We start from the raw sequence: 56,249 nt of genomic DNA on the forward strand, positions 1-56,249 counted from the left end.
GCTCGGCTGGGAAACCCCAGCCGAGCGCCTGCATAAACTGCTCGCCGTCTGACACAACCGACCACGTGTTGCGACGATCCCTAGAAACCGCCGAGGGAGACGGGGCCTTCGTCGTGGCGCGGGCTGGCTGTGCGTACCGGACCCGCTGTCTCCCCCGCCGTCAGCCCCCTGTCAGGGGGCGGGCCGGCTGGGACGTGCCGCGCGGGACACGGTCGGCGTGCGGTGGGCGGCGGCTGCCCACGGGGGTGACCGGCGTGCGTTCGGAGCGGGCCGTGTGCGGTCCCGGTGCCAGGTGCATCGGCCCCCGGGAGGCGCGCGTCGAGGAGACCGGCTCGCGCACCGGTGTCGCCTCGGCGGGCACGCCGCGCGGCTTGAGCACCACCTGCGTGACGGGGACGAGCGGTTCGGTGACGGGCCGGCTGCGGCGGGCGCGCCAGCGGTCCCGCAGGTCGAAGAGCCGGCCTTCCGCCTTGGCGATCAGCGGCTCGAACCACGGCAGGGCCAGCAGGATCAGCAGGCCGGCGGCCCAGCCCAGCAGCACGTCGCTCAGCCAGTGCGTACCGAGGTAGACGGTGGTCAGGCCGACGCCGAGCGAGGTGACCGCCGACAGTGCCGACAGCCAGCGGCGGGCTCGCGCGGTGGAGGCCAGGTAGGCCAGGATGCCCCAGGTCACGACGGCGTTGGCGGTGTGGCCGCTGGGAAATATATCGCCGCCGAGACCCATCTCGTTGGAGCCGATCACGGTCGCGTAGTGCGGACCGAGCCGCCCCATGCCGATCTTGGCGGCGCCGACCGTGAGGTTCAGCAGCAGCAGCGAGGTGGCCAGGGTCAGCAGCGGGCGGAGGGTGTGCTGGCGCCAGGAGCGCCAGCCGAGCCAGGCCGCGACCATCACGGCGGTGGGGCCGCGCTGGCCGAGCACCACGTAGTAGTCGAGGAACGCGTGGATCTGCGGCCACTGCTGGTACGGCCGGAAGAACATGACCTGCCAGTCCAGCCGCACCAGCCACGAGGTGGTCACCACGGCCCACACGATCGCCAGGTAGAAGGCCAGGGTCGCCGAGAACAGGACGACCCTGTGCCGGCTCATCCTCGGCACATCGATGTGGGCCGGTCGTTGCGGCTCACGGTCCAGTCTGGCGAACACCCGGTCCAGACGCCGGGTGAGGTTTCGTTCGGTACGCACCCAATCGACGTTACAGCGAGTGAGCTGTGTTCCCGGTCGAATCAGCGGCTTTGTGATGACGATGTGATGTGGGAAACCTCTCAAGGGCGGTGCGAATTCCCTGGATTTCGCAATCCCGTGAGGCACCTCTCTTCAATTCCTTTGATCATGCCGGGTGTTGTTTATATGGCGCTTATGAATGCGTTAACCCCGCCCTGGCGCGGAATTCTCCGGAGCGTCATCGGCCGAGAAGTCGATCATGGCGGACCGGAGCCGTTCAGCCAGAACGCCCCGTAGACCGCCGCCGCGACCGCCAACCCCGCTGTGATCAGCGCGGATCGGGAGGTGCGCAGCCGGGCGAGGGCACAGGCGAGCGGCAGCAGCACCGGGAAGGCGGGCATCAGCAGCCGCGGCTTGGAGCCGAAGTAGCTCGACGCGCACAGGGCGAGCGCGAGCACGACACCCGTGTACACCAGCAGTTCCACCGGCTGACGCCCGCGGACCCCGGTGACGTACAGCCAGATCAGCAGAGCGACCCCGATGATCAGGCCGACACCGGCAAAGGCGGACGGGATTGACGTGAACTTGTCGGCCACGAAGCGGGCGAAGGCGTACCCGCCGTCGAACCCGTTGCGCCATCCGGCCTGGACGTCCAGGTATCCGAGCGGACCCTTGCCGGTGCGGCGGCCGACCCAGAGGACATAACCGGCGGCACCGAGTGGAGCGAGCGCCATCCCGAGGGCACGGCGCCAACGGGGGGCGTGCGGCGCGAACCGCGCGCCTGAGGTGGGGGAGGGGGCGCTTGTTGCGCAGGGGGTCTCTGCGTCGTCGGTGGCCGAGGGGGCTTGTGATGCCGGGGGGACGCGCGCCTTCTCGGACGCGCCGTCCGTCGGGTGTCCGCGCCCCGCGCGTGCGCTGTGCTCCTGCGCCGGGGCGGGTTCCTCGTGGCGCGCGCCGTGCGCGCCGTGCGCGCTTCGGTCTCGCACGAACGAGGCCACGCCCGCCACCCACACCGCCGCGACCACCGCCGCCCCCACCGGCCGGGTCAGCCCCGCGAGCACCGCCAGCAGACCCGCACTCACCCACCGCCCGGTCAGCACCGCGTACAGCGACCAGGCCGCCAGCGCCGTGAACAGCGACTCGCTGTACGCCATCGACTGCACGATCCCGACCGGCAGCACCGCCCACAGCAGCACGGCACAGGCGCCCACCCGCGGGCCGTACACCCGGTCGGCCACCGCGAACACGCCCGCCGCGGCGGCCAGTGAGGCGAGCAGTCCGACCACGAGACCGGCGTCCGCGTACGACAGCGGTGCTACCGCGTGCAGCAGCCGCTCCAGCCACGGCAGCAGCGGGAAGAACGCCAGATTGGAGTGGACGTCCCCGTTCGGCAGCCGTACCTCGTAGCCGTACCCCAGCTCGGCGACCCGCGTGTACCACAACGAGTCCCAGCGCGCGGTCAGCAAGGTGTACGCGCTCTTGCCGCGCGCGGCGCTCCACAGCGCCAGCACCAGGAGCCCCAGGGCGCGGACCGCCGCGTAGCCCAGCAGGGCCGGCGCCGCCCGGCGCAGGAGGGGGGCGCGGGAGGGAGCCGCGCGCGTTGCAAGATCGGTCACGGGCTCGATTATCGACCGGGCGCGGAACCGGACGGCTCGCGGGGTCGTGGTCAAGAGGGGGCGACGTGGCGTACGCCACACGGGTTCCGTCGTGCGTGTGAGAGGTCCGCCACGTGTCCACGCGGTGAACTCGCGTACGCTGACGAGTCACCCGCTTGGGTTTGCGCGGGCCGGAGACACCGCTCCTCTCCGGCCGTACGACAGGGAGTCCCCACCCCGTCGCTCCGCCCCACGCGAGGGATCATCTTGGAGGTACATGCATGTCCGGGACGACCACGGCTGCCGTACGGCCGCGCCGTCGGGCGGCCGGGGCCGGTGCCAACCGCTGGGTCGTCCTCGTCGTCCTCTGTACGAGCCTGCTGCTCGTCGCGCTCGACGCGACCGTGCTGCACGTGGCGGTCCCCGCCGTCACCGAGGACCTCAGGCCCCACGCCGTAGAACTGCTCTGGATCGTCGACATCTACCCGCTGGTCTGCGCCTCGCTGCTGATCCTCTTCGGCACCCTGGGCGACCGCGTCGGCCGCAGACGCGTCCTGCTCCTCGGCTACGCCCTCTTCGGTGTCGCCTCCGCCGCGGCCGCCTTCGCGCCCAGCGCCCAGATGCTGATCCTCGCCCGCGCGCTGCTCGGTGTCGGCGGCGCCATGATCATGCCCGCGACCCTGTCGATCCTGCGCCAGGTCTTCCCCGACCGGCGCGAACGCGCGCTCGCCATCGGCATCTGGAGCGCGGTCGCCGCCGTCGGCGCGGCCGTGGGCCCGCTGCTGGGGGGCTTCCTGCTGGAGCACTTCTGGTGGGGCGCGGTCTTCCTGGTCAACATCCCGTTGATGCTGGTCAGTCTGCCGGTGGGCCGGATCCTGCTGCCCGAGTCCCGGGGTGATCGCAACGGCCCCTGGGATGTGACCGGTGCGCTGATGGCGGCGGCCGGGCTCTTCGGTGTCGTCCTCGGCGTGAAGCGGCTGGGCGGTGGCGAGGCGGCGGCGAGTCCCTTCACCGTGGTGCCCCTGCTGGCCGGTGCGGCCCTCCTCTTCTTCTTCGTACGGCGCCAGCGCCGGCTCCCGCACCCGCTGGTGGACCTGCGGATGTTCCGCCGGACCGCGTTCAGCACCTCCGTGGGCTGCATCGTGCTCGCGATGCTCGCGCTGGTCGGCCTGGAACTGATCGCCGCCCAGTACCTGCAACTGGTGCTCGACCTCTCGCCCCTGGAGACGGGGCTCAGGCTGCTGCCCCTGACCATCGCCGCGATGGCGGCGGGCCTGGTGGGCGCGCGGATGCTGCGCCGTTTCGGGCCGCGCCGCATGGTGTCACTCGGCTTCTGCCTGACGGCGGTGGCGGTGCTGACCCTGACGGCGATGGGCGGCACCGACAACACGGTGCTGCTGCTGGCCGGCTTCGTGCTGCTGGGCTTCGGCCTGGAGACGACGCTCTTCGGCGCCTACGAGTCGATGCTCAGCGAGTCTTCGGCGGACCAGGCCGGCGGCGCGGCGGCGATCGGCGAGACGTCGTACCAGCTCGGCGCCGGCATCGGCATCGCGCTGCTCGGCAGCGTGATGAACGCGGCCTACGCGCCGGGGCTGCGATCGGTTCCGGGCGTTCCGCGGCCCGCGTCGGACGCGGCGGGCCACTCGCTCGGCGAGGCCTACGAGGTCGCCGGACGCCTCGGCGGCCCCGCCGGGGACGCGCTGCGCCGGGCGGCGCGGGACTCCTTCGTGCACGGGCTGCATGTGACGCTGCTGGTGAGCGCGGGACTGTTGCTGCTGGGCGCGGCGATGGCTCTGCGGCTGCCGTGGACCATGCAGTGTGGTGAGGAACCGGCCGGGGCCGACGTGGAGCTGCCGGCGCCCCGGGAAGCGGAGGCGGCCGCCGAGAAGTCGCGGGTCTCCGCCTGACCCCTCTGGACGTGCGGGACACTGCACCGTAACGTCGGCTGGAGAGCCGTAACTAGCGGTGCTAGTTTTGCTGAGTCCCGTGTCCCGGAGGGTGTTCCATGTCCGCGTCCGCGAAGCTGCCCCCGTTCGATGCCGCCGACCCGCTCGGAATCGACGACCTGCTGGAGCCGGAGGACCGGGCCGTCCGGGACACCGTGCGCAGCTGGGCGGCCGACCGCGTGCTGCCGTACGTGGCCGACTGGTACGAGAAGGGCGAGCTGCCGCAGATCCGGGAACTCGCGCGGGAACTGGGCGGCATCGGCGCCCTCGGCATGTCCCTCACCGGGTACGGCTGCGCGGGCGCGACGGCCGTGCAGTACGGGCTGGCCTGCCTGGAGCTGGAGGCGGCCGACTCGGGCATCCGGTCCCTGGTCTCCGTGCAGGGCTCCCTCGCCATGTACGCGATCCACCGGTTCGGCAGCGAGGAGCAGAAGCAGGAGTGGCTGCCCCGCATGGCCGCCGGCGAGGTGATCGGCTGCTTCGGCCTGACCGAGCCCGACCACGGGTCCGACCCCGCCTCCATGCGCACCCACGCCAAGCGGGACGGTGGGGGAGACTGGGTGCTCAACGGCCGGAAGATGTGGATCACCAACGGTTCGGTCGCCGGAGTGGCCGTCGTCTGGGCGCAGACCGAGGAGGGCGTCCGCGGCTTCGTCGTCCCCACCGACAGCCCCGGCTTCTCCGCCCCGGAGATCAAGCACAAGTGGTCCCTGCGCGCCTCCGTCACCAGTGAACTCGTCCTCGACGACGTACGGCTGCCCGCCACGGCCGTCCTGCCGGAGGTCACCGGACTGCGCGGACCGCTCAGTTGTCTCTCGCACGCCCGCTACGGCATCGTCTGGGGCGCGATGGGCGCCGCGCGCAGCAGCTTCGAGACCGCCGTGGAGTACGCGAAGACGCGCGAGCAGTTCGGGCGGCCCATCGGCGGCTTCCAGCTCACCCAGGCCAAGCTCGCCGACATGGCGGTCGAACTGCACAAGGGGATTCTGCTCGCCCACCATCTGGGGCGGCGGATGGACGCCGGCCGCCTGCGTCCCGAGCAGGTCAGCTTCGGCAAGCTCAACAACGTCCGCGAGGCCATCGAGATCTGCCGTACGGCGCGGACGATCCTCGGCGCCAACGGGATCTCCCTCGAATACCCCGTGATGCGGCACGCGACCAATCTGGAATCGGTGCTCACCTACGAGGGCACCGTCGAGATGCACCAGCTCGTGCTGGGCAAGGCGCTCACCGGGCTCGACGCCTTCCGGTGAGCCTCCGGGGAGGCAGGGCCGGTGAGCGGCCCTGCCTCAGCTCTGGTTGAAGAAGCCGTCCTCGCGGCGTGCGGCCGGCTCACCGCTGATGATCTCCGTGTTCGCGGGTGTCAGCAGGAAGACCCGGTTCGCGACCCGCTCGATGGTGCCCCGCAGGCCGAAGGTCAGCCCCGCCGCGAAGTCCACGACGCGCTTGGCGTCGGCGGGCTCCATCGCGGTGAGGTTCATGATGACCGGGACCCCGTCCCGGAACAGCTCGCCGATGGCGCGGGCGTCCCGGAAGCTGTCCGGGGTGACCGTACCGATCCGGCGGCCCTTCTCCTCGGCCGTGTCCGTGGCCACCTTCACCCGGGGGTCCGTGACCCAGGCGTCCCCGGACTCGGTGCCCTCGGAGTAGTCGTCGTCGTAGTAGCGCTCGTCATCGTTGTCGTCGACGAGGCCGAGCCACGCACTCGCCTTGCGTACCGATCCCATGGACGCCTCCTCTCACAGCGGTCTTTCTTGCTTTCCGCATCCCTATGGTCATCCATGATGCGGACGGCGCGCCAAGTGGATAGACGCCGCGCGGGGGGTTTGTGACGGTACTGGTGCACAGCGGATCCGTCGAGAGTCCTTGTGCCCCAAGGGTCGCAACTCATACGGCTGCTGACTGTGAGTGAAATATGATTGTCGACGGCGGATGGGTGACGCACCGTGCGTACGGGTGAACGGCACCCCTGATACGACCCGACTGTCGGCCGATACGATGCCGCAGCTCAACGTCGTCGCACGGCACGGGGGATCGTAGTGTTCGGAATCGTCAGGCCCTGCTCCCATCGGCTCGGGGAGAACCTCAAGACCCAGTGGATGGCTCACTTGTGCGGGCTGTGTCTCGCGCTGCGCCGGGACCACGGACAGTTCGCGCGCCTCGTGACGAACTATGACGGGCTGCTCATATCGGTTTTGACGGAGGCTCAGGCAGGCGTGCTGAGCGGCGGGCGGCGCACGGCCGGCCCGTGCGCCCTGCGCGGAATGCGGACCGCCTCCGTCGCCCAGGGAGAGGGCGCGCGACTCGCCGCCGCCGTCTCGCTGGTTCTCGCCTCCGCCAAAGTACGTGACCATGTCGCCGACGGCGATGGGCTGCTGGCGCGGAAGCCGGTGGCGGCCGCGGCGCGCAGGGTCGCGGCGGGCTGGGGCAGGGCCGGGGCGCGCGGCGGCTCGGCGGTCGGCTTCGACACGGACGTCCTCGTCGACGCCGTCGACCGCCAGCTCGGCATCGAGACCCTGGCCGGCCCCGGCACCCCGATCCTGACGGTCACCGAGCCGACCGAGACGGCGACGGCGGCCGCCTTCGCGCACACGGCGGTGCTGGCCGGGCGCCCGGGCAACGCGGAACCGCTCGCCGAGGCGGGCCGGCTGTTCGGACGGCTGGCCCACCTGCTGGACGCCGTGGAGGACCGGCATGCTGACGCTGCGTCAGGCGCCTGGAACCCGCTCACCGCCACCGGTACGTCACTGCCGGAGGCCCGCCGGCTGGCCGACGACGCCCTGCACGGCATCCGGCTGGCACTGCGGGAGGCGGAGTTCACCGACGGGAAGCTGGTGCATCTGCTGCTGGCGCACGAGCTGGGGCGGTCGGTGGACCGGGCGTTCGGCACGGTGCAGGTGTGCGCGGCGCATCAGCCCGGGCCGGGGGTGGGGCCGGGGCCGTACGGGGCGCCGCAGCAGGGAGTGCCGCAGGGGCCGTACGCCGGTGGGAATCCGTATGCGGGGGGCGACTCGTACGCCGGGGGCGGTTTCGGGGACGGTGGCGGGGGCTTCGGCGGTGGCTTCGGCGGCGGGGGTAGCGGTTTCGGTGGTGGGGGCGGTGGCTTCGGTCCCCCGATACCCCTGCCGCCCAAGGGCCGGCGCGGGTTCTGGGCGGGCTGCGGGGTGTTCCTCACGCTGTGCTGCACCTGCAAGATGTGCTGCGCCGAGGAGTACGAGGGGCCGTGGTCGCGAAAGAAGCGCAACGGCTGCTGCCAGTACTGCGACTGCTGTCCCAGCGGTGGCTGTGGGGGGTGTGATTGCGGCGGGTGCGACGGGTGCGACTGCTGCTGTCCTTGCGACGGATGCTGAGTGGCCACTGCTGGTGGATCACCGTCAGCGGTAGGCGGGCAAACGTGCGCGACGTTCGCGGCCCACGAGGCACCTCGTGGGCCGCGGGCCAGGCAACGTTGCTTTGCGGCTCTACGCGTTCTCCTGGCCTACAGAATTGAGGATTTCAAGGCTTGATAGGTGGAGTGCCGCTATACCACCGCACTCCCCCTCCCTCAATACTACGCCGGATTGTTGTACTCGACACCAGATATGCCCCTCGGTGAATGGCGCACATTTCTCGAGTGACTCGCCACTGCTGGTCAGGAATTCCAGTGCTTCCGGAAAGGCTGAAGTGTCTCGCGAGAGCTGGAGTCAAGTGCAACAGGCGTTGATCTCGCCGCTATCGGGCTCAATCGCAACATGCCAGAGCCTTCCTGAGTGAGAGAAGCCGAGCTGCAGATCCCCGTACAGACAGAATACTGGGTCATCGCTCGCGACGCCCATACCCCTCACGCGCCTCTCCCGAGAAAGATATCGAACCTGTCAGCCAGACGGCTGGATCACTTCAAAGCCGCTACTAGATTTTCGAGTTCCGGTATCTGCTTACTGTAGCTATGATTTTCCCTCAAGTATTGGAGACCGCGCTGCGCGGCATCCAAAGCCTTCGCCCGGAAGGCAGGATTCTGGTCCGCCGACGCCTCCGGCACCCTCGACCGCTCCTGATCTGCTGCCCCTGCCAGGGACGCGGCGCCACCCTCCTGCCCCACGGGACCCCACTCCCGTGCACCGCCTGCGGCGGCACCGGGCAGGCCGTGCCGCTACCCCGGCTCGCCGTCCCCCGGCACGTCCGGCAGATGATCCGCACCTGCTGGGAGACCGACAAGAAGGCCAGCTTCTACTCCAAGGACTTCTCGTCCGACGTCCCGGCGAAGGGCTCAATCCCTCAGTTCCGGCGGTGAGATACGGGACTCGGTGATCGCCGAACCCGTCGTCCCCCACTTCTTGAGGATCTTGTCGTAGGTGCCGTCGGCGATCAGCTTGTTCACCGCAGCCTGGAAGGCCGGGGCCAGCCTGGTGTCCTTTTTGAAGGCGAAGCCGACGTCCAGGCGGTGGAACTCGTTGAGGAACTTCAGGCCCGGCTGGTGGTCGACGGCGTAGCGCAGGCCGTTGATCGTGGACATCACGACGTCACTGCGGCCCTGCTGGACCGAGGACCAGATCGCACTGGACTCGGCGTACGTCTGCACCTGGTACGCCTTCTTGCCCGCGTCGGTGCACACGTGCTTGCCGTCCTCCAGCGTGCTCTCGAAGGTCGTACCGGCGCCGGTCGCGACGTCCAGGCCGCACAGCTGCTTCAGGTCGGTGATCTTGGAGAGCTTGCTGTCCCTGCGGGTGGCGAAGCCTTGGCCGTCATTGACGTAGGTGACGAAGTCAATGGTCTTGCGGCGCTCGTCGGTGACGCCGAAGTTGCTCGCTCCGAAGTCGTACTTCCCGCTGTCCAGGGCCGGCAGGATCGCCTCGAAACTCGCCTGGTCCACTGTGAGTTCGATGCCGAGCACCTTGGCGACCGCCTTGGTGAAGTCGACGTCCTGGCCCGTCAGAGTCCTGCCGTCGGACAGGTAGGTGGTGCCGGGTGGGGTGCCGCCGACGCTGACGGCGACGGTGAGGTGCGTGGTGCCGGCCGGCAGCAGCTTCGCGGCCGCCGCGTCCTTCTTCTCGGCGGAGACGACGTCCGTGGTGGGCACCTGGTCGGACCTGGCCGCCACGCCGGAGGCGTCCGGCCCACCCGAGTCACCGGCGCCGGAGCCGCAGGCGGTGAGGAACAGAGTGGCCGACGTGATGGTGATAAAGGGTATGAAATGGCGATAAGCGGGCGTGCGCATGGGGCGGCGGTCTCCTGAAGCGGGAAGGGGGTGCGGAGCGCGAGGGGAGGGGGGCGCGTGTGAAGGCGTGACCGAAGAACGGAAGAAAGAAAGGGAGAACGCGAATGCGCCTGCCGCAGGGCAGGTGTGCGCAGGGGGTCAGCTCAACAGGAAGAGGACCACACGCGACCGAAGTCGATGTGGGAGCGGGTGACCAGCCACTGCTGTGGATGCATGGGCCAAGTGGAACAGGCATTCGGTTCCGCGTCAACTGACCTGAGACGTACGGCTCACAGTATGGACAGCCTTGACACCGGACCGAAACGCTCCCGTACTCTCGGTGCACGGTCCTGCTGAGGGGCTCGGCCGTATCCGCGCCGCACGGCGCACTCGTGTGAAGGCACCACCCCGTTCCGACGAATCAACGCGTCACGGAGCCTTCGCATGTCATCCGACACCCTCGCCAAAGCCCCCACCGCACCGGAGATACCAGAGCCGGCGGACGCCCCGCGGGTCGTTCCGCAGCGCCGGTACGGGCAGTGGGCCGCCGCTGTCGTGGTCCTCGTCCTGCTCGGGTTCGCCGTCAACTCGGTGCTGCGCAACCAGGCGTTCCAGTGGGACGTCGTCGCCGACTACTTCACCTCGGACTCCGTCCTGCGCGGACTGTGGCTCACGCTCTGGCTGACCGCGGTGGTGATGGTCCTCGGCTTCGCCCTCGGCACCCTGCTCGCCGCCTTCCGCCTCTCCGCCAACCCGGTACTACGAGCGGTCAGTTGGGGCTACGTGTGGCTGTTCCGGTCGATCCCGATCCTGGTGCAGCTGCTGCTGTGGTTCAACATCGGGGCGCTGTACCCGCAGGTGTTCGGGGTGAAGACCGTCAACCTGCTCAGCCCGGTCGCCGTCGCGATCGTCGGCCTCACCCTGCACGAGGCCGCCTACGCCGCCGAGGTCGTCCGGGGCGGCATCCTCTCCGTGGACCGCGGGCAGATCGAGGCCGCCCAGGCGCTCGGGCTGAGCCGGTGGCGGCGCCGGCGGCGGATCGTGCTGCCGCAGGCGATGCGCTCCATCGTGCCGCCGGCCGCCAACATGCTGATCGGCACCCTCAAGGGCACCTCGATCGTCAGCGTCATCGCCGTCAACGACCTGCTGTTCTCCGCCCAGTTGATCTACCACCGCACCTATCAGGTCATCCCGCTGCTGATGGTCGCCACCCTCTGGTACGCCGTCGTCACCTCGGTGCTCGGCGTCGGCCAGTACTACGTGGAGAAGTACTACGCGCGCGGCACGGAGAGCGCCCGATGAGGCCGCAGCTGGTGATCGTGGGAGCCGGACCGCGGGGCACCGGCATCCTCGAACGCCTCGCCGCCAACGCGCCCGAGCTGTACGCCGGTACGGGCCTCGACATCCACCTCGTCGACCCCCATCCGCCGGGCGGCGGACGCATCTGGCGCGAGGCGCAGTCACCGCTGCTGTGGATGAACTCGCACGCCGAGGACGTCACCATGTTCACCGACGAGACGGTGGTCATGGACGGCCCGGTGCGCGAGGGCCCCACCCTGCACGAGTGGGCCGCGCTGGACGGCCGCACCTTCGCCGACCGGCAGCTCCAGGGCCGCTATCTGCGCTGGGTGTACGAGCGGGCCCGCGCCGACCTGCCGCCCGGCGTCACCGTCCACCACCACCCGCGGCGCGCCCTGCGGGTCAGCGGATCACGCCGGGGCCGCCAGCAGGTGTGGCTGGAGGGCCACCGCGACCCCCTCCTCGCCGACCTGGTGATCCTCGCCCTCGGCCACCTGGACGCCGAACCGGACGGTACGCAGGCCGAGTTGGCGGCATACGCCCGTGAGCGCGGCTTGGTGCACCTGCCGCCCGACTTCACCGCCGACAGCGACCTGTCCTCGCTGCGGGCCGGTGAACCCGTCCTGGTACGGGGCTTCGGGCTGGCCTTCGTCGACCTGATGGTGCTGCTCACCGAGGGACGCGGCGGACGCCACCAGGGCGACACCTACATTCCCTCGGGCCGGGAGCCGGTGCTGTACGTCGGCTCGCGGCGCGGGGTGCCGTACCACTCGAAGATCGGCTACGACCTGACCGGTGACCGGCCCCCGCTGCCCCGCTTCCTCGGGCCGGCCGAGGTGCGGGAGCTGCTGGGCAGACCGGAGGGCTTCGACTTCCGGCGCGATGTGTGGCCCCTGGTGGAGAAGGAGCTGGGCTTCGCCCACTACCACCGGCTGTTCACCGCCCACCCGGAACGTACGGCGACGGCCTGGGCCGACTTCGAGGAGAAGTACGCGGCCGCCGGTGACCCCGCCGAGGCCCAGGCGCTGATCGCCGCCGCCGTACCGGACCCGGCCGACCGCCTCGACCTCGCCGCCCTCGACCATCCGCTCGACGGAGTGCGGTACCCCTCCCACGAGGCGTTCCAGGAAGGGCTGCGGGGCTACATCGAAGGTGACCTGCGCCGTCGGCACGACCCTTCCCACAGTGCCGACCTGGGGGTCTTCCTCGGGCTGCTCTCCGTCTACGGGCAGCTGGTGCGGCTCGGGAACACCGGACCCCGGTGGCACGGGTTCTTCAGCTACCTGGCGTCCGGCCCGCCCGGCCCCCGGCTGCGGCAGATGGTCGCGCTGTCCCGGGCCGGCCTGCTCAGATTCGTGGGTGCCGAGATGGCGGTCACCGCCGGGGACGGGGTGTTCCGGGCCACCAGCCCCACCGTGCCGGGCTTCCGCGTCGAGGCCCGGGCGCTGGTCGAGGCCCGGCTGCCCGAGCCCACCGTCGGACGGGCCCGCGACAGCCTGCTGCGCGAGCTGCATGCCGACGGCGCCGCGGAGACCCCCGAAGGACTGCTCCGGGTCGACCCCGGTGACGGCCGCATCCTCGACGGCGCCGGGCGCCCGCATCCGCGCCGCTTCGCCCTCGGCCCGTACACCGACGCCCGTACCCCCGGCGCCTTCACCCGCCCGCGCACCGGCGGGCCCGCGTTCCGGCAGAACGACACCGCCGCCCGGGCGGTGCTGTCCTTCCTGCGGAACCTGGCCGGTCGCGCGGCCGCCTGACACCCCCCTTCCGTGAATCCGCAAAGGAATGCATGCGATGACCGTCATGGTCGACATCAGGTCGGTGCACAAGAGCTTCGGATCGCTCGACGTGCTCAAGGGCATCGACCTCAAGGTGTGCGCCGGTGAGGTCACCGTCGTGCTCGGCCCCTCCGGCTCCGGCAAGTCCACGCTGCTGCGCACCATCAACCACCTGGAGAAGGTGGACCGGGGCGAGATCAGCGTGGACGGCTCGCTGATGGGGTACCGGCGCGCCGGGGACAAACTGTACGAACTACCCGAGCGCGAGGTGCTCCGACAGCGCACCCGGATCGGTTTCGTCTTCCAGAACTTCAACCTCTTCCCGCACCTCACCGTCCTGGACAACGTCGTCGAGGCGCCGGTGTCCGCGCTGAAACGGCCCCGGAAGGCGGCGGTGGAGAGCGCGCACCGGCTGCTGGAGCGGGTCGGGCTCGGCGACAAGGCGGCCGCCTACCCACGGCAGCTGTCCGGCGGGCAGCAGCAGCGGGTGGCCATCGCGCGGGCGCTCGCGCTGGAGCCCAGGCTGCTGCTGTTCGACGAGCCGACCTCGGCGCTCGACCCCGAGCTGGTCGGTGAGGTCCTGGACGTCATCCGGGACCTGGCGGACCGGGGCACGACGATGATCGTCGTGACGCACGAGATCGCGTTCGCCCGCGAGGTCGCCGACACGGTGGTCTTCATGGCCGACGGAAGGATCGTCGAGCAGGGGCCGCCGGGTGAGGTGCTGGAGCGGCCGCGGCACGAGCGGACGCGGGCGTTCGTCTCCAAGGTGCTGTGAGGGATGGGTGTCTCGTACAGCCGTGGGCTGCTGCATCTCGCCGCCGCCGTCGACCAGCCGGGTTCCCTGGACGCCGGCTCCTACGTCGAAATGGTCCGGCTCGCCGAGCGCGGTGCGCTGGACTTCGTGACGCTGGACGACTCCTTCGGCCGACCCGGCCCCGACGCGCTCGCGGTGCTGTCCCGCGTGGCGCCCGCGACCCGGCGGATCGGGCTGGTCCCCACGGTGACCACCACCCACACCGAGCCCTTCCAGGTGCAGGCCGCCGTGGCCACCCTGGACTGGGTCAGCCAGGGCCGGGCCGGCTGGCGGATCGACGTGTCCACCACCGAGGGGGAGGCCCGGCTGTTCGGCCGCCGGCACGCGGCCCCGGCGCAGGCGCTGTGGCAGGAGGCCGGTGAAGTCGCCGACGTGAGCGCGAGGTTGTGGGACAGCTGGGAGGACGGCGCGGTGATCCGGGACGCGGCGAGCGGCCGGTTCCTCGACCGGGACCGGCTGCACCACGTCGACTTCACCGGGACCGCGTTCTCGGTCCGGGGCCCCTCGACCGTGCCCCGGCCGCCGCAGGGCCACCCCGTCCGCGTGGTCGACGCCACCGAGGGCCCCGCCCGGACCGTCGCCGCCCGGTACGCGGACGTGGCACTGATCCGTGCCGCGACCCCGGCGCAGGCCACCGCCGCTCGCGAGCAACTGCAGTCACTGGCCGGCGAGTTCGGACGGAAACCGGACTCCCTGCGGGTGCTGGCGAGCCTGCTGGTGGACCTCGGTGACGGGGAGCACGCGGCCGAGCCCGGACACGGGGGAGGAGGCCCACGGCCGACCGCGCAGGGCCCGCTGTACCGGGGTGGCCCGGTCGACCTCGCGGAGCTGGTCGCCACCTGGCACGCCGACGGCGCCGCCGACGGCTTCCACCTCGTCCCCGTCGAACCGCGCCGCGACCTGGAGCGGCTGGTCAACGGCACGGTGGCGCTGCTCCAGCACCGCGGGCTGTTCCGCACCTTCTACCCGGGCAGCACCCTGCGCGAGCACCTCGGCCTGGCCCGGCCCGCCAACCGGTACCTCGTGACCGGGGGGACGTCATGACCGTGGGGCAGGTGCACCTCGCGGCCCTCTTCCCAGGGGCCGACGGCACCACCGGGTGGGCGGATCCGCGTGCGGACTCGCGGATCGCGTTCTCCTCCTTCGAGCGCCTGGCCCGTGTCGCCGAGCGCGGACTGTTCGACTTCCTGCTGCTCGACGAGGCGCTGCGGCTGCCCGAGCACCAGGGCCGGATCCACGACCTGGAGCCGGTGGGGTGGCCCGAACCGGTCGCCGTGCTGAACGCGCTCGCCGGGGTCACCACCCGGCTGGGGCTCGCCGCCACCGTGCACGCCGGCTCCGGCGAACCGTTCGAACTCGCCCGCCGGATCGCGACACTGGACCATCTCAGCATGGGCCGGGCGGCCTGGCGGGTGGCGACCTCACCGGACGCCCGTACCGGCGAGAACCTCCGTCCCGGTGCCCCTCCCGACCGCTCCACCAGGACCGCCGAACTCGTCGGTGTGGCCGGTGAGTTGTGGAACTCGTGGACATCCGACGGGCTGCCCCGGCCGTTCGCCCACCAGGGCCGGCACTTCGACATCGCGGGCGAGTTCGGGCTGCCCCGCTCACCGCAGGGGCGGCCCGTCGTGATCCAGGCGGGGGAGTCCGAGGAGGCGCGGGAGCTGGCCGCGGCCTCGGCCGATGTGTTCCTCACCCGGCACGGCTCACTGGAGGCGGCCCGCTTCCGCTACGCCTACGTCAAACAGCGGCTCGCGGCGTACGGCCGGGCACCGCGGGACCTGAGGATCATGCCCGGCGTCACCGTCGTCCTCGGGGACAGTGCCGCCGAGGCGCAGGAGCGGGCCGCCGGGATCAGACGCCGGCGGATCACCCCCCAGTACGCGCTGTACGCGCTGGAGCGGCTCTGGGGAGTGGACCTCTCCGGCCACGATCCCGACGGCCCGCTGCCCGGGATCGCCCCCCGCGGCCAGGACGGCGAGACCCTGGCGCGCGTCGAGAGATGGCGGGCGCTGGCGCGGGAGAAGGGGCTGTCCAGCCGGGAGACCGTGATCGAGGCGAGCGGCCGGCAGTCCTTCGTCGGCACCCCCGAGACGGTCGCCGCAGACCTCCACACATATGTCCGCGAGGGGGCCGCCGACGGTTTCGTCCTCGTCCCCCAGCTCACGGCCGACGGGCTGGAGGAGTTCGTGGACCGGGTGGTGCCGCTGCTCCAGGAACGCGGCGCGTTCCGCACGGAATACCGGGGCGTCACTCTTCGCTCCCATCTCGGCCTGCCTCACCCGGTACCGGAAGGCTGACCGCACATGAAAGGAAACGATGGCATGACGACGGACGCCGCCGACGCGTGGAAGCAGTGGCACGAGCAGCGCGTGGAGATGGTCTCGGCGCCCTACGGTCCGCTCGCGCTGACCGCCACGCACTGGGTCGAGGACTATCCGGAGGGGCGACTTCCGGACATTCCCGGGATCTGGGTGGCGGATGATGAGGGCGTTGTGCTCACCGCCGCCGAGTCCGACGGCCTGACCGTGGACGGCCGGCCCTTCACCGGCGAGATCCACCTCGCCGCCGACCGCGGACCGGAGGCCGGCTCCCGTGTCGCGCTCGGCGGAAAGCGGCTGGCCGTATTGGTTCGCGAGGGCGTCTGGGGCGTACGGGCCTACGACCCCGGATCCGCGGCCCGCCGTGCCTTCCGGGGCATCGAGGCCACCCCGTACGAGTCTCGCTGGTCGGTGCCGGGGCGCTTCACGCCGTACGACGACCCGCGCACCGTCCGGGTCGGCAACGCGGACGGCCGCGAACGCGGGCTCGCCCTCGCCGGCGAACTCGCCTTCACCCTGGCCGGACAGGAACGGACGCTGCGGGTGGCGCGGCAGGGCGAGGGGCCGCTGTGGGCGGTGTTCGCCGACACCACCAGCGGTGACACCAGCTTCCGGTTCCGCTTCCTGCACCCGGGGGCACCGGACGCCGAGGGCCGTACCACCGTCGACTTCAACCGCGCCCAGCTCCCGCCGTGCGCCTTCGCCGACCACTTCATCTGCCCCTTCCCGCCGCCCGGCAACACGCTGGACGTGGCGATCGAGGCGGGGGAACGTGCGCTGATCTGACGTCAGGGGACCGCTGCGCGGGAGCCGGTGTGCGACGGGGCGCGCGGAAGTAGTTCAAAGTCCGACGGCCGAAAGGCACCCTTGTGCCGACCGGCCGTCGGCCGAATACTCCCCCCAGCGCTTGTCAGGGGCATGCCTGTTCGGAATCCGGCCGTCCCCCTGGCTGCGCCTCACGGGCCCCGACCCCACGCGGGCCCCCGACTTCCCTTGGAGGGAACGAAACGTGAGGATCAAGCGCACCACTCCCCGCAGCGGCACCGCCAGACGGACCCGGCTGATCGCCGTGGCGACCGGCTTCCTGGCCGCAGCGGCGTTCGCCGCCCCCACCGCGAACGCCGACGGCACCCACACGTTCAGCGCCACCCAGCTCACCAAGGCGAGCGACTCCGTCCTCAAGGCCGACATCGCCGGCACGGCCTGGGCGGTGGACAGCAAGACCGGCCGTGTCGTCGTCACCGTGGACAGCACCGTCTCCCCGGCCGAGATCGCCAAGATCAAGAAGCAGGCCGGCGCCGGCGCGGACGCGCTCACCATCAAGCACACCCCCGGCAAGTTCAACAAGCTGATCACCGGTGGCGACGCCATCTACGGCGGCTCCTACCGCTGCTCGCTCGGCTTCAACGTGCACAGCGGCAGCACGTACTACTTCCTCACCGCCGGCCACTGCGGCGAGGTCGCCTCCACCTGGTACAGCAACTCCAGCCACTCCACCGTGCTGGGCACGAACGTCGGCTACAGCTTCCCGGGCAACGACTTCGCACTGGTGCGCTACACCAACTCCTCCATCGCGCACCCGAGCGCGGTGGGCAGTCAGACCATCAGCAGCGCGGCCACCCCGTCCGTGGGCACGACCGTCTACCGGCGCGGTTCGACCACCGGCACCCACAGCGGCCGGGTCACCGCGCTCAACGCCACGGTCAACTACGGCGGCGGTGACGTCGTCTCCGGCCTGATCCAGACCACGGTCTGCGCCGAGGGCGGCGACAGCGGCGGTCCGCTCTACGCGGGCAGCGTGGCCTACGGCCTGACCTCGGGCGGCAGTGGCGACTGCAGCTCCGGCGGGACGACCTTCTTCCAGCCGGTGACCGAGGCGCTGAGCTACTACGGGGTCACGCTTCCCTGACGGGTCCGCTCCCGGCTCCGCCGAGCCCCCGCACGCCACGTCGCGTGCGGGGGCTTTTGGCCGGCCGGAGAGGCCGGGCGCCACACGTTTGCGCAGGTGGGACGCGGCCGAAGGGTTGTCGTACACATGTTCGAGAATGGAGGTATGGTGGGGTGAGGAAGTTGGGAACTGATGTTCGAGAGCCGTTCGGGACTCACGAGTGCGGGAGGTGCGTGTGCCGGGCTTCGCGCATCTGCACACCGTCTCCGGGTTCTCCCTGAGGTACGGGGCCTCCCACCCGGAGCGGCTGGCCGAGCGCGCCTCGGAGCGGGGCATGGACGCCCTCGCCCTCACCGACCGCGACACCCTCGCCGGTACGGTCCGCTTCGCCAAGGCCTGCGCCAAGGTGGGCGTCCGCCCGCTGTTCGGGGTGGACCTGGCGGTGGAGACGGCGCAGGCCGTACGGCGGGAGAGGCGCCGTACCCCGGTGCGGGGTGGCGCCTTCGTCGACGAGTCGGCTCCCCGGGTGACCTTCCTCGCCCGGGACGGTGCGCGGGGGTGGGCCGGCCTGTGCCGGATCGTCACGGCCGCGCACGCGGGTGAGGGCACACCGCTGCTGCCCTGGTCCGGCCACCACGGTGATGGCCTGCTCGTGCTGCTCGGCCCCGGCTCCGACGTGGGCCGCGCGCTCGCCGCGGGTCGCCCCGACCGGGCCGCGACGCTGCTCGGCCCGTGGCGCGAGGTCTACGGCGACGCCCTGCGGCTGGAGGCCGTCTGGCACGGCCGTACGGGTACGGGGGCCGGTTCCCTGCGGCTCGCCGCCCGTACCGTCGGCTTCGCCGCCGAACACGGGGTGCGGCCCGTGCTGAGCAACGCCGTCCGGTACGCCGATCCCGGTCAGGGACCGGTCGCCGACGTGCTGGACGCCGCGCGGCGCCTGGTCCCGATCGACCCGCGCGGGGAGCTGGACTCCGGTGAGGCCTGGCTGAAGGACGCGCAGACCATGCTCCAGGTCGCCGAGCGGGTGGTGGAGGCGGCCGGCTACCGGCGCGACACCGCCCACCGGCTGCTGGAGCAGACCCGGGCCACCGCCGCCGAGTGCCGGGTCGACCCCGAGGACGACCTCGGCATCGGCACCGTCCACTTCCCCGAGCCGCATCTTGTCGGCGCCGGCCGGCGCACCGCCCAGCGGGCACTCGCCTCACGGGCGGCGGCGGGGATGGTGCGGCTCGGCTACGGCGGCAGGCGCGCGTACTGGGAGCGGATGCACCACGAGCTGGACATCATCGCCCACCACGGCTTCGCCTCGTACTTCCTGACGGTCGCTCAGGTGGTGGACGACGTACGGGAGATGGGGATCCGGGTGGCCGCGCGTGGTTCCGGTGCCGGATCGCTCGTCAACCACCTTCTCGGTATCGCGCATGCCGATCCGGTCGAGCACGGGCTGCTGATGGAGCGCTTCCTGTCCAAGGAGCGTGTGGTGCTGCCCGATATCGACATCGACGTGGAGTCCGCGCGCCGGCTCGAGGTGTACCGGGCGATCATCGGCCGGTTCGGCGGGGAACGGGTCGCCACCGTCTCGATGCCGGAGACCTACCGGGTCCGGCACGCGATCCGGGACGTGGGCGCCGCCCTGTCCATGGACCCGGCCGAGATCGACCGGGTCGCCAAGTCCTTTCCGCACATCCGGGCGCGGGACGCCCGCGCGGCGCTGGCGGAGCTGCCCGAGCTGAAGCGACTGGCGGGGGAGAAGGCGCGGTTCGGCGGGTTGTGGGAGCTGGTCGAGGCGCTCGACGCCCTGCCGCGCGGAGTCGCCATGCATCCGTGCGGGGTGCTGCTCTCCGACGTCTCCCTGCTCGCCCGTACGCCGGTGGTGCCGACCAGCGGGGAGGGGCTGCCGATGTCGCAGTTCGACAAGGAGGACGTGGAGGATCTCGGACTGCTCAAGCTGGACGTGCTGGGCGTGCGGATGCAGTCGGCGATGGCGCACGCGGTCGCCGAGGTGGAGCGGGTGGCGGGGGAGCGGATCGAGCTGGACGCGGTGCCGCCGGGTGATCCGGCGACGTACGGGCTCATCCGGTCCACCGAGACCCTGGGCTGCTTCCAGATCGAGTCGCCGGGCCAGCGGGACCTGGTGGGACGCCTGCAGCCGGCCGGCTTCCACGACCTGGTCGTCGACATCTCCCTCTTCCGGCCCGGGCCGGTCGCCGCCGACATGGTGCGGCCGTTCATCGAGGCGCGGCACGGGCGGGCGCCGGTGCGCTATCCGCACCCGGACCTGGAGGAGCCGCTGAAGGGGACGTACGGGGTCGTCGTCTTCCACGAGCAGGTCATCGACATCGTCGCCATCATGACCGGCTGCGGTCGCGGCGAGGCCGACCGGGTCCGGCGCGGGCTGTCCGATCCGGAGTCGCAGGCGCGGATCAAGGTGTGGTTCGCACAGCACGCGGCGGCCAGGGGCTACACCGCGGAGACGATCCAGCGGACCTGGGAGATCGTCGAGGCCTTCGGGTCGTACGGCTTCTGCAAGGCGCATGCGGTCGCCTTCGCGGTGCCGACGTACCAGTCGGCATGGCTGAAGGCCCATCACCCCGCCGCCTTCTACGCCGGGCTGCTCACCCACGACCCCGGGATGTACCCGAAACGGCTGCTGCTGGCGGACGCGCGGCGGCGCGGGGTGCCGATCCTGCCGTTGGACGTCAATGTCTCGGGAGTCGCACACAGGATCGAACTGGTGTCTGAATCGCCTGTGGTGTGGGGGTTGCGGCTCGCCCTCTCCGACGTGCACGGCATCAACGAGGCGGAGGCGAAGCGGATCGAGGACGGCCAGCCGTACTCCTCCCTGCTGGACTTCTGGGAGCGGGCCCGGCCGAGCCGGCCGCTCGCCGGGCGGCTCGCGCAGGTGGGCGCGCTGGACGCCTTCGGCGCCAACCGCCGGGATCTGCAACTGCACCTGACCGAGCTGCACCGGGGTGCCCGGGGCGGCGGCGGTGGCCAACTCCCGCTGGCGGGAGGCCGGAAGACGGCACCGGCCGGTCTGCCGGACCTGTCGCCGGCGGAACGGCTCAGTGCCGAGCTGGGCGTGCTGTCCATGGACGCCTCGCGCAATCTGATGGACGACCACCGGGAGTTCCTGAAGGAGCTGGGCGTGGTCTCGGCGCGTCGGCTGCGCGAGGCCCGGCACGGCGAGACCGTGCTGGTCGCGGGTGCCAAGGCGGCCACCCAGACCCCGCCGATCCGGTCCGGCAAGCGGGTCATCTTCTCCACGCTCGACGACGGCACGGGCCTGGTCGACCTCGCCTTCTTCGACGACTCCCACGACACCTGCGCGCACACCGTCTTCCACTCCTGGCTGCTGCTGGTGCGCGGGGTGGTGCAGCGGCGCGGCCCGCGCAGCCTGAGCGTGGTGGGCTCCGCCGCCTGGAACCTCGCCGACCTGGTGGACGTGCGCCGCGAGGAGGGACTCGACGGGGTCGCGGCCCGGCTGGCCGAACCGTCCGGCACGGCCGGGGACGGATCCGCGGCGGGGGACGACGGCGGTCCGTCCCGGGCCCGGCTCGCCGGGTCCGACGGGCTGCCCCCGCCGGCCGGCTCCGCGGCCCGCGACCCGATGGAGAGCCGGACGATCCGCATGCCCACGGGGTACGAGATGCATCCCTGGGCGGATCTGCGCCCCGCGGGCGAGGGGCCCGCGGTGGGAAGGAAGTTGTGGCACCAGAGTCCGGGGAGTGCGGGATGACCATCCTCTGCGTACGTTTCCAGCTGCCGCCGATGTACGAGACGGCCCTGCCGGGGCTGCTCAACCTGCTGGAGGAGTTCACGCCGGTCGTCGAGGCGCTGCCACCCGACGCGGCGCTGGCCGATCTCCGGGGCGCCGAACGGTACTTCGGGCGCACCGCCGTGGAGCTGGCCTCGGTGATCCGGGTCCGGGCCCTCGCCCGGTACGGCGTCGACTGTGTGATCGGCGCCGGTCCGGGCCCGATGCTGGCCCGGGTGGCGCTGCGCGACGCCCGGCCCGGGGTGACCCGCGCGGTGCCCGGGGATCCGGACGGCATCGCGGAGTTCCTCGCGGAGCGGCCGGTGTCCGCGCTGCCGGGCGTCGGCACGGCGACCACCCGCACGCTGTGCGAGTACGGCCTGGACACCCTGGGCCTGGTCGCCGCCGCGCCGCTGTCCACGCTCCAGCGGCTGATCGGTGCGAAGGCGGGCCGGGAGCTGCGCGAGAAGGCGAGCGGTGTCGACCGGGGCCGGGTCGTCCCGAACGCCGTCTCACGTTCGCTGGTCACCGAACGATCCTTCGAGATCGACCAGTTGGACCCGGACCGGCACCGCGGTGCGCTGCTGTCGGCCGCCGAGGAGATCGGCGCCCGGCTGCGCGCGGTGGAGAAGGTCTGCCGCACCCTGACCCTCACCGTGCGCTACGCCGACCGCTCCTCGACCACCCGCAGCCGCACCCTGAAGGAGCCGACCGCCCACTCGGCGGCCCTGGCCAGGGCGGCCTACGGCATGTACGAGGCGCTCGGGCTGCAGCGCGCCCGGGTCCGCGCGCTCGCCCTGCGCGCCGAGGGTCTGACCCCCGCCGGTCAGGCCTCCTACCAGCTCACCTTCGACCCCGTGGACGAGAAGGCCCGCCGCATCGAGGAGGTCGCGGACCGCGCGCGGGCGAAGTTCGGGCCACGGGCGGTGATGCCGGGGGCCCTGGCGGCGTGACCCAGGCCCGTCGTACGTCAGTTGGCCCACGGCGGAGTGATGCGCGTGCCGTCGGCGAGTCGTGCCTCCAGGCCGACGGAGGTGGTGACCCGGGAGATCGCGGTGTGGCCGGTGGGATTGGATCTCGTGGGTGACGGCTGCCGAGGAGCGGACGACGCGCACCCGGGCGGCGGAGGAGTCGGCGGCCGACGTGGTGGGGCGATGGACCGAACTGCTGGGCGAGGGTGAAGTGCGCGTGTTGCGGGACCGTTTGGCGCGGATCGCCCCCTATGGTCCGATCACGCCTGCTTGGTGACGATCCGTCAACGTTCCGGTGATGCGCTGGTTATCACTGGAAGTTTTTACTGACGCGTAACTTCACACTTGCACTACTCGCCCGTAACTTGACGAGTGAACAGCATCCTCGTGATCCGGATCACAGGGTAAGGCCGTCGCACCTCCCTTGAGCCGCAAGGAGATCACCCGATGCTGCCCTGGAAGCGAGTGCTCAGACCCCTCGCCGCGCTGCTCCTGACCGCCGCCGTCGCCACTGTACCCGCCGCCACCGCCGAGGCGTCCAGTGCCCCGAGCAGTGGCTGGAACGACTTCTCCTGCAAGCCCTCCGCCGCCCATCCCCGCCCTGTCGTCCTGGTCCACGGCACCCTGGGCAACTCCGTCGACAACTGGCTGTCCCTCGCCCCCTATCTCAAGGACCGCGGGTACTGCGTCTACTCCCTCGACTACGGCCAGCTCACCGGCGTTCCGCTCTTTCACGGCCTCGGTCCCATCGACAAGTCGGCCGGGCAGCTGTCCGCCTACGTCGACACGGTGCTCGCCGCCACCGGAGCCGCCAAGGCCGACCTGGTCGGACACTCCCAGGGCGGCATGATGCCCCGCTACTACCTGAAGTTCCTCGGCGGAGCGGACAAGGTGAACGCCCTCGTCGGCATCGCCCCCGACAACCACGGCACCGACCTGGACGGCCTCACCCACCTGCTGCCGTACTTCCCCGGCGCCGAGGCCCTGATCAAGGCCTCCACCCCCGGCCTCGCCGACCAGATCACCGGCTCCGCGTTCCTCACCAAGCTGAACGCGGGCGGCGACACCGTCCCCGGAGTGCACTACACCGTCCTCGCCACCAAGTTCGACGAGGTGGCTACCCCCTGGCGCAGCCAGTACCTGAGCGGCTCGGACGTCCGCAACGTCCTGCTGCAGGACCTGTGCCGGCTCGACCTCTCCGAACACGTGGCGATCGGCCTGTTCGACCGGATCGCCTTCCACGAGGTGGCCAACGCGCTCGACCCGGCCCACGCCACCGCCACCACCTGCGCGTCGGCCTTCAGCTGACCGCCGCCGGGGCCTGTCCGGCCTGAGCCGCCGGACAGGCCCCGGAACCCTCACCGGCGGTGGCCGCCGGCCGTCGCGCGCCGGCGCACCGACAGGAACAGCGCCGCGGAACCGAGGGCCAGCGCCGCCGCACCACCGACCGCGAGGTACGAGGTGCCGGCGGACGCGCCGGTCTCGGCGAGGTTCTCCGAGGTCCCGGCGGCCTTCGGCCGGTTCGCCGGGGCGGCGGGTTCCGCCGAGGTGCTCGCGTCGTCGTCGCCGTGACCGTGGTGCTCGATCGTCGACTTGTCGGCACCGGCCGCGATCTGCTCGTCGGACGGCGCGGAGGCGGCCGGTGCCGGGGTGGTTCCGCTGGTCACGGTGTTCCCGGTGCTGCCGGTGCTCTCCGCCTTGCCGCTGCCGCTGCCGCTGCCGCTGCCGCTGCCGCTGCCGCTGCCGCTGCCGCTGCTGTGGCTGTCGCCGCCGAAGTCCACGTCCGAGCAGGAGTAGAACGCCTCCGGGCTGTCCGAGCGCTGCCAGATCGCGTACAGCAACTGCCGCCCGGACCGCTCGGGAAGCGAGCCGGAGAAGGTGTAGAAGCCACCCGAGGGGACCGGGTCGGTGACCGTCGCCACCGGGTGCTCCAGATCCAGGTCGGACCAGGCCAGCGGCTTCGCCGGGTCATAACCGGACGTGGTGACATAGACCTTGAACGTGCCCTTGTGCGGGGCGGTCACCCGGTACTTGAAGGTGTACGACCCGTTGCGCACGGTCGTCGCCGGCCAGTCGGCGCGGGCCAGGTCGAGGCCCTTGAACTCCTCGTTGCCGGCGCTGCACAGCTTGCCGTCCGGGATCAGCCGCTGATGCCGTCCGTTCGCGTCACCGATCCGGATGCCGTTCCAGTCGTAGAGCGCCTGTGTGCCGCCGGCGGCCACGGCCGCCTTGCACGCGGCCGAGCCGGGGCTCTCCGGTCCCTCCGCGTAGCACTGCGAGACACGGCTGACCGGGTCGCCCATCGAGCCGTGCGCGGACGCGGGCGCGGTGGCGAGCGCGGTCAGGGCGAGTGGCGTCAGGCCGAGGACGGCGGCGGCCTTGCGGCGGGCGCGAGCGGGCATGCGGAACTCCTCCGAACGGTCCGCGGGGTGGACTGGATCCCGTGGGTTGATCAGAAGCTAGCCCCGGGAAACCGGGAAATCGCCTGCTGGAGACGGGGGGAGGAGATCCTTATGGTGCCGTTAAGGGGGTGCTCAGGCTGCGCTCAGGTAGATAGCGTGCGCGGCATGACCGACAAGGACCCTGAGTGCGTCCGGGCGGCCGTCGCCGCAGACGTACCGGCTGTACGGGCGGTGACGGACGAGGCCTACCGCCCCTACATCGAGCGCATCGGCGTGGTGCCACAGCCCATGGAGGCGGACCACGCGGCGAACGTGGCCGCCGGCAGGGTGTTCGTCACCGGAGACCCGGTTCTCGGGCTGGTGGTGATCGAGGCGTTCGCCGACCACCTCTTCCTGGACAGCATCGCCGTCCACCCCGACGCCCACGGCACGGGCGTCGGGCGGCGACTGCTGCACTTCGTCGAGGCACGCGCGCGTGAGCTGGGCCTCGGCGAGATCAGGCTCTACACGAACGCGATGATGTGGGAGAACCAGAAGATCTATCCGAAGTACGGGTACGAGGTCGTGGAACGCAGGACCGACGGCCCCTACGACCGGATCCACTACCGAAAACGGCTGGACTGACGGGTCGCGACGGCGTCAGCCCTCGGGCCACCAGGTGCGTGCGATGTCCTTGCGCACCTCCGGACGCCCCGAGGGGCGCTCCTCCGCCTCTTCGCGGAGCCGGCGGGTGTCCGTCCTCTTCAGGGGCTTCTGCACGGTCGTGCGGCGCATAGGTGCCTCCTTCAGCGCCTATCGAGTTCCGTGTTGTCACGGAGATAGACGCTTTTGGGGAGACTTCCTCATCGCTGCCGGGCTGTCAGTGGTGGCTGTCACGTCCGCGCTGTCAGTGGCGTGTGTCACTGTCTGGGCATGACGAGCGAAAGTGAGCGTGTGGTCGCGGTCGCCCCGTCCGTGCACTGGGATGCACGGGCCGCCACCTTCGACGACGAGCCGGACCACGGCCTGCGTGCTCCCGAGGTCCGCGCGGCCTGGGCGGCCAGGCTCCGGACCTGGCTGCCGGAGCGCCCCGCCGATCTCCTCGACCTGGGCTGCGGCACCGGCAGCCTGTCGCTCCTCGCGGCGGAACAGGGACACCGGGTGACGGGCGTGGACCTCTCCCCGGCGATGGTCGAGCGCGCCCGCGCCAAGCTCGCCGGGCGCGACGCGGTGGTGCTGTGCGGGGACGCCGCGGCCCCGCCGGTGGGGGAGCGGCGCTTCGACGTGGTCCTCGTACGGCATGTGCTGTGGGCGCTGCCGGATCCCGCCGGAGCGCTGCGGCACTGGTGGGACCTGCTGCGCCCCGGAGGCCGTTTCGTTCTGGTCGAGGGCGTCTGGGGCGCGCACCCCGCCGGCATACCCGTCGGCCGGCTCACCGCCCTGCTGGAGCCGCACACGGCGGACATGCGCGTGGAGCGACTGTCCGGCGACCCGCTGCTGTGGGGGAAGGACGTGGACGACGAGCGGTACGCGGTGGTCGCGACCGTGTGAATCCGGGCCGGGGCGGTGCGTGACCGCGCCGTCCGGTCCCGCACCGCCCGAGCGCGTCAGGTCAGCAACCCCTCGAAGCCGCCCTCGCGGGCCAGCGACTCCAGTTCGTCCAGGGCGGCCACGGCCGCGGACGCGGCTTGCGGATCCGTCTGCGCCAGCCCGCTCTCGGCGAACTCGTCCTCGTCCAGGCGCCGTACGTCCGAGCCGTCGGCGGAGCGCCACAGGTCCAGGTCGAGGTCCTCCACGACCAGCTCCGTCCCGGAGACGACCGCGGGGCGGGTGATGTCGCAGTACCAGCCCTTGACGGAACCGTCCGCGGCGCGGACCTCCTTCACCGAGTACCAGCGGTCGCGCCAGTAGTACTCGGTGAACACATCACCCGGTTCGAAGCGCACGAAGCCGAAGTCGCGGACGCCGGAGCCCGCCCAGGGAGCCCGGACGGTGACCCGGGTGCCGTCGTCCCGGAGCAGTTCGGCCGGGTAACGGATCTTCGTACGGCCCGCCTTGACCAGGACGACCTCCCACCGGACAAGCGGTTCAGCCGAGTTCGCGGACATAACGCACCTCCGTGGCGCAGATCTCGTATCCGAGCCATGTGTTGATCGCGATCATGGGGTCATTGCCGGTGTCGTTGCCCGTGAAGACCTCGGTGACACCGGCCGCGCGGGCCCGGTGCAGCCCGTGGACCTTGACGAGCTTGGCCAGGCCGCGGCCGCGGTGGGCACGGGCGGTACCGGTCATCGCGGTGGCGTAGCGGGTGCCGCCGTCGGTGTAGGCCACGGTGAAGGCGGCGGGGCGGCCGTCGACGCAGGCCACCGTGGTCAGCTCCCGGTTCAGCAGCGGGTGCCGCCAGGTCTGATCGATCCACGCGTCGTAGTCGGTGAACTCGGTGGAGACATCGCCCGGTTCGTCCAGCACCGTCTCCGCGTCCAGCTCGAACAGGGGCCGGGGGTCGTCCGCGAAGCCCGCGGCGGTGCGCAGCTCGACGCCCGGCGGGACCTCCGGGAGCGGGGGCAGGGTGCCGTTCATCAGGTCGAGACGGAGGAAGTGGCCGGAGCGGCCCTGTGCGTATCCGCGCCGCTCGGCGAAGGCACGGTTGGCGGGCTCGTCGAGCGCCCACGCGAACAACTTCGTCGCGCCCTGCGCGGCCAGGTACTCCTCGGCGGCCTCCACCAGGAGCCGGCCGGCACCGCGCCGAGTCCGGTCCGGGCGGACATAGACGTTCAGGCAGCCCTGCCCCGGATCGGGGCTGTCATGGGCGAGATGGACCTGGGCCGTGCCGATCACCTCGCCGTCCTCCTCCGCGACGAGCGGACGGTAGCGGGCGTCGGGGTGCGTACGGGTGACCGTGTGACGGACCGATTCCGCGGTGAACAGGATGTACGGCAGAGCGAGGCGGCGGACCCGGGCGAAACCCTCGGCGTCGGCCGGGACGTCAGGGCGGAGGGCACGCACGATCACTGTCATGTGGAGGCACCGTACGTGGCGGGACACCCGGGGTGCCTCTCATTTTCCGGCAGGTGCGGGACAATCGGGTCGTGAGCCTGAAGATCCGCATCGATGACAGCGCGCCCCCGTACGAGCAGGTGCGGGCGCAGATTTCCGAGCAGGCGCGGTCCGGGGCGCTGCCTGTGGGCTACCGGCTGCCGACCGTACGGGGGCTGGCCGAGTCCCTGGGGCTCGCGGTGAACACGGTGGCCAAGGCGTACCGGGCGCTGGAGAGCGACGGGGTGATCGAGACGCGGGGGCGCAACGGCACCTTCGTGGCTGCCGCCGGCTCGGCCGCGGAGCGTGAGGCGTCGTCGGCCGCGCAGGCGTACGCCGAGCGGGTGCGGCGGCTCGGGCTGGGGGAGCCGGAGGCGCTGGCCGCGGTGCGGGAAGCCCTGCGGGCGGCCTACGGGGAGCAGGGGATGTCCGGTTCCGGGCCGCGGTGAGTCCGCACCGCCCGTCCGGCACCGCGCGCCCGCGCCGCCGTGGCCGAGCGCTGTCGCGGCGGCAGGACGGCTACGGAAGTTCGGCGGGCTCCGGCGTATGCGTCACCGTCAGGCCGGCCCGCCCCGCCGCCCTCGCGAACACCACCGCGTCCCGCACCGCCGCGCCCCCGGGGTCGTTGTTGAAGTACGCGTACACGTCCTCTCCCTCCGGCCACGTCGTCGCGATGCGGTCGACCCAGGTCTCCAGGGAACGGCGGCCGTAGCGCGGCCAGGGCTGGGCGCGGCCCTGGTGGAAGCGGACGTAGCCCCAGCCGGCGGTGCGCCACAGCGGGGTGACCGGGCGGGCCAGGACGTCCGCCCAGCACAGGGCCGCGCCCCGCGACTCCAGGACCTGCCGTACCTCCGGCGTCCACCAGGAGTCGTGGCGTGGCTCGACCGCGACCCTCGTACCGGACGGGAAGCGGGCCAGGCAGGTGTCCAGCAGGGCCGCGTCGGCGCGCAGGGTGGGCGGGAGCTGGAGCAGGACCGGGCCCAGCCGGTCGCCGAGGCCCGCCGCGTGGGTCATCAGGCGGTGGACCGGTTCCGCGGGTTCCTTCAGGCGCTTGATGTGGGTGAGGTAGCGGCTGGCCTTGACCGCGACCACGAAGTCCGGCGGGACCCGCTCGCGCCAGGCTTCGAAGTTCTCCCGTGAGGGCAGCCGGTAGAACGCGTTGTTCAGCTCCACGGTCGCGAAGAGCCGTGTGTACTCCTCCAGCCACAACCGTGCCGGGACCCCGGCCGGGTAGACGAGGTCCCGCCAGTCCTTGTACTGCCACCCCGAGGTGCCCACGAACAAGGTCATAGCACCATCAAAGCACTACAGATACAGGCCCGCGTCCGCCCCGTCCCGGGCGCCCGGCACCGACGTCGGTGTCGTGCCCCGGCGCAGCGCGTACAGCTCGGCCAGCGTCGCCCCGTCCCGGCCGACGCCCTCCTCGGTGCCGAGCCAGTTCACCGCCTCCTGGCGAGTCAGCTGGCCCACCTCGATGCGGGCCAGGCAGCGGCCGGGGCGGACCACGGCCGGATGCAGACGCTCCAGGTCCTCGTTGGTGGTGACGCCCACCAGGACGTTGCGGCCCTGGCCCAGCAGGCCGTCGGTGAGGTTCAGCAGCCGGGACAGGGCCTGGCCCGCCGTGTGCCGGGCCTCACCGCGGATCAGCTCGTCACAGTCCTCCAGCAGCAGCAGCCGCCAGCGGCCCTTGCCGGCGCCGTCGTCCTCGCCGATCGCGATGTCCATCAGATAGCCGACGTCGGAGAAGAGGCGCTCCGGGTCGAGCACGCAGTCGACCTGGCACCAGTCCCGCCAGGAGCGCGCCAGGGTGCGCAGTGCCGAGGTCTTGCCGGTGCCGGGCGGTCCGTGCAGGAGGAGCAGCCGGCCCGCGATGTCCTCGGGGGTCGTCTTCATCAGGCGGTCCATCGCGTCCGCCACCGGCGCGGTGTAGTTGGCGCGGATCTCGTCCCAGGTGCCGGCGGAGATCTGGCGGGTGGTGCGGTGCGGGCCGCGCCTCGGCGAGACGTACCAGAAGCCCATCGTCACGTTCTCGGGCTGCGGTTCGGGCTCGTCGGCCGCGCCGTCCGTGGCCAGGTCGAGCACCCGCTTCGCCAGCTCGGCGGTGGTCGCGGTGACCGTGACGTCCGCGCCCCGGTTCCAGCGGGAGACCAGCAGGGTCCAGCCCTCACCCTCGGCGAGGGTGGCGCTGCGGTCGTCGTCGCGGGCGACCCGCAGCACGTGCGCGCCGTCCGGCAGCAGGGTCGCGCCGGAGCGCACGCGGTCGATGTTCACGGCGTGCGAGTACGGCTGCTCGCCCATTGCGAAGCGGCCGAGGAACAGCGCGTCGACGACGTCGGACGGCGAGTCGGAGTCGTCGACGTGGAGCCGGATCGGCAGTGCGTCGTGCGGGTTCGCAGGCATGCCGCCATGATCCGGCACGCAGGCGCTCCGCGCACGGCATTTCCGCCGCTTGTTCCGGGTGTTCCAAGACTGCTCCGGGTGTTCCCAAGACCCGTCCGCTGTCGGGCTTCCCCCATTACTGTTGTCCTCGATGGGACGTCATGGGTGGGATGTACGGACTCGGCGGTGGCGGCACACCGCCCTGCTCGCTGTGGGTGCGGCCGCGCTGGCCCTGCTGGTGACCCTGTTCAGCACGCTGTCCGGCGGCCCCGGGACCGCCGGCACCACACGCGACGGCGACAAGGTGCACGGCACCCCCGCGACCCCCGCCACCACACCCCAGCCGTACGTCGGCTGGGGCTTCACGCACACCCAGTACAGCGCCGACCAGGGCACGACGGCCGCCACCCGGCGGGTGGAGCAACTGCTCGCACGAAGCGGCGGGCTGCCGCAGAACCAGCACATCATGGGCTGGGGCGCCGACAACCCCGAACCGGTCGAGGGCCACTACGACTTCGGCGCGCTGGACCGCCGCATCGACTTCGTCCGCGCCTCCGGCGGCACCCCCGTGATCACACTGTGCTGCTCCCCGGACTGGATGAAGGGCGGCAAGGCCGGGGCGGGCTCCACGGACTGGAGCCGGGCCGCCCTGGAAACCGCCCCCACCCCCGGCCACTACCAGGACTTCGCCGACCTCGCCGCGACCGTCGCCCGGCGCTACCCGGACGTGAAGCACTTCATCGTCTGGAACGAGTTCAAGGGATTCTGGAACGACACCGAGTCCCGCTGGGACTACGAGGGCTACACCAGGATGTACAACCTCGTGTACGAGGCGCTCAAGAAGGTCGGCAAGGACATCATGGTCGGCGGCCCCTACCTGGTGATGGACAGCGTCGACCCGCGCGACCCCGACGCCTCCACCACGCTCAAGGGCCCCTGGGGCGCCATGGACCGGCGGGTGCTGGACGCCTTCGCGTACTGGAACACGCACAAGGCGGGCGCCGATTTCGCCGTGGTCGACGGGTCCAGCTACACCCGCGACGACGACCTGCTGCCAGACGAGTTCGCGGCCACCGGCAAACTCACCGCGGTCGGCGAGTGGGTGCGGCGGCAGACCCACGACCTGCCCCTGTGGTGGGCCGAGTACTACGTGGAGCCCGGCGACGGAAACGACGACCGCAAGGGCTGGTCGGAACCGCACCGCGTCGCCGTCCAGGCCACCGGGATGATCGCCATGGCGAAGGGCGGCGCCGACTCCGGCTTCTACTGGAACCCGGAGGAGAAGACGGGCGCGTGCGCCGGCTGCCTGTGGACGCCGACCGACAGCGCCGCCGGCGGCCGGGAGCTGCCCCTGTACGACCTGGTCTCCAGGTTCGCGAAGGCGTTCCCGCCGGGGACGAGGTACGCCTCCGTGTCCGTCGCCGCGGACGACAAGCCCAACGTCCGCGTGCTGGCCACCGGCAGGGCCGCCCTGGTGGTCAACACCCTCGACCGGACGATCAGCGCCCAGGTCGACGGCAAGCGGTTCGACATGCGCCCCTACGAGGTGAAGTGGCTCGACCGCTGAGCCACCCCGTCACCCGTCACTTCATCGTCAGGAACCGCTGCACCAGCGAGGCCAGCACCACCGCGAGCAACGGCAGCGCGAACCAGAAACCGCCCTGCAGCAACCGCAGTTGCCGCACGCTCGGCCGGACCGCGACCCGCACCGCCTCACGGGCGGCCAGCAGCAGGATCAGGGCGACGGCGGCCAGCGCGCCGACCACCGACCACGGGGTCCACGTCACCTGCGGCCCGATCGGCCCCGGATCCGGCTTCGGCACCGGCCCGGCCGGCTGCTCGCGCAGCGCGTACACCGTGACGTCGTCGTTGACCAGGACCTTCGTCAGCTGTTGCCGGTTGTCCAGATTCTCGACCAGCCGGGACTTCCAGGCCGCGGCGTAGCCCGCGTCCAGCTCCAGATAGGTCGCCTGACTCTGATTGATCATCAGATACGAGTTCGGGCCGGCGTCCTTGAGCGCCTTGACCAGGCCCGACACCAGCACCGGGTCGGCCGGTGCCAGGGTCGGCACATAGTTGACCCGCTCCATGTCCCGCGCGCCCCACGGCATCGCCGGGGTCACGTCGTTGACCGGGTCCTGGCTCAGCCACAGCAGCCGTACGGTCGGCTTGTCGTGGGCGTACACCCAGTCCATGGCCGCGACCTCACCGGGCCGGATCCGCTCGAACGGCTCGTTGCCCCAGCGGGCCACCAGGAAGCCGCCCATCAGCAGCAGCCCGGCGAGCAGCGCGGCCACCGGGGCGAGACGCACTCGTTCCCCGGCGCGTTCCCCCGCGGTGACACCGGTGCGCGGGAAGAGGGCGAGACCGCCGAGCAGGGCGGCGCCCGGCACGGCGAACATGAAGACGCGCAGCGCCATCTCACCGCCGTACGACTGCATGCCGAAGCCCAGGAACGGCACGAAGGTGAGGATCAACAGGGACCGCTCGCGGTACCTGTGGAAGCGGCGCCGCAACCAGCCCCAGCAGGCCAGCCCCAGCACCGAGCCGGCCAGCAGCACCCGGGTGTACAGCACCAGCTTGTGCGTCGGACTCCCGCCCTGGATACGGCCGGAGACGGAGGTCGAGACATTGCTGCCGACCCCGCCGACCCCGCCGAACAGGTCGTCGAAGTGCCCGGACCAGTACGGCTCGGCCATGAAGCCGACCCAGACGGCGACCAGCACCGCGAACAGCAGCGGCAGGCCGCGAAGTTCGGAGCGGCCGCACAGCACCAGGGCGGCCAGCACGCCGAGCATCACGAACGGGGTGAGCTGGTGCGCCGGGACGCTCGCCGCGTACAGGCCGATCAACACCAGGAGGAGCACGGTGCGTTGACGCCGGCCGACCGGTTCTACCTCGGTCTCGCCCGGCCGGTACCTGCTCCAGATGACGCGTGGCGGACGGAACCAGACCAGCAGGATCGCCACGAAGACCAGGTACAGCAGATAGGTGAAGCCCTGCGGGGAGAAATAATCCTGGCCGACCCAGCTGCTCAGCACGAAGATCCAGATGCCGGTCCACTTCGCCCGCCAGCTCGCCCGCAGCGACCTGGTGATCAGGAACATCGGCGCCAGGTAGGCCAGTTGGACGGCGGTCGGCCACCAGCGGATGATCTCCGTGTAGTCGGTGACCCCGCACGCCCTGCCCACGAACGCGGCCACGGCGAAGAAGCCCGGCCAGCTCCAGCGGGCGTCCAGGTCCGGCACGGCGGAGCCGGTGCGGTCGATGTAGTCGATGAAGCCGAGGTGCTGCCATGCCGTGGGGAACCGCGGCACGCTCTCGATCAGCGCGGGCAGCGCGTGCAGGGACACCACGGTCGCCAGCAGCGTGACCAGCAGCAACGCGCGGTGCTCGCGGCGCAGCCGGAGCAGCGAGGCGAAGACCGTGATCAGCAGCGCGGCCCCGAGCAGAGTGGGCAGCGGCAGTACCGAGATCAGACCGAGGCCGCCCATCCGGTCCAGGTCGTCCTCGCCGAGCCGGAGCGCGGGCACCCAGTACAGCAGCAGTGCGGTGATCAGCAGACAGCCCAGGACGACACCCGGGCGGGTGGGCACCAGCCGCTCCCGCAGTGACAGGGTGGCCGGCGGCTCCCCGGGCTCGAGGTCCTCGGTGACGGCCTCGTCCGGTGCGAACTCGGGTACGGGCTCCGGTACGCCGGCTTCGGAGGCGGTCTTGGCGAAGCGGGCCCGGACTTCCGCGAAGGGTGCGTCGATCCGGTCGAAGGCTGCGCCGCGTTCCCCTTCCGTGAACGGCGTGTCGCCCTTCGCCGTCTCCGCTTCCTCCAGCAGCTCGGCCTCCGCCGGGCCCAGCGAGGCCTCGACGCCGGGCTCTCTTCCCCAGTCCCGGCCTCGCTCCACGGGCAGCCCCGCCGGGGGTGCGGGCACCGGTGTGCCGGCGGGCGGTGTGCCGGGGCCCGGGCGGACGTCCGGCCGCCGCTCCACGTGGTCGAAGTCCACGTGGATGCCGAGGGCCAGGGTGTCGGCGTCCAGCGCCCAGGCCGGGCTGTGCCCCCGCGCCGTGGAGGTGGCCGGGACCTCGGGCGCCCCCAGGTCGGCGAGGTCACCGTCCGGTGCCGCCGTCTCGGGTACGGCGGGTGCGGAGCGTACCGTCTTCCACAGTTTCGGCGCGGCGATCGCCACGATCACCGCGAGGCTGGAGACCTCGGCGACACCCGCGCCGGTCAGCCCCATCCGGGGCAGGAGCAGCAGGGTCAGGCCCAGCACCAGCGCACACAACAGGCCCTGCATCCAGGCGAGTCCGGCGGTACGGCTCTGCGCGCGCAGCACCGCGAAACGGGTCTCCATCACCACGCGCAGCATCCCGCCGACCGCGAACCAGCGCAGCAGCGGGGTGGCCGCGTCCGCGTAGCCGTCGCCGAAGACGCCGAGGATCCAGGGCGCGCCGAGGAACAGCAGGGCCGCGATCGGCAGCATGATCCGGGCCATCCGCTTGAGCGCGGCCCGGGTGTTGGCGGCCAGTCGTGCCGGGTCGTGCGAGCCCTCGACCGTGAGGGACGCGCCCATGTTGATGGCGAGCAGGTTGATCGTGCCGCCGATGGTGGTGGTGATGTAGAAGTAGGCGTTCTCCTCGGAGCTGACCTGCGAGGCGATGATCACCGGGACGAGGTAGACCACGGCGAGGGAGAACAGGGAGCCGGTGTAGTCCCCGGCCAGGAACCTGCCGATCTCCTTGAGCGCCGGCGGCTTCGCGCGGTCCTCGGTCGCCTTGACGTGCCGGGGCACCAGCCGGCGGAACACCAGCCAGCCGAGCGGCACCACAGAGGTGGCGATCGCGGCCACCCAGGACACGAAGAGACCGGAGGTCGGGACGGCGACGGCGAACGCGACGAGCAGGGCCAGCTTCACCGCGGAGAACACGGTGTTGCCGACCGGCACCCAGGGCGCGCTGCGCAGTCCGGTCAGCACGCCGTCCTGCAGGGTGAGCACGTTCCAGGCGGCGACGGCCGCGATGAAGCCGAGCCCGTTGAACGTGCCGTGCAGGAACCGGTACGACGGCCCCCATGCGTCCAGCGTCAGCAGGAAGACGCCGGCGGCCAGCGCCACGATCAGCGAACTGCCCGCGTACGTCCGGAGGACGAGTCGGCCGGTGCGGTGCCCGGACACCGGGATGAAACGGGCCAGGGCACCGGTCAGTGTCACCGCGGTGAGTCCGGCGAGCAGCTTCATCGCGGCGATGGCGGCCGAGCCCTGGCCGACCGCCGACTCGGAGTAGTAGCGTGCCGCGGCCAGCCAGAAGCCGAGCCCGAGGACGGCGGAGATGCCGGTGTTCAGCATCAGCGCATAGGCGTTGCGGAACAGCGGGCTGCCGCCGGCCGACCGGCCGGTCCCGGGCAGCCGCAGACGGCGCCGGATCTTCACCGGCGCCTCGGCGCCGGGCGTCTCGGCCTTGGTTGTGGTGGTCGTGTCAGACACGGGAACGGATGGCCTTCCGGCGGACCTGGCGGACTCTGCGGACGAGGGCGTACGCCTTGGTGAGGGCACGGTCCCTGGCGAATTCGCGGGCGATGGCGCGGCCTTCGAGGAGCCGCTCGAACTCCTCGACGCCTGTGCCGCGGCGGACCGTGACGCGCCGCAGCGCGTACGGCCCCTGGCGGCGGCGGGCCAGACCGTTGCCGACGGCGAGTGCCTGGGCGTACCCGGTCGCGCGCACCGCCTGGCGCACCCGGCGGCTGGAGTAGCCGTACGGGTAGGCGAACGACACCGGCTGGGCGCCGAGTTCGTCCTCGACGATCCGCGTGCAGCGGGTCAGCTCCGTGCGCAGCTCGCCGTCGCCGAGCTGGTCGAGCTGCGGGTGGGTGTGGCTGTGCCCGCCGATCTCGACACCGGCGGCGGCCAGTTCGCGCACCTGCCGCCAGTCGAGCATGGTGTCGAGGCCGCCCCCGGTGTCGTACGCGCCCCTGATCCAGCCGGTGGAGACGAACAGGGTGGCCGGGAACCCGTGCTTGGCGAGCACGGGCAGGGCGTGCCGGTGCACGCCCTCGTAGCCGTCGTCGAAGGTGATCAGCACCGGCCGGGCGGGCAGCGGGCGGCCGGAGCGCCAGCGGGCCGCGAGATCGGCGGTGGTGACGGGGACCAGGCCCAGGTCGCCGATGAGCGCCAGCTGTTCCGCGAACGCCTCGGGTGCGACCGACAGGGCACGGGTCGCGTCGTTGGGAGCGGTCGCGACGGAGTGGTACATGAGGATGGGCACGGGCGGGTCACTCATGTGGGCCTCCCTGGAGGGGCGCCACGGAGAACGTGGTCGTTCCCCGCCGCGCCCGCACGCCGCCCACCACGTATCCGGCCGCCGCCGTGAGCACCCCCGCGACGATCGCGCCCGCGCGTCCCGCCCCGCCCGGCCGGCCGAGCAGGGTGTCCCGCAGGCCCCGGGCGATCCCGGCCGGCAACACCCGGGTGGCGTACCGGCGTTCGGACTCCAGGCCCTTGTCGGCGCCGACACTCCGGGCGACCAGGGCCTTGGAGAGGCCCTCGGCGTAGGCGCGGGTGCGGAAGTAGGCGAAGTGCTCGCGGGGCCCGGGCACCCGGTGGTGGATCACCGCGCGGTCGTCGATGAGCAGGACGGCGTCGGGCCGGGCCCGGGTGAGGCGGATGCACAGCTCCGTCTCCTCGCAGCCGAGCGGGCGGCGGTCGCCGTCGCGGCCGATGCCGGTGGCGAAGCCGCCCGCCGACTCGAACGCCGTTCGCCGGAAGGAGGCGTTCCCGCCCAGGACGTTGCGGACCCGGACCCGGCCCGGCGGCACGCCCTTGTAGGTGCAGCCCACCACCCAGTCGAACTCCTCGGGGAACCACACGGGCCGCCGGCCGGACGCCCAGACCGGCACCGTCCGGCCGCCGACCGCCAGCACGCGCGGGTCGGCGTACCCCTCGGCGAAGCGGCGCAGCCAGTCCCGCTCGGCCACGGCGTCGTCGTCCAGGAAGGCGATCACCTCGCCGTGGGAGGCGGCGATGCCGGTGTTGCGCCCTGCCGACAGCCCGCGCGGGCCCGCGTTCGGCAGGACCCGGACGCACTCGGTCTCCTTGAACTCGCGGACCAGCCGGTCCTTCAGGGCCGGGTTGTGGTCCACGACCAGGAGTGTCTCCAGCGCCGGATACGACTGCGCGCGCACCGAGGAGACCGCCGCGAGAATGTCCTCCCAGCGGTCCTCGGTGTAGACGCAGATCACGACGGAGATGCCGGGATCTCTCAAGACACCTCTCCCCGACCGGTGTGCCGCAGCGGCGAGTGGTGCGCGCGCCGGCGCAGGTCACGCCGGTTGGAGCGCTCCTCGAGGATCACCTTCAGCACCCGCAGCCCGTCCCGGACGGCCCGCAGATTGCTCGTGCCGTGGATGCGCAGGTACTCGTGGCTCGGGATCTCCTGCACCTTCAGCCCCGCCTTGACCACTCTTATGTTCATCAGCGTCTCGACCTCGAAACCGGTGCAGTCGAGGTCGATCTTGTCCAGGCAGTGCCGCCAGAACGCGTTGTACCCGTAGCAGAGGTCGGTGTAGCGGGCGCCGAACTTGCGGTTCACGACGGTGCACAGCGCCCAGTTGCCGAGCTTGCGGATGAAGGTCATGTCGTCCGTGCCACCGCCGTTGGCGAAGCGGGAACCCTTGGCGAAGTCGGCGCCGGAGACCAGCGCGGACACGTACGACACGATCTCGCTGCCGTCGGCCGAGCCGTCCGCGTCGACCATCACGATGATGTCACCGCTGCAGGCCTCGAACCCGGCGATCAGGGCATCCCCCTTGCCCTTGCCGCACTGTTCGACGACCTTGACGTCCGTCCACAGGGAACGGGCCACTTCGACGGTGTCGTCCGTGGAATTGCCGTCCACGAGTACGACTTCGTGGATCCAGTCGGGAAGTGTCTTGAAGACGTAGGGCAGATTCTCCGCCTCGTTCATGGCGGGGATCACCACGCTCACCGGCGGAGTGATCGCCAGGTGAGAGGAGATGGGCCGGTAATGCCCGGCGAGCAACGGATCGTGACCCGAACTCGGTGGGCGCAGAACGGAACTCATGAGTCTTTTCCCTCTCGTCCGGTGGACCGCCCGCCCCTGGGCGGCTCTGCTGTGTGTCCGGTTCGAAAGGGGGGCTCTCATCTTCGGCACGGGTGAATTGATCTCCGTGCCCGCAGACGAGCTGGCAAAGCTGGCCGGCCGGCCGGAGAAAACGGCAGCCGGTCGCGCGGCACGGCTCGGTCACCCGTTGCGGTCACCGAGCACGGCACCCCCCTACCGCGCCCCGCACCGGAAACGCCGCGGCCCTGAGCCCTCCCCTGAAGCCGTGGTTCGACGTGCCGACGCGGGTGAGATGTATGACGGTATTGACGATTGAAGCCGAAAGGCAAGACCTGGAAGGCTGCCTCACGTTTTTCGTTGGTTTGACCGATACGCCACTTTGGCCCAAGCCGTTCAGTTTTGTGGGCGTTTTCCGGAAATTCGGCCCCGGATCAGCATCAGAAGCAGAACAGCCAGACTCAGCACGGTCACCGCGGCCACCCCGCCGCGAACCGACCAGCGGTGCACGGCCAGCATGCCCTGCGCAACCAGCATGTCCACGACCACCGCGCCCGCAAGGGCGCCAAGTGCCCGGCCGAAGAGATCCAGCCCACGCAGGGCCGTGGCGATCGCCACGGCCGGTGCCAGGACCAGGAACAGCAGCGCGCACGGGCCGCGCAGTGGAGATGCGGAGTCGATGAGCGCGAGCAGTGCGCCGACCGCTCCGACAGCGGTCGCGGCGCCCGCGAGCAGCGGCGACAGGTTCCTCCCCGGACCTGGCCGCCCACCCTCGGCGTCCGCTGCGGCACCGCCTGATGAAGGTGACTTGATACCTGAGGTCTGCATTGGCGACTTTGCCCCCCGACGCGCCGGATGCCGGGCTTCAATGTGGCGCAGACCGGGGCAGGCGTCAAGACGACGATGCCTCTTCAAACACCCGTTCACCCCACGCCCGTCGCCCTGAGGCTGACGGCCCGTCAGTGAACGGCGCAGGGTCTGTGCAATAGATGAGCAGTGAACGTTTCGCGTTGTTCCTGTTGAGATCGCAAAAGTCTTGGCATGGACACTTCCGGTCAACACGCGTAGTTGCTACGACAGTTACGGCAGAGATCCTGCTAAAGGGAGGTTCCATGAGACGTTCCCGACTTACCGGATTCGTGACCTCGCTCCTCCTCGCCGCCGGCCTCGGTCTCACCGGGGCGGCCTCGGCGCAGGCGTCACCGACGGCCGCGACCGGTGGCTATGTGGCTCTCGGTGACTCCTACTCCTCCGGAGTGGGCTCCGGCAGCTACCTCAGCTCCAGCGGCAGCTGTGACCGCAGCACGAAGGCCTACCCGTACCTGTGGAACGCCGCCCACAGCCCGTCCTCGTTCGCCTTCACCGCCTGTTCGGGCGCCAAGACGGACGACGTGCTCGCCAACCAGCTCGGCCCGCTGAACTCCTCCACCTCACTGGTGTCCATCACCATCGGCGGCAACGACGCCGGGTTCGCCGACGTCATGACGACCTGTGTGATCCAGTCCGACAGCGCCTGCCTCTCCAAGATCAACACGGCGCGGGCGTACGTCGGCAACACGCTCCCCGGCAAGCTGGACACCGTCTACAACACGATCAGCGCCAAAGCCCCGTCCGCCCGGGTGGTCGTCATCGGCTACCCCCGCTTCTACCTGCTCGGCCAGAGCTGCCTCGGTCTGTCCGAGACCAAGCGGTCCGCGATCAACGACGCGTCCGACTACCTCAACGCCACGATCAGGACCCGCGCCGGCGCGCACAACTTCGTCTTCGGCGACGTCCGCAGCACGTTCTCCGGCCACGAGATCTGCTCCAGTAACTCCTGGCTGCACAGCGTCAACTGGCTCGACATCGGCGAGTCCTACCACCCCACCGCGGCAGGCCAGTCCGGCGGCTACCTGCCGGTGCTCACGAACGCGGCCTGACCCCGTACGGGCTCGCCCGTCAGGGTGAACTTCCAGGCGAGCCCGAGGCAGAAGCGGAGGCCCCGTCCGACGGGGTCTCCGTCGGCGTGCAGGTCACCGAGAACGGCACTCCGTCCGACGTGGTCCGCACCGGACCGCGCACCTCCACACTGATCTCGTTCTCGATCGTCCCGCCGGCCGGACCTTCGGGGTATGCCGTCACGGTCACCCGCACCTGCTCGGTCCTCCCGCCGCCGCCCGCGAAGGACAGCGTCTTCCACCCCGGGTCCGACACCGACCCGTGTGCCAGTACCCACCGGTACTCCACCTCCGCGGGCAGCCGCCCCACCGTGAACGTCGCGGTGAACGCGGGCGCCTGAGCGGCCGGCGGCGGACAGGTCCCGGAGTACGTCGTGTGCGCGCCCGTCAGGGCGACGTGCACGGACTGGGCCGGCTCACTGCTCGCCGAAGCGCTGCCGTGCGTGGGCGGGGGCGCGTCGGTGCCGGAGTCGGTGGTGCTGCCCGCCGTGGGGGAGCGCGCGCCGCCGCTCGCCCGGCCGGTGCTCGCGGTGTCCTTCCCCTTGCCGCTGCCGCTGCCGCTGCCGCTGTTCTGGTGGCGCAGTGCGTACGTCACCCCGGCCAGCGCCAGGACGGCCGCGAGCACGCCCACGACCAGGACGAGGGCGGCATGCCGGCCGCGCTCCGGCCGCGGACCCGGCTCCACGGCCGTGGTCGCGGGGTCCGGGTGCCCCATGGGCAGCGGCACCGGGGGCGTGCGGGACGGCCGCGACGGCCGGTCCTGCGACGGCCGGGCCGCCACCGTCGGAGCGTACGGTGACGCCACGGGCAGGGTGCCCGCCCCGGGCGCCCCGCCCGCCGCGACCACCCGCAACTCCCGCTCCGCCCGCTCGGCGGACAGCCGTTCGGCCGGATCCTTGCGCAACAGCCCGGCGATCACCGGCGCGAGCGGCCCGGCCCGGCGCGGCGGCGGCAACTCCTCGTCCACCACCGCCCGCAGGGTGCTCAGCGGGGTGTCCTGCCGGAACGGCGAGACGCCCTCGACCGCCGCGTACAGCAGCACACCCAGCGACCACAGATCCGACTCGGGCCCCGGCGTACGCCCCAGCGCCCGCTCCGGCGCCAGGAACTCGGGCGAGCCGATCACCTCACCGGTCATGGTCAGCGCGGAGCTGCCCTCGACCGTGGCGATCCCGAAATCGGTGAGGACCACCCGTCCGCCGTCGGCGAGCAGCACATTGGCCGGCTTCACGTCCCGGTGCAGCACCCCGGCGGCGTGCGCGCCGCGCAGCGCGGACAGCACCTCGGCACCGATGTGCGCGGCCGACTGCGGGGTCAGGGGCCCCTCCGCCTCCAACTGGTCGGCGAGGGACGGTCCACCCACCAGCTCCATCACGATCCAGGGCCGGCCGCCCTCCATCGCCACGTCGTACACGGTGACCACGTTGCGGTTCGCGACCCGGGCCGCCGCCCACGCCTCGCGTTCCAGACGCGCGTACATCCGCTCGACGTCCGCGGTGGGCAGCCCGGCCGGGGCCCGCACCTCCTTGACGGCCACCTCGCGGTGCAGCACCTCGTCACGGGCGCGCCACACGGTCCCCATGCCGCCCTCGCCCAGCGGGGACAGCAGACGGTAGCGGCCCGCGATCACACGTTCACGGGGCTCTTCGGACACAGGCGCCCCCCAAGGCATCTCGCGCGAATTCTCCACAAAAGTAACTCAGCCGAGCGCGGATACGGCCCCCTTGAGCACCAATCCGGTGCCCAGTGCGACGACGACCAGCGCGGAGGCGAGCGGCAGGGTCCGGCGCACCAGGGCGGCCACGGGGTGCGCGGTCCAGCGCGGGCGCCGCTCCAGCACCCGGGTCACGCCTGACCCCAGCCGGACGACGGCGAACCCGGCCGCGGTGAGCGTCAGCGCAAGACCGGCCCCGTACGCCACCACGAGCAGCAGCCCGAACCAGGCCTTGCCGAGTGCCGCGGCACCGACCAGGACGACCACGGCGGAGGGGCTGGGCACCAGACCGCCGGCGAACCCGAGCAGGATCGTGCCGCGGAGGGTGGGCGCGGTGGGATGCGTGTGGGTGTGGCCTCCATGGGAGTGCGTGTGGCCCCCATGCGTGTGGGTGTGGCCTTCCTCGTGGGTGTGGGTGTGTTCTCCACGGCTGTCGCTGTCGCTGTGGCTGTGGCTGTGGTTGCGACTCCCATGGCTGTGCTCCACACCGCCGTGGTGGTCATGGTGGTGGCCGGATCCATGGTGTGCGCCCACACCGGCCAACTGGCGCCGCTCGGCCTCCTCCCGCGCGTCCGCACGGGGATGCACATGGGCATGGGCGGCGTCATGGGCTCGGTTCCGCCAGGCCCGGCGTACGAGGTTGGCGCCGGCCAGCAGCACCAGGGCGCCGCTCGCGATGCCCAGCCAGGCGATCACCGAGGGCGTGGCGGCGGAACCGGCCGTGACGAGCAGGCCCAGGGCGACCACGCCGAGGGTGTGGGTCACCGTGACCGAGGCGGCCAGGGGCAGCACGTCCCGCATGCGGGCCCCGCCCCCGCGCGCCGCCGCCGTCGCGGCCATCAGGGTCTTGCCGTGGCCCGGGGCCAGGGCGTGCATCGCGCCCAGGCCGACCGCGACGAGCAGCGCGAGCGCGGCGAAACCGACGGTGAGGTCATGGCGGGCCACGAGGTCGTCCAGGGCCCGGGTCCAGCGATCGGCACCCCGGGGCAGCACGCCGGCACCCGGGGCGTCCTGGCGCTCCGCGGCGAGTGCCGGGCCGCCGGGGCGCACCCGCAGGGAGGCGGCGGTGGTGTCGGCGGGGGAGGACAGCAAGTCCTTGGGGTACGTGGTCAGTTCGTGCGAGAGCGACGTCCTCGGCACGTCCGTCGCGCTGAGCGTCATCCGGTCGCCGCGCGCGGTGATCTCCCGCCAGCCGGGCCCACCGGTCGCACCGGCGCTGCGGAAGCCGAGGGACACGGTGCCCCGGGGGAGCGGAGCGGTCAGCCGGCACTCCACCCGGAGGGTGTTCAGGCCGGCCTGACCGGGACCCGGGCGCGCGGTGCCGCCGACGGCGGTCAGGCGGGCCGGACGCCCGCCGATGGTCAGTCTGCTGTCCTCGGCGGCCCGGGCACACCGCTGCCGGGCCCAGGCGGTCAGGCCCAGCCGGTGCAGCTCGGGTTTGGCCTGGGTCGCCGGGATCTCGGCGAGGTCCTCCACATGGTCGACGCGCAGCTGTCCGGGAGCGGCGACCAGACCGTCGTAGCGGTTGACGGTGAAGTTCCCGAGGGGATGCGCGTCGGCGGTGCCGGCCGGGAGGAGCGCGAGGGAGCACATGGCGAGGAGGACGAAGAGCAGACGCGGCTTCACTTCGTGGCCTCCAGAGCCTTGCGGGCCCGCGCGGCACCGAGCGGGGAGAAGCCGGAGTTCAGTTTCAGGGCCGAGGTGAGCGAAGCGCGGCCGGCCGTGCGGTGGCCCGTGGCCAGCTCCAAGACACCGCGGTGATAGAGGAATGCGGCGTTGCGGTAGCCGGTGGCCGTCGCCCGGCGGGCGTATGGCAGGGCCTCGGCGTCGCGGCCGACGGCGTGGAGCGCCCAGGCGAGGGCGTCCGCCGTGTGCACGGTGTGCCTCCGGGCCCATTCGGCGCGGGCAGCCCGCAGCGCGGCCGCCCGGTCGCCGTGGTCGGCGGCGGCCAGCGCGGTGTCGAGGTCCGCGTCGACGCCGTTGGCACGGGCCAGGGCGATCCAGGTGTCCACCAGGGCGTACTGCTGCCGTGCCCGCGCCCGGTCGCCGGCCGCGCCCCGCGCCTCGTACAGCTCCCCCAGTTCGACGAGCGGGCCGGGCAGCGGATACCGGGAGACCACCGCCTCCATACCCTTGATCGCCGTGGCACGGTCACCGCTCGCGGCCTGTGCCCGGGCCCGGCCCTCCAGCGCCGGAAGGTAGCCGTCGTCCGCGGCGAGGGCGCGGGCGTAGTAGGTGAGCGCCGACTTGTCGTCGCCCTGGTTCCACGCGAGTTGGCCGAGCTGCGCGGCCACGTAGGCCGTGTCGCCCGGCGAAGTGGCCGCGGACAGCGCCTGTTCGAGGACCCGGCGTGCGGTGGTCACGTCCCCGCGCAACTCGTGCACATAGGCGTACCGCGTGAAGACCGGCACGCCCGGCTTGCGCGCGTCGGCGGTCTCGGCGGCCTTCGACGCCTCGGCGTACCGGCCGAGTTCGACCAAAGCGTCGATGCGCAAGGACAGCGCGCGCTCGCTGTACGGGTTCTGCCGCAGGGCCTGGTCCGCGTAGGTCAGGGCGTTCCCGAAGTCGTGCCGGGCCGCGGCGAGGGCGGCACGGCCGGCCAGCGCCTGGTCGTTGTCCGGGGCGAGCGACAAGGACCGCCGCAGTGCCTGCTCCGCCTGCGGGTACCGGGCGGGGTCGCCCTTGGTGCGCGCCTGTTCGACGTAGGCCAGCCCGAGGGTGGCCCAGCTGCCGGAGTCCTTGGGCTGGGACCGCAGATGCGCCTGCAGGGCGGCGATGCCCGCGTCCAGGTTTCCGCCGCCGAGGACACCGGGGTCCACGGCGCTGGAGGCGGCCGGCACCGTAGCCGGCGCCGGATCCGCGCCGAGGGCGATCGCGCCCCCGGTCAGCGCGACCGCCAACAGCACCACGCACCCGGCGAGTCGCCCGGCCCGCCAACGCCGTCCGACGGCACCGGCCCGGCGAACGGCGGCCACACGCTCGTCCGGCCCGGAGCACACGTGGTCGTCCGGGCCGGACGGCCCGCTTGTGTGGGAGGTGGAGGGCACGGCATCGTCCGAGCTGGAGGGACCGCCTGTGGCCGAGCCGCCGGAGGGGACGTGTGCGCCGACAGCCGAGGCGGAGGCATCCGACGCCTCGGCCTCGGCTGCGTCCGGCTCCGTGCTGCTCACCCGCCGCTCGCCGGTGTCGTCGTCATTCGTACGCGGGGACATGCCCTCTCCTCGGTCGCCTGGTGATGTCGAAGGGGGAAGGCGCGGCCCGCCGTGGGGGAGGGGAATACGGGCCGCGCCGGTCTCGGTGGGGTGCGGGTGTCAGTACGCGCGCTGCATGCGCCGGCGCCACCACGCGAAGGCGGTCCCGATCAGCAGGATCCCGGCTGCGCCGGAGGCCGCCGAGGCGGCCATCAGCATGGTGTCGTCCGACCCGCCCGAGGAGGAGCCGGCCGGCTGCAGGGCGTCACCGAGCTGGCTGCGCACGTCCGTACCCGCGGTCGTACCCTTGGCGAGCCGTCCGCGTGAGCCGGCCGTGGGCTCGGCGACGTACGGGAAGTACTTCTCGAACTTCTTGTCGTTCTCGTCGACCGCGTCACCCAAGTCGTTCTTTGAGCCGACCAGTTCGCCCTCGACGACCTGCAGCGCCTCGTCGATCACGTCGTCGGTGAGCCGGCGCCCGTTCGGGAAGCCCGCGTTGTCACCGTCCAGCACGCCCAGCCGCTTGGGATGCATGCTCGGCATGATCGAGGTGTTCAGCCGCAGTTCCTCCGAGGGCTTCCCGTTCGGCGGCTGGTTGAGGCCCTTGACGCCCTTGAGGAAGACGTCGACGAGGTCGTTGCGCGGCTCGGCGGGCGCCTTGATCTTGTAGATGGACTCGATGAGTTTCGGCAGCTCGGGGTTGGTGACGTTCTTCAGGAACTGCCCGTCGTACGCCGGCTGCGACGCGTTGAACTTGTCCTTGTCCTTCTGCGGGTTGACGACCTCGTTGACCAGCGGGTTGCCGAGGCGCGAGACCTGCGCGTAGTAGCCCTGCGCGTTGCGGCGCTGGGTCGTGGACCAGATGCCGACGACGGGCTGGTGGGAGGACTCGCGGATCAGGTCGTTGGGCACCTGGAGGGCGATGGTGTTGACGTTGTAGCCCTTGAGGGTGTCCCGGCCGACCTCGCTGAGGTTCCCCCCGTACAGCAGGTCGAAGACGCGCAGGTCCAGGAAGAACGGGTCGTCCGCCTGCCCGGCGAAGGTCGTGGTGCCCCCGGCCGTCTTGTAGACGGCCTGCGAGCGCAGCTTGCCGTAGTCCGGCATGGACGCCTTGCCGACGTTCGACGGCGCCACCGGGACGTCGTCGGCGACCTTCGTCCGCGACACCTCGTGGTCGTTCTTCAGCCGGATGAGGTCGAGGTCGTAGGTCTGCGTGATGTTGAGGTCCGGGTCGGCCAGGTTGCTGACCGGGCCCGTGTTGTACAGGAACGTGTCGCCGTTCTTCGTGTGCGTCTTGAAGGTGTAACGGAACACCAGCTCGCCCTGCGCGTCACCGTTGTTGTCGATGTGCAGGTCGTACTGCGCGTCGTCAGCGAACGTGTAGAAGTTCGGACCGCCCGCCGGGTCCTCGAACGGGATCCAGTTGGCCACGATCGTCGTCGTGTCGGGCTTGTCCGGGCTGACGAACGCGTACAGGTCCGTGTTGTCGTACTGCGGGGTGCCCGAGATCAGTGGGGCCTCCCGGTGGGAGGAGGCGGAGGCCGCCCCGGGTGCCAGCGTGGTGACGCCGGCGGCTGCGAGCCCTCCGGCGGCCAGGGCCCCGCAGATGAGCGCGACCAGACCCGAGCGCCCCGCACCGCTCCTGGAGTTAAGAGGTGTCATGCCGTCCGTCCTCAGTGCCGACTTGCCTTTGACGGAGGGGTATACGGAGCGGAGCCGCCGATCGGTTTGGTCGGACGGAGAAAAACTTTTCACGGCCCGCGACCCGCGTTTTCGGCCCGCTGATCCGTAACTTCTCGGGGAGGTGTGTGCGGTGCGGATGCGCGGTGCGCGAGGAAGGGCCGGCTGCGGTCACGGAGACGGGGCCCGGATGGCGGCCGACGAGCTGCTGGTGCTCGTGGCGGGCGGCGACCAGAGGGCCTTCGAGGAGCTGTACGGGCTGGTGTCCGGGCCGGTGTTCGGGCTCGTGCGGCGGGTGGTGCGCGATCCCGCCCAGTCCGAGGAGGTCGCCCAGGAGGTGCTGCTCGAACTGTGGCGCTCCGCCGCCCGGTTCGACCCCGGCCGGGGCAGCGCCCTGTCCTGGATCCTCACCCTCGCCCACCGCCGCGCCGTCGACCGGGTGCGCAGCGCCCGCGCGGCCGGCGAGCGCGAGCAGCGGGAGGCGCTGCGGGCCGGGGAACCCGCGTTCGACCAGGTCGCCGAGGAGGTGGAGGCGGGCCTGGAGCGGGAGTGGGTGCGCCGTTGCCTGAACCGGCTCACGGCCCTGCAGCGCCAGTCGGTGACGCTCGCCTACTACGACGGCTACACCTACCGTGAGGTGGCCGAGCGGCTTTCGCTGCCGCTCGGCACGGTCAAGACGCGGATGCGCGACGGCCTCACCCGGCTGCGCGAGTGCCTGGGAGGAGCCGCGTGAGCATCGTCGGCAGACTCCTGCGCCGCGAGGACCCGCACTCCCTCGCCGCGCCCTACGCGCTCGACGCCCTCGAACCCGGTGAGCGACGCCGTTTCGAGAGACATCTGGGGGGCTGCGACCGTTGCGCCGCCGAGGTGCGGGCCCTGGCCGAGGACGCGGTGCGCCTGGCCTGGTCCGCGGCGGCCCCCGCGCCCGCCGCCCTGCGCGACCGGGTGCTGGCCGCCGTCCGCGCCACCCCGCAGGAGCAGGCGCCGGGCCGGGAGCGCACGCCCCAGCTGCCGCCGCACGTCTGGGGCGCCCAGCCCCCGCCGGGCCGCTCCCGTACGCCCCGGACACGTCCGCTGTTCGTGCCGTTCGCCACGGCCACCGCCGCGGCGGCCCTCGTGGTCGCCTCCCTCTTCGCGGTCCAGGCGAACCGCACCGAGGACCGGCTCGGCGCGGAGCGGGCCCGCTCACGTGAGATCGCCCACGTTCTCGCCGCGTCCGACGCCCGCGCCACGAGGAGCGAGGACGCGCAGGGCCGCGGTATCGGAGTGATCGCTTCCGCGTCGGAGGGGGAGGCCGTCGTCACGCTCAGCCGATACGGCACCCCGCCCGGTGGACGTGTGCACCAGCTCTGGCTCATGCGCCCCCGCGCCCAACCCCGCTCCCTCGGGCTTTTCACGGGCGACACGCCCTTGGTCGCGAAGGGGCTCGACAAGTCCTCGACCTCACTCGCCGTAACCATCGAGCCTGACGGCGGATCAGCCCAGCCCACCAGCCGGCCCATTGTCCAACTCACCCTGAAATCGGTCGGATTCGGAGCGTAGTCAACGTGGGATGGTCAACCGCCTTACAGGGAAGGTGAATCCTGTGCCCGAGATACACGCGTGCCCCGATGGGGCGATAGGGTTACCCTGCCCGGGCCGGGTGGACTCGTACGGGTGGGGAGTGACATGGAGCAGATAACAGTGCGCAGCAGGGCCAGGGTCCCTGCGATCACCTGCGGGAGCAGCGCGACCAGTTCGCGCCTCGACCGCCATCTGTCGGTACTGGCGGGTCCCGCCATACCGCAGCGGGAGACGGTCGAGGCGACCTCGCTGATGCGTGAGCTGACGGCGCGTGACGCGGCGCACGAGCGCAGCGACCGCGGCACCCGGGTCAGCCGCGTCTCGCTCTTCGCACCGCTGCGCAGGCTGCGCCGCACGCTCTTCGGCGGCCACTGAGCCTCACCCAGCGGTCACCGGGCCCTCTCACCGACCCCCGTCACCGAGCGAACCGGCGCCCCCGGAGCCCTGTCCGGGGTGCCCGTGCTCAGGCCGCCACACCGTCCCGGCGTAGCACTGCGATCTCGCCGTCCGTCATCCCCACGGCACGCAGCAGCGCCTCGGTGTGCTGCCCGAGCGCGGGCACATCGCCCATGCGTGCCTCGTCCCCGCCCGGCAGTGTGACGGGAGGCAGCAGCGCCTTCAGCGGTCCGACCGGCGACCCCACCTCACGCCACCGCTCCCGGGCCGCCAGCTGCGGATGCTCGGCCAGCTCGTGCAGATCCCTCAGCCGCGCACAGGCGATGCCCGCCTTCTCCAGCCGGGCCAGAGCCTCCTCGGCCACCAGTACGCCCAGCGCACCCGCGACCAGCTCGTCGGTCCGCTCCCGGTGCGCCACCCGCGCCGCATTCGTCGCGTATGCCGGATCCATCCCCAATTCCGGGCGCCCTATGACCTGTTCGGCCAGTCGCCGCCACTCCCGGTCGTTCTGCACCGACAGCAGCACCCGCCCGCCGTCCGCCGTCGGGTAGGCGTCGTACGGCGCGATGACGGCGTGCGCGAGCCCGGTGCGCACCGGGGGCTCACCCCCGTGCATCGCATGGTGCAGCGGGTGCCCCATCCACTCGGCGAGCGCCTCCAGCATGGACACCTCCACCGGGCCGCCCCGCCCGGTCGTCCCGCGCCGGAGGAGGGCCGCCAGCACGCCGGAGAACGCGTACATGGCCGCCGCGATGTCCGCCGCCGGGATCCCCGCCTTGACGGGCTGCTCGGGCGTCCCCGTCACCGACACCAGTCCCGCCTCGCACTGCACGAGCATGTCGTAGGCCCGCTTGTCCGCGTACGGGCCCGAGCCGCCGTAGCCCGAGATGTCCACGGCGATCAGCCGCGGGTGCGCGGCGCACAGCGTGGCCGCGTCGAGCCCCAGCCGGGCGGCAGCCCCGTGGGCCAGGTTCTGCACGAACACGTCCGCGTCCGCGACCAGCCGCCGTACGACGTCCAGCCCGCGCGGGTCCTTGAGGTCCAGGGCGAGGGACTCCTTGCCGCGGTTGCACCACACGAAGTGGGAGGCGAGTCCGGCGGCGGCGGTGTCGTAGCCGCGCGCGAAGTCGCCGCCGTCGACGCGCTCCACCTTGATGACCCGGGCGCCCAGGTCGGCGAGCTGCCGGGTCGCGAAGGGCGCGGACACGGCCTGTTCGACGGCGACGACGGTGATGCCCTCCAGGGGCAGGGGCAGATGATCCATGGGCTGGATCATGTCCCGTGACCGGCGGGTTTGTCAGTACCGGTCACCGCTCCCCGTGGGTGTACCGGCGTACGGCGAGCGGCAGGAACACCGCGCTGAGCGCGAGACTCCAGATGAGCGACCCGGCGACCGGGTGGGCCACCGGCCAGGCGGAGTCCGCCGGGACCGGCGCATTGCCGAACAGATCCCGCAGGGCGGTGGTCACGGCGCTGATCGGGTTCCACTCGGCGAGCGTGCGCAGCCAGCCCGGCAGGTGGCCCGTCGGGATGTACGCGTTGGACAGCAGCGGCAGCACGAACGAGGAGGCGCCGAGCTGTCCGGCGGCGTCCTCGCTGCGGGTGAGCAGCCCCAGGTAGATCCCGGCGCAGGTGCAGGCGAACCGGAAGAGCAGCAGCAGCGCCACGGCTCCGGCGGCCTCGAGCGCGGACCCTTCGATCCGCCAGCCGACCGCGAGCCCGACGAGCAGCAACGGCACGGTGCCGACGGTCGTGACGACGAGGTCCGCCACGGCCTGCCCGAGCGGCACGGCGGCCCGGCTCACCGGCATCGTGCGGAACCGGTCCATCACGCCCCGGTGGGTGTCCTGGGCGGCCTGGAACATCCCGGTCATCAGCCCGCCGGCGGCCGTCGCGACGAGCAGCCCCGGCACGAGGAAGGAGCGGTACTCGCGGCCGGGCATCGCCAGCGCGCTGCCGAACACATAGCCGAAGAACAGCAGCATGTTGACCGGCATCATCTGGGTCAGGATCGCCAGGCCGGGATTGTTGCGGACCCGGCGAAGCTGCCGTCCCGTCATCGCGAGTCCGTCGTACACCGGTGCGCTCATGCGGCAGGCTCCTTGCTGTCGGCGGGCTCCCCGGTGAGCCGCAGGAAGACGTCGTCGAGGGTGGGCGGCCGGATGCTCGCGTCCAGCAACGGCACGCCCGCCGCGTCGAGTTCGCGCACCAGGCGCGGGAGGGTCAGGGTCGGGTCGGTGGTGACCGCGCCGACCGCGTCGCGCTCACGGTCGAAAGCGGGCTCGCTGCCGGTGAGCCGGTCGAGCACGGCCGCCGCCTTCGGCAGCGCCTCGGCGTCCGCGACCACCGCCTCCGCGTACGACCCGACGAGCGCCTTGAGTTCGGCGGGCGAGCCGGTGTGCGCGACCCGCCCCCGGTCCACCAGGGCGATGTCGTCGGCGAGTCGATCGGCCTCCTCCAGGTACTGCGTGGTCAGCAGCACCGCCGCCGAGCGGGCCCGGGCCCTGCCGTGGTCGGAGGACGAGGAGAACGCGGTGCGCATCGCCTACCTGGGCAGCCAGATCGCCTCCGGCGCGTATCCCAGGATGGCGGCGGCGTTCATGGAGGACGCGGGTCCCATCGATCTGGACGCGGTGTTCGAGCGGGCGCTGGAACGGGTCCTCGACGCGTTCGCGCCGCGCTAGCCCGGCAGGTACGCCGGGCGCGGGTCGCGGTGGGCCGGTCGCGTGGTTCCCCGCGCCACTGGGCTGGTTGCGGCGAGGCCGCCTCGCTCGAACGGGGATCGCCATGGGCGACACGTCACCCGCCGGTACATCCTGGCCGGCGGCCTGCCGGATGCCGGGCCGCGTCGCGGGTGTCGGGGCGCCGGTCGTGGGCCCCGTCGTCCGGCTCGGATCAAGCGCATGATGCCCGTCCGGGGCCCGGAGGCAGCCCCCAGCCGCCGTCAGAGCAGCGCGAACTGACCGTCCGGACCCTCCTCGCGGTGGTCCAGGACCGAGGCGGGACGGCGGGACGGCTCGGGTACCGGAAGGACGCCCGCCTGCCGCAGGTCGCTCGCCGTGACCGATGACGTCACCCGCAAGCCGGCCCGCAGGGGCCGCAGTTCCGCCAGCAGGGCCAGGACCGTGATCAGCTCCAGCAGCTCCGACGTCCAGGCCTGCGGCCAGGCCGCCGGGCGGATCGCGCTGAGGGTGCCCGGCTCGGCCGGGGTGGTGCGGACCGCCAGCCAGGCCGCCAGGACCCGGACTCCGGCCACCTCGTAGTCCCAGGCCTCCGGCGGGACGGGGGAGATGCGGCCCTCGTCGAGGTGCAGGGTCTCCTCGTCGCGGTCGTAGTGGAGCGTCAGGGGCCGGCTCGGCAGGGGCGCGCGGACATAGGGGCGGCGGCCGCCCGGCAGCTTGGGGCGTTCGCCGTCGCGGCGCAGCAGCCAGAGCATCCGGCGGCCCCACTCCACGCCGGAGGACCACAGCCCCAGGTCGTCGGTGAGCGGGACGGTGAGGTCCGGGCGGACGGTGGCCAGGATCCAGGCCAGTACGTCGGGTGCCGGGGGGCGGTCGCCCAGGCGGGCGGACAGGTGGTCCAGCAGGCCGGGCGCGAGGTTCGGTTCCCTGCCGCCGGGGCGCCGGTGCAGCGGACGGACGCGGCCGGCGCGCAGCGTGGGCAGCAGCGATGTCGCCAGCAGCGGAGCGTCGCCGTCGCCCGTCTCCACCGTGAACACCTGGTGCGCGTCCGCCACCCGCCACAGCTCCGGGCGGGCCGCGTCGATCAGCCGGTGGTCCGGGATGAGCCACTGCTCGTCGAAGGGCGCCGCCAGGACCCGTACCGGCTCCGCGCAGGGCCCCTCGGCGCGCGCGAGCCGTTCCGTGCCGGTGGACTGACCGGGCAGCTGGCCCACGGCCGAGTCCGGTGTACGGGCGCGGGTCGGCTCGAACAGGGCGTGACGGTCGGGTCCTTCGGCCTTCAGCAGGGCGTCCCAGCGGGCCTTCAGGGAGGCCGGGTCGGGTGCCGTCGGCCAGGTGCGGCCGGGCCGCAGCGGTGCGACGGACCACGGCATGAGGTCCGCCAGCAGCGGAGCGTCGTCGTGCGTCACGCAGGGCATGGTACGGCCTGACCGGTGCCCCGGATCAGGTCGCTTCCAGCGTGACGGTGAACGAGAAGCGGTCGCCCCGGTAGTGGATGACCGCGACGTCCAGCACCCGGCCGCGAGTGTCGTACGTGACGCCCGTGTAGTGCAGGATCGGGCTGAGCAGCGGGACCTGGAGCAGCCGCGCGGTGTCCGGGTCCGCGAGCCGGGCCTCCACGGTGTCCGTGATCCGGCTGATGTCCGCCTTGACGACATCCCGCAGGACCTTCGTCATCGGCCAGCGGACCAGGTCCTCCGGGTCGATGAGCGCGGCGAGTTCGGGGCGGACGTGGTTGACGGCGTGATTGGTCGGCTCGCCGGTCTTCTCGTCGCCGCGCAGCCGGTGGTACGTGGCCACCTCCGCGAGGTCCGGGAAGTACTCGGCGATCCCGGCGGGCACCGGCGCCTGCCCGTGGTCCAGCAGCTCGGTCGTCATGCCGGACTGCTGGGCCACGATCGCGTCCACCGAGCCCAGCAGCCGTACGGGAGCCCCGCGCCGGACCCCGGGCTCGATGAACGTGCCGCGCCGCCGGTGCCGGCTGATCAGCCCTTCGTCCTCCAGTTCCTTCAGCGCCTGCCGCATGGTCAGCACGCTGACGCCGTAGTGCTCCGCCAGCTGTTCCTCGGTGGGCAGGCGCAGCGGGTCCTGCGGTGAGCGGCCGAGTATCGAGGCGCGCAGCGACTGCGACACCTGATACCAGAGCGGCAGCTTGCGGTTCAGGACGATCGAATCCGGGGCGAAGGAGGTCACGCGGCTATCCGTACCTGTCGGGGCCGGGTCAGCGCAATGGACGGAAGTGGCGCTCCAGACCGTGCCACACGTCGTCGTAGCGCTGCTGGAGATGGTCCGCGCCGGCCGCGTGCGGGGTGAGCGTCACCGGCCAGCGGGTCTCGAACATGAACGCCAGACCGTCGTCGACCTTCTGCGGCCGCAGCTCTGCCGCGCTCGCCCGGTCGAAGGTCTCCCGGTCCGGACCGTGCGCCGACATCATGTTGTGCAGCGAGCCGCCGCCGGGCACGAAGCCCTCCGCCTTCGCGTCGTACGCGCCCTCGACGAGTCCCATGTACTCGCTCATCACGTTCCGGTGGAAGTACGGCGGCCGGAAGGTGTCCTCGCCCACCAGCCAGCGCGGCGCGAACACCACGAAGTCGACCCCGGCCAGGCCCGGGGTGTCCGACGGGGAGGTCAGGACCGTGAAGACGGACGGGTCGGGGTGGTCGTAGGAGATGGTTCCGATCACATTGAAGCGGCGCAGGTCATAGACGTACGGCACATGGTTGCCGTGCCAGGCGACCACGTCGAGGGGGGAGTGGTCGTAGGTCGCCGTCCAGAGGTTGCCGCAGAACTTGTTCACCACCTCAACCGGGCCCTCGATCTCTTCGTACGCGGCGACCGGCGCCCGGAAGTCCCGGGGGTTGGCGAGCCCGTTGGCGCCGATCGGGCCGAGGTCCGGGAGCTGGAAGGGAGCCCCATAGTTCTCGCACACATAGCCCCGGGCGGACTCATCCAGCAGCTCCACACGGAAGCGCACCCCACGTGGAATCAGCGCTACATATGCGGGCTCCACATGGAGGCGGCCGAACTCGGTGTGCAGCAGCAGCCCGCCGCGTTCCGGCACGATCAGCAGCTCCCCGTCGGCGTCCGAGAAGACCCGCTCCATCGAGGCGTTGGCGTGGTACAGGTGCACGGCCATGCCGGTGCGCTGGGTCGCGTCGCCGTTGCCGCCCAGGGTCCACAGGCCGGCCAGGAAGTCCGTACCGGCCGGCGGCTCGGGCAGCGGGTTCCAGCGCAGCCGGTTGGGGTCGGGCACCGTCTCGGTGAACGGCGCCGTGCGGATCGCGCCGTTGCCGGTGCGGGTGAAGGCCGGGTGCGCGGCCGACGGGCGGATCCGGTACAGCCAGGAGCGGCGGTTGTGCGCCCGCGGTTCGGTGAACGCCGTACCGCTCAGCTGCTCCGCGTACAGGCCGAGCGGCGCGCGCTGCGGCGAGTTGCGGCCCTCGGGCAGGGCGCCGGGCACCGCCTCCGAGGCGTGTTCATTGCCGAACCCGGTCAGATACGACAGTCCCTCGGCGGTCTTCCGCGCGTCCGCGCCCATGCTCGCTCCCTTGCGTCCAATTCCTATGTAACACCGTAGGAATGCGCGGGGTGGTGCGCAAGAGGTCCCCGCGTACTCCGTCCGGGGGACGAGGAGAACCAGACTTCAGGGGGATTCGAGGGGCCGGAACGTTGTCCTAGTCTCCGGAGCATGTCGTGGACGTCGAGGACGCGCAGATCCGTCGCCGCGCTCGCGGCCTGCGTCCTGCTGTCGTGCGCGGCGGCGGGCTGCGGGACCGGCGAGGCGCACGAGCGCGGGGGCACGCTCTCGCCCTCGCCGGTGGGCAAGGTCCTGAACGACACCGACGAGACGGGCCGCCATCTGCGCGAGGTCGCCAGGGAGGGGGCGCCGGACGTCGGCGTGGAGGTGACCGCGGACTCCGGCGGCTGGGACGTCCGGCTGACCTTCCGCCACTTCCGCTGCTCCGCACCCGGCGCCGAGCCGACGGCGGTCACCGGGCGCGGGCTCGCCCACCTCTTCGTCGACGGCCGCCGGGTGGCCCGGCTGCGTGCGCCCGAGTACCACCTGCCCGAGCGCCTCGTCCCGCGCGGCACCCATCATGTGACCGCGCGCCTGTACGCCGACGACGGCACCGTGTGGGCCGTGCGCGGCAAGCCGGTCCAGAGCACCGCCGACATCACGGTGTCGGACGCGGAGGCGGGGGCCGGGGAGCCTTCGGCCGGGGCCGCGACGCTCGTCGCCGGCGAATGAGTGCAACAGCCATCCTTCTCCGTACTGTCGGGCGAGGTTCACCCGACCACGGCGGAGAGGCATCATGAAGCCCGTGCCCCACGCGACATCCCTCCGCCGCGCGCCCGTGCAGCGGCGCAGCGCCGAACGGCTGACCAGGATCCTCGACGCGTGCGCCGAACTCCTCGACGAGGTCGGCTACGACGCCCTGAGCACCCGCTCGGTCGCCCTGCGCGCCGGCGTGCCCATCGGTTCGGTCTACCGGTTCTTCGGCAACAAACGGCAGATGGCC

The 56,249-nt window shown here is 72.0% G+C and carries 49 protein-coding genes and 3 pseudogenes (1 of these 52 running past the window's edge); 26 read left to right on the plus strand and 26 right to left on the minus strand.

Going from position 1 to position 56,249, the window contains the following annotated elements; translation table 11 throughout:
• Positions 1-160: 160 nt before the first annotated feature.
• Together AC07C1_RS27595 and AC07C1_RS27600 are read right to left on the minus strand one after the other, a co-directional pair.
• A complete protein-coding gene (locus AC07C1_RS27595) occupies positions 161-1,183 on the minus strand; it encodes a phosphatase PAP2 family protein (RefSeq protein ID WP_478943229.1) in 1,023 nt (340 codons plus the stop codon).
• A gap of 236 nt (positions 1,184-1,419) precedes the next feature.
• Complete coding sequence (locus tag AC07C1_RS27600) at positions 1,420-2,778, minus strand: hypothetical protein (RefSeq protein WP_478943231.1); 1,359 nt, start codon at positions 2,776-2,778, stop codon at positions 1,420-1,422.
• Between the two features lie 260 nt (positions 2,779-3,038).
• On the opposite strand from AC07C1_RS27600, the gene AC07C1_RS27605 reads away from it, so the two are divergent.
• The gene (locus AC07C1_RS27605) at positions 3,039-4,664 is read left to right on the plus strand and encodes an MFS transporter (protein WP_478943233.1); all 1,626 of its coding nucleotides are present in this window, start codon (positions 3,039-3,041) and stop codon (positions 4,662-4,664) included.
• A gap of 98 nt (positions 4,665-4,762) precedes the next feature.
• The gene (locus AC07C1_RS27610; RefSeq protein ID WP_478943235.1) at positions 4,763-5,956 is read left to right on the plus strand and encodes an acyl-CoA dehydrogenase family protein; all 1,194 of its coding nucleotides are present in this window, start codon (positions 4,763-4,765) and stop codon (positions 5,954-5,956) included.
• Between the two features lie 36 nt (positions 5,957-5,992).
• Here the strand turns inward: AC07C1_RS27610 and AC07C1_RS27615 are convergent, their stop codons facing one another.
• Positions 5,993-6,430 (minus strand): cell division protein SepF, encoded by a 438-nt coding sequence (locus tag AC07C1_RS27615; protein ID WP_468610100.1) that lies wholly within the window; start codon positions 6,428-6,430, stop codon positions 5,993-5,995.
• Positions 6,431-6,742: 312 nt separating this feature from the next.
• Here AC07C1_RS27615 and AC07C1_RS27620 point away from each other — a divergent pair, with 312 nt between their 5' ends.
• Both AC07C1_RS27620 and AC07C1_RS27625 read left to right on the plus strand, forming a co-directional pair.
• A complete protein-coding gene (locus AC07C1_RS27620) occupies positions 6,743-8,053 on the plus strand; it encodes a DUF5685 family protein (RefSeq protein WP_478943237.1) in 1,311 nt (436 codons plus the stop codon).
• A 773-nt stretch (positions 8,054-8,826) separates the two neighbouring features.
• The gene (locus AC07C1_RS27625) at positions 8,827-8,973 is read left to right on the plus strand and encodes a hypothetical protein (protein WP_478943238.1); all 147 of its coding nucleotides are present in this window, start codon (positions 8,827-8,829) and stop codon (positions 8,971-8,973) included.
• On the opposite strand, the gene AC07C1_RS27630 is transcribed toward AC07C1_RS27625, so the two are convergent.
• Complete coding sequence (locus AC07C1_RS27630; RefSeq protein WP_478943240.1) at positions 8,950-9,897, minus strand: ABC transporter substrate-binding protein; 948 nt, start codon at positions 9,895-9,897, stop codon at positions 8,950-8,952. The two genes, AC07C1_RS27625 and AC07C1_RS27630, sit on opposite strands and share 24 nt — an antisense overlap.
• A gap of 423 nt (positions 9,898-10,320) precedes the next feature.
• Here AC07C1_RS27630 and AC07C1_RS27635 point away from each other — a divergent pair, with 423 nt between their 5' ends.
• From AC07C1_RS27635 to AC07C1_RS27675, 9 genes are all read left to right on the plus strand, one after another.
• Entirely contained in the window at positions 10,321-11,178 is an 858-nt protein-coding gene (locus AC07C1_RS27635) for an amino acid ABC transporter permease (protein WP_478943242.1), read from the plus strand.
• Positions 11,175-12,932: an FAD/NAD(P)-binding protein gene (locus AC07C1_RS27640; protein ID WP_478943244.1), complete on the plus strand. Its 1,758-nt coding sequence runs from the start codon at positions 11,175-11,177 to the stop codon at positions 12,930-12,932. Before AC07C1_RS27635 ends, AC07C1_RS27640 begins: the two co-directional genes overlap by 4 nt.
• Before the next feature lie 37 nt (positions 12,933-12,969).
• Complete coding sequence (locus tag AC07C1_RS27645) at positions 12,970-13,731, plus strand: amino acid ABC transporter ATP-binding protein (RefSeq protein ID WP_478943246.1); 762 nt, start codon at positions 12,970-12,972, stop codon at positions 13,729-13,731.
• Positions 13,732-13,734: 3 nt separating this feature from the next.
• Positions 13,735-14,814, plus strand: coding sequence for an LLM class flavin-dependent oxidoreductase (locus AC07C1_RS27650; protein ID WP_478943247.1), 1,080 nt, complete (start codon positions 13,735-13,737; stop codon positions 14,812-14,814).
• Positions 14,811-16,070 (plus strand): NtaA/DmoA family FMN-dependent monooxygenase, encoded by a 1,260-nt coding sequence (locus tag AC07C1_RS27655; RefSeq protein ID WP_478943248.1) that lies wholly within the window; start codon positions 14,811-14,813, stop codon positions 16,068-16,070. The genes AC07C1_RS27650 and AC07C1_RS27655 overlap by 4 nt, the downstream gene beginning before the upstream one ends.
• A gap of 24 nt (positions 16,071-16,094) precedes the next feature.
• Positions 16,095-16,877 (plus strand): DUF1684 domain-containing protein, encoded by a 783-nt coding sequence (locus AC07C1_RS27660; RefSeq protein WP_478943250.1) that lies wholly within the window; start codon positions 16,095-16,097, stop codon positions 16,875-16,877.
• A gap of 223 nt (positions 16,878-17,100) precedes the next feature.
• Positions 17,101-18,000 (plus strand): S1 family peptidase, encoded by a 900-nt coding sequence (locus tag AC07C1_RS27665; RefSeq protein WP_478943252.1) that lies wholly within the window; start codon positions 17,101-17,103, stop codon positions 17,998-18,000.
• 214 nt (positions 18,001-18,214) lie between these two features.
• On the plus strand, positions 18,215-21,718 hold the full coding sequence (locus tag AC07C1_RS27670) for a DNA polymerase III subunit alpha (RefSeq protein ID WP_478943479.1): 3,504 nt from the start codon (positions 18,215-18,217) through the stop codon (positions 21,716-21,718).
• Positions 21,715-22,689, plus strand: a complete 975-nt coding sequence (locus AC07C1_RS27675) for a DNA polymerase Y family protein (protein ID WP_478943254.1) — start codon at positions 21,715-21,717, stop codon at positions 22,687-22,689. The genes AC07C1_RS27670 and AC07C1_RS27675 overlap by 4 nt, the downstream gene beginning before the upstream one ends.
• A gap of 17 nt (positions 22,690-22,706) precedes the next feature.
• On the opposite strand, the pseudogene AC07C1_RS27680 reads toward AC07C1_RS27675, so the two are convergent.
• Positions 22,707-22,808: pseudogene (locus tag AC07C1_RS27680) on the minus strand (cupin domain-containing protein); the annotation flags it as partial.
• A gap of 11 nt (positions 22,809-22,819) precedes the next feature.
• On the opposite strand from AC07C1_RS27680, the gene AC07C1_RS27685 reads away from it, so the two are divergent.
• Together AC07C1_RS27685 and AC07C1_RS27690 are read left to right on the plus strand one after the other, a co-directional pair.
• Positions 22,820-22,984 (plus strand): hypothetical protein, encoded by a 165-nt coding sequence (locus AC07C1_RS27685; protein WP_478943256.1) that lies wholly within the window; start codon positions 22,820-22,822, stop codon positions 22,982-22,984.
• Between the two features lie 170 nt (positions 22,985-23,154).
• Positions 23,155-24,015, plus strand: coding sequence for an esterase/lipase family protein (locus AC07C1_RS27690; RefSeq protein ID WP_478943258.1), 861 nt, complete (start codon positions 23,155-23,157; stop codon positions 24,013-24,015).
• Positions 24,016-24,065: 50 nt separating this feature from the next.
• On the opposite strand, the gene AC07C1_RS27695 is transcribed toward AC07C1_RS27690, so the two are convergent.
• Positions 24,066-25,109 carry a lytic polysaccharide monooxygenase auxiliary activity family 9 protein gene (locus AC07C1_RS27695; protein ID WP_478943260.1) on the minus strand — a complete coding sequence of 348 codons (1,044 nt, stop codon included), beginning with the start codon at positions 25,107-25,109 and terminating at the stop codon, positions 24,066-24,068.
• Positions 25,110-25,274: 165 nt separating this feature from the next.
• Between AC07C1_RS27695 and AC07C1_RS27700 the strand changes: the two genes are divergently transcribed.
• A complete protein-coding gene (locus AC07C1_RS27700; protein ID WP_478943262.1) occupies positions 25,275-25,733 on the plus strand; it encodes a GNAT family N-acetyltransferase in 459 nt (152 codons plus the stop codon).
• 15 nt (positions 25,734-25,748) lie between these two features.
• Here AC07C1_RS27700 and AC07C1_RS27705 read toward each other — a convergent pair whose 3' ends face one another.
• Positions 25,749-25,883, minus strand: coding sequence for a hypothetical protein (locus tag AC07C1_RS27705; RefSeq protein WP_478943264.1), 135 nt, complete (start codon positions 25,881-25,883; stop codon positions 25,749-25,751).
• A gap of 138 nt (positions 25,884-26,021) precedes the next feature.
• Between AC07C1_RS27705 and AC07C1_RS27710 the strand changes: the two genes are divergently transcribed.
• A complete protein-coding gene (locus AC07C1_RS27710; RefSeq protein ID WP_478943265.1) occupies positions 26,022-26,639 on the plus strand; it encodes a class I SAM-dependent methyltransferase in 618 nt (205 codons plus the stop codon).
• Between the two features lie 56 nt (positions 26,640-26,695).
• On the opposite strand, the gene AC07C1_RS27715 is transcribed toward AC07C1_RS27710, so the two are convergent.
• Together AC07C1_RS27715 and AC07C1_RS27720 are read right to left on the minus strand one after the other, a co-directional pair.
• On the minus strand, positions 26,696-27,196 hold the full coding sequence (locus AC07C1_RS27715; protein ID WP_478943267.1) for a ribonuclease FAU-1 family protein: 501 nt from the start codon (positions 27,194-27,196) through the stop codon (positions 26,696-26,698).
• Complete coding sequence (locus tag AC07C1_RS27720; RefSeq protein ID WP_478943269.1) at positions 27,177-28,106, minus strand: N-acetyltransferase family protein; 930 nt, start codon at positions 28,104-28,106, stop codon at positions 27,177-27,179. Before AC07C1_RS27720 ends, AC07C1_RS27715 begins: the two co-directional genes overlap by 20 nt.
• Positions 28,107-28,177: 71 nt before the next feature.
• On the opposite strand from AC07C1_RS27720, the gene AC07C1_RS27725 reads away from it, so the two are divergent.
• Entirely contained in the window at positions 28,178-28,573 is a 396-nt protein-coding gene (locus AC07C1_RS27725; RefSeq protein ID WP_478943271.1) for a GntR family transcriptional regulator, read from the plus strand.
• Between the two features lie 70 nt (positions 28,574-28,643).
• On the opposite strand, the gene AC07C1_RS27730 is transcribed toward AC07C1_RS27725, so the two are convergent.
• Positions 28,644-29,414 (minus strand): DUF72 domain-containing protein, encoded by a 771-nt coding sequence (locus AC07C1_RS27730; protein WP_478943273.1) that lies wholly within the window; start codon positions 29,412-29,414, stop codon positions 28,644-28,646.
• Positions 29,415-29,429: 15 nt separating this feature from the next.
• Positions 29,430-30,524 (minus strand): DUF5925 domain-containing protein, encoded by a 1,095-nt coding sequence (locus AC07C1_RS27735; RefSeq protein ID WP_478943274.1) that lies wholly within the window; start codon positions 30,522-30,524, stop codon positions 29,430-29,432.
• A gap of 130 nt (positions 30,525-30,654) precedes the next feature.
• On the opposite strand from AC07C1_RS27735, the gene AC07C1_RS27740 reads away from it, so the two are divergent.
• The gene (locus tag AC07C1_RS27740) at positions 30,655-32,070 is read left to right on the plus strand and encodes a GH39 family glycosyl hydrolase (RefSeq protein ID WP_478943276.1); all 1,416 of its coding nucleotides are present in this window, start codon (positions 30,655-30,657) and stop codon (positions 32,068-32,070) included.
• Between the two features lie 16 nt (positions 32,071-32,086).
• On the opposite strand, the gene AC07C1_RS27745 is transcribed toward AC07C1_RS27740, so the two are convergent.
• The 5 genes from AC07C1_RS27745 to AC07C1_RS27765 all read right to left on the minus strand — a co-directional run bounded on the left by AC07C1_RS27745 (position 32,087) and on the right by AC07C1_RS27765 (position 39,482).
• On the minus strand, positions 32,087-35,977 hold the full coding sequence (locus tag AC07C1_RS27745; protein ID WP_478943278.1) for a lipopolysaccharide biosynthesis protein: 3,891 nt from the start codon (positions 35,975-35,977) through the stop codon (positions 32,087-32,089).
• Complete coding sequence (locus AC07C1_RS27750; protein WP_478943280.1) at positions 35,970-36,770, minus strand: polysaccharide deacetylase family protein; 801 nt, start codon at positions 36,768-36,770, stop codon at positions 35,970-35,972. Before AC07C1_RS27750 ends, AC07C1_RS27745 begins: the two co-directional genes overlap by 8 nt.
• The gene (locus AC07C1_RS27755; protein WP_478943282.1) at positions 36,763-37,752 is read right to left on the minus strand and encodes a glycosyltransferase family 2 protein; all 990 of its coding nucleotides are present in this window, start codon (positions 37,750-37,752) and stop codon (positions 36,763-36,765) included. The genes AC07C1_RS27750 and AC07C1_RS27755 overlap by 8 nt, the downstream gene beginning before the upstream one ends.
• A complete protein-coding gene (locus AC07C1_RS27760; protein ID WP_478943284.1) occupies positions 37,749-38,570 on the minus strand; it encodes a glycosyltransferase family 2 protein in 822 nt (273 codons plus the stop codon). The genes AC07C1_RS27755 and AC07C1_RS27760 overlap by 4 nt, the downstream gene beginning before the upstream one ends.
• Before the next feature lie 393 nt (positions 38,571-38,963).
• A complete protein-coding gene (locus AC07C1_RS27765) occupies positions 38,964-39,482 on the minus strand; it encodes a hypothetical protein (protein ID WP_478943285.1) in 519 nt (172 codons plus the stop codon).
• Positions 39,483-39,679: 197 nt separating this feature from the next.
• On the opposite strand from AC07C1_RS27765, the gene AC07C1_RS27770 reads away from it, so the two are divergent.
• Complete coding sequence (locus AC07C1_RS27770) at positions 39,680-40,486, plus strand: SGNH/GDSL hydrolase family protein (protein ID WP_478943287.1); 807 nt, start codon at positions 39,680-39,682, stop codon at positions 40,484-40,486.
• A 19-nt stretch (positions 40,487-40,505) separates the two neighbouring features.
• On the opposite strand, the gene AC07C1_RS27775 is transcribed toward AC07C1_RS27770, so the two are convergent.
• The 4 genes from AC07C1_RS27775 to AC07C1_RS27790 form a co-directional block, all read right to left on the minus strand.
• Positions 40,506-42,176, minus strand: coding sequence for a serine/threonine-protein kinase (locus AC07C1_RS27775; RefSeq protein ID WP_478943289.1), 1,671 nt, complete (start codon positions 42,174-42,176; stop codon positions 40,506-40,508).
• Positions 42,177-42,203: 27 nt separating this feature from the next.
• Entirely contained in the window at positions 42,204-43,844 is a 1,641-nt protein-coding gene (locus AC07C1_RS27780) for a nickel transporter (RefSeq protein WP_478943290.1), read from the minus strand.
• Complete coding sequence (locus AC07C1_RS27785) at positions 43,841-45,430, minus strand: tetratricopeptide repeat protein (protein WP_478943292.1); 1,590 nt, start codon at positions 45,428-45,430, stop codon at positions 43,841-43,843. Before AC07C1_RS27785 ends, AC07C1_RS27780 begins: the two co-directional genes overlap by 4 nt.
• 99 nt (positions 45,431-45,529) lie before the next feature.
• Positions 45,530-47,071, minus strand: coding sequence for a DUF4331 domain-containing protein (locus AC07C1_RS27790; protein WP_478943293.1), 1,542 nt, complete (start codon positions 47,069-47,071; stop codon positions 45,530-45,532).
• Positions 47,072-47,279: 208 nt separating this feature from the next.
• Here AC07C1_RS27790 and AC07C1_RS27795 point away from each other — a divergent pair, with 208 nt between their 5' ends.
• The 3 genes from AC07C1_RS27795 (at position 47,280) to AC07C1_RS27805 (ending at position 49,027) form a co-directional block, all read left to right on the plus strand.
• On the plus strand, positions 47,280-47,822 hold the full coding sequence (locus AC07C1_RS27795; protein ID WP_478943295.1) for a sigma-70 family RNA polymerase sigma factor: 543 nt from the start codon (positions 47,280-47,282) through the stop codon (positions 47,820-47,822).
• Positions 47,819-48,631 (plus strand): anti-sigma factor, encoded by an 813-nt coding sequence (locus tag AC07C1_RS27800; protein WP_478943297.1) that lies wholly within the window; start codon positions 47,819-47,821, stop codon positions 48,629-48,631. Before AC07C1_RS27795 ends, AC07C1_RS27800 begins: the two co-directional genes overlap by 4 nt.
• 126 nt (positions 48,632-48,757) lie before the next feature.
• Positions 48,758-49,027, plus strand: coding sequence for a hypothetical protein (locus AC07C1_RS27805; protein WP_478943299.1), 270 nt, complete (start codon positions 48,758-48,760; stop codon positions 49,025-49,027).
• Positions 49,028-49,115: 88 nt separating this feature from the next.
• Here the strand turns inward: AC07C1_RS27805 and AC07C1_RS27810 are convergent, their stop codons facing one another.
• The 3 genes and pseudogenes from AC07C1_RS27810 to AC07C1_RS27820 all read right to left on the minus strand — a co-directional run.
• Positions 49,116-50,312, minus strand: a complete 1,197-nt coding sequence (locus tag AC07C1_RS27810; protein ID WP_478943301.1) for a CaiB/BaiF CoA transferase family protein — start codon at positions 50,310-50,312, stop codon at positions 49,116-49,118.
• Positions 50,313-50,355: 43 nt separating this feature from the next.
• A complete protein-coding gene (locus AC07C1_RS27815; RefSeq protein WP_478943302.1) occupies positions 50,356-51,138 on the minus strand; it encodes an ABC transporter permease in 783 nt (260 codons plus the stop codon).
• Positions 51,135-51,536 (minus strand): annotated as a pseudogene (locus AC07C1_RS27820) (ATP-binding cassette domain-containing protein); the annotation flags it as partial. The gene AC07C1_RS27815 and the pseudogene AC07C1_RS27820, both read right to left, overlap by 4 nt.
• Between AC07C1_RS27820 and AC07C1_RS27825 the strand changes: the two are divergent.
• Positions 51,532-51,732 (plus strand): annotated as a pseudogene (locus tag AC07C1_RS27825) (TetR/AcrR family transcriptional regulator); the annotation flags it as partial. The pseudogenes AC07C1_RS27820 and AC07C1_RS27825 sit on opposite strands and share 5 nt — an antisense overlap.
• A gap of 260 nt (positions 51,733-51,992) precedes the next feature.
• Here the strand turns inward: AC07C1_RS27825 and AC07C1_RS27830 are convergent.
• From AC07C1_RS27830 to hmgA, 3 genes are read right to left on the minus strand one after another with little or no spacing between them, the layout of a single operon-like run.
• Entirely contained in the window at positions 51,993-53,147 is a 1,155-nt protein-coding gene (locus AC07C1_RS27830; protein ID WP_478943304.1) for a type ISP restriction/modification enzyme, read from the minus strand.
• A gap of 25 nt (positions 53,148-53,172) precedes the next feature.
• Positions 53,173-53,922 (minus strand): GntR family transcriptional regulator, encoded by a 750-nt coding sequence (locus AC07C1_RS27835; protein WP_478943305.1) that lies wholly within the window; start codon positions 53,920-53,922, stop codon positions 53,173-53,175.
• Positions 53,923-53,950: 28 nt separating this feature from the next.
• Complete coding sequence (gene hmgA, locus AC07C1_RS27840) at positions 53,951-55,267, minus strand: homogentisate 1,2-dioxygenase (protein ID WP_478943307.1); 1,317 nt, start codon at positions 55,265-55,267, stop codon at positions 53,951-53,953.
• 150 nt (positions 55,268-55,417) lie between these two features.
• Here hmgA and AC07C1_RS27845 point away from each other — a divergent pair, with 150 nt between their 5' ends.
• Both AC07C1_RS27845 and AC07C1_RS27850 read left to right on the plus strand, forming a co-directional pair.
• A complete protein-coding gene (locus AC07C1_RS27845; protein ID WP_478943309.1) occupies positions 55,418-55,978 on the plus strand; it encodes a hypothetical protein in 561 nt (186 codons plus the stop codon).
• Positions 55,979-56,042: 64 nt separating this feature from the next.
• A protein-coding gene (locus tag AC07C1_RS27850) for a TetR/AcrR family transcriptional regulator (RefSeq protein WP_478943310.1) crosses the window boundary here: on the plus strand, positions 56,043-56,249 show its 5' end (the start). Its footprint extends 411 nt past the window's final position; the window shows 207 of its 618 coding nt (coding positions 1-207); the start codon lies at positions 56,043-56,045; the stop codon falls past the right edge of the window.

The organism is Streptomyces sp. NPDC045022 (genome assembly GCF_056432605.1).

Excerpts from the sequence above, each read along its gene's own strand:
- AC07C1_RS27605 (WP_478943233.1), top strand. The coding sequence starts at position 3,039 with ATGTCCGGGACGACCACGGCTGCCGTACGGCCGCGCCGTCGGGCGGCC.
- AC07C1_RS27610 (WP_478943235.1), top strand. The coding sequence starts at position 4,763 with ATGTCCGCGTCCGCGAAGCTGCCCCCGTTCGATGCCGCCGACCCGCTC.
- AC07C1_RS27615 (WP_468610100.1), bottom strand. The coding sequence starts at position 6,430 with ATGGGATCGGTACGCAAGGCGAGTGCGTGGCTCGGCCTCGTCGACGAC.
- AC07C1_RS27630 (WP_478943240.1), bottom strand. The coding sequence starts at position 9,897 with ATGCGCACGCCCGCTTATCGCCATTTCATACCCTTTATCACCATCACG.
- AC07C1_RS27635 (WP_478943242.1), top strand. The coding sequence starts at position 10,321 with ATGTCATCCGACACCCTCGCCAAAGCCCCCACCGCACCGGAGATACCA.
- AC07C1_RS27640 (WP_478943244.1), top strand. The coding sequence starts at position 11,175 with ATGAGGCCGCAGCTGGTGATCGTGGGAGCCGGACCGCGGGGCACCGGC.
- AC07C1_RS27645 (WP_478943246.1), top strand. The coding sequence starts at position 12,970 with ATGACCGTCATGGTCGACATCAGGTCGGTGCACAAGAGCTTCGGATCG.
- AC07C1_RS27650 (WP_478943247.1), top strand. The coding sequence starts at position 13,735 with ATGGGTGTCTCGTACAGCCGTGGGCTGCTGCATCTCGCCGCCGCCGTC.
- AC07C1_RS27655 (WP_478943248.1), top strand. The coding sequence starts at position 14,811 with ATGACCGTGGGGCAGGTGCACCTCGCGGCCCTCTTCCCAGGGGCCGAC.
- AC07C1_RS27660 (WP_478943250.1), top strand. The coding sequence starts at position 16,095 with ATGACGACGGACGCCGCCGACGCGTGGAAGCAGTGGCACGAGCAGCGC.
- AC07C1_RS27675 (WP_478943254.1), top strand. The coding sequence starts at position 21,715 with ATGACCATCCTCTGCGTACGTTTCCAGCTGCCGCCGATGTACGAGACG.
- AC07C1_RS27690 (WP_478943258.1), top strand. The coding sequence starts at position 23,155 with ATGCTGCCCTGGAAGCGAGTGCTCAGACCCCTCGCCGCGCTGCTCCTG.
- AC07C1_RS27695 (WP_478943260.1), bottom strand. The coding sequence starts at position 25,109 with ATGCCCGCTCGCGCCCGCCGCAAGGCCGCCGCCGTCCTCGGCCTGACG.
- AC07C1_RS27700 (WP_478943262.1), top strand. The coding sequence starts at position 25,275 with ATGACCGACAAGGACCCTGAGTGCGTCCGGGCGGCCGTCGCCGCAGAC.
- AC07C1_RS27705 (WP_478943264.1), bottom strand. The coding sequence starts at position 25,883 with ATGCGCCGCACGACCGTGCAGAAGCCCCTGAAGAGGACGGACACCCGC.
- AC07C1_RS27710 (WP_478943265.1), top strand. The coding sequence starts at position 26,022 with ATGACGAGCGAAAGTGAGCGTGTGGTCGCGGTCGCCCCGTCCGTGCAC.
- AC07C1_RS27715 (WP_478943267.1), bottom strand. The coding sequence starts at position 27,196 with ATGTCCGCGAACTCGGCTGAACCGCTTGTCCGGTGGGAGGTCGTCCTG.
- AC07C1_RS27720 (WP_478943269.1), bottom strand. The coding sequence starts at position 28,106 with ATGACAGTGATCGTGCGTGCCCTCCGCCCTGACGTCCCGGCCGACGCC.
- AC07C1_RS27730 (WP_478943273.1), bottom strand. The coding sequence starts at position 29,414 with ATGACCTTGTTCGTGGGCACCTCGGGGTGGCAGTACAAGGACTGGCGG.
- AC07C1_RS27735 (WP_478943274.1), bottom strand. The coding sequence starts at position 30,524 with ATGCCTGCGAACCCGCACGACGCACTGCCGATCCGGCTCCACGTCGAC.
- AC07C1_RS27740 (WP_478943276.1), top strand. The coding sequence starts at position 30,655 with ATGGGACGTCATGGGTGGGATGTACGGACTCGGCGGTGGCGGCACACC.
- AC07C1_RS27750 (WP_478943280.1), bottom strand. The coding sequence starts at position 36,770 with ATGAGTGACCCGCCCGTGCCCATCCTCATGTACCACTCCGTCGCGACC.
- AC07C1_RS27760 (WP_478943284.1), bottom strand. The coding sequence starts at position 38,570 with ATGAGTTCCGTTCTGCGCCCACCGAGTTCGGGTCACGATCCGTTGCTC.
- AC07C1_RS27770 (WP_478943287.1), top strand. The coding sequence starts at position 39,680 with ATGAGACGTTCCCGACTTACCGGATTCGTGACCTCGCTCCTCCTCGCC.
- AC07C1_RS27775 (WP_478943289.1), bottom strand. The coding sequence starts at position 42,176 with ATGCCTTGGGGGGCGCCTGTGTCCGAAGAGCCCCGTGAACGTGTGATC.
- AC07C1_RS27785 (WP_478943292.1), bottom strand. The coding sequence starts at position 45,430 with ATGTCCCCGCGTACGAATGACGACGACACCGGCGAGCGGCGGGTGAGC.
- AC07C1_RS27790 (WP_478943293.1), bottom strand. The coding sequence starts at position 47,071 with ATGACACCTCTTAACTCCAGGAGCGGTGCGGGGCGCTCGGGTCTGGTC.
- AC07C1_RS27795 (WP_478943295.1), top strand. The coding sequence starts at position 47,280 with ATGGCGGCCGACGAGCTGCTGGTGCTCGTGGCGGGCGGCGACCAGAGG.
- AC07C1_RS27805 (WP_478943299.1), top strand. The coding sequence starts at position 48,758 with ATGGAGCAGATAACAGTGCGCAGCAGGGCCAGGGTCCCTGCGATCACC.
- AC07C1_RS27810 (WP_478943301.1), bottom strand. The coding sequence starts at position 50,312 with ATGGATCATCTGCCCCTGCCCCTGGAGGGCATCACCGTCGTCGCCGTC.
- AC07C1_RS27815 (WP_478943302.1), bottom strand. The coding sequence starts at position 51,138 with ATGAGCGCACCGGTGTACGACGGACTCGCGATGACGGGACGGCAGCTT.
- AC07C1_RS27830 (WP_478943304.1), bottom strand. The coding sequence starts at position 53,147 with ATGCCCTGCGTGACGCACGACGACGCTCCGCTGCTGGCGGACCTCATG.
- hmgA (WP_478943307.1), bottom strand. The coding sequence starts at position 55,267 with ATGGGCGCGGACGCGCGGAAGACCGCCGAGGGACTGTCGTATCTGACC.
- AC07C1_RS27845 (WP_478943309.1), top strand. The coding sequence starts at position 55,418 with ATGTCGTGGACGTCGAGGACGCGCAGATCCGTCGCCGCGCTCGCGGCC.